The 57,671-nt window shown below is 69.6% G+C and carries 42 protein-coding genes and 1 pseudogene (1 of these 43 running past the window's edge); 8 read left to right on the plus strand and 35 right to left on the minus strand.

Features of this window, described 5'->3' with window-relative positions:
- Nucleotides 1–186: 186 nt before the first annotated feature.
- Nucleotides 187–1,248, minus strand: a complete 1,062-nt coding sequence (locus tag ACFY04_RS37810) for a hypothetical protein (protein ID WP_389124380.1) — start codon at nucleotides 1,246–1,248, stop codon at nucleotides 187–189.
- Nucleotides 1,167–1,835: a hypothetical protein gene (locus ACFY04_RS37815; protein WP_389124382.1), complete on the minus strand. Its 669-nt coding sequence runs from the start codon at nucleotides 1,833–1,835 to the stop codon at nucleotides 1,167–1,169. The genes ACFY04_RS37810 and ACFY04_RS37815 overlap by 82 nt, the downstream gene beginning before the upstream one ends.
- 326 nt (nucleotides 1,836–2,161) lie before the next feature.
- On the opposite strand from ACFY04_RS37815, the gene ACFY04_RS37820 reads away from it, so the two are divergent.
- Both ACFY04_RS37820 and ACFY04_RS37825 read left to right on the plus strand, forming a co-directional pair.
- The gene (locus tag ACFY04_RS37820) at nucleotides 2,162–2,392 is read left to right on the plus strand and encodes a hypothetical protein (RefSeq protein WP_389124385.1); all 231 of its coding nucleotides are present in this window, start codon (nucleotides 2,162–2,164) and stop codon (nucleotides 2,390–2,392) included.
- A 265-nt stretch (nucleotides 2,393–2,657) separates the two neighbouring features.
- A complete protein-coding gene (locus ACFY04_RS37825) occupies nucleotides 2,658–3,428 on the plus strand; it encodes a DUF6461 domain-containing protein (RefSeq protein ID WP_389124387.1) in 771 nt (256 codons plus the stop codon).
- On the opposite strand, the gene ACFY04_RS37830 is transcribed toward ACFY04_RS37825, so the two are convergent.
- Nucleotides 3,425–4,387, minus strand: a complete 963-nt coding sequence (locus ACFY04_RS37830; protein ID WP_389124390.1) for a LysR substrate-binding domain-containing protein — start codon at nucleotides 4,385–4,387, stop codon at nucleotides 3,425–3,427. The two genes, ACFY04_RS37825 and ACFY04_RS37830, sit on opposite strands and share 4 nt — an antisense overlap.
- Nucleotides 4,388–4,514: 127 nt before the next feature.
- Between ACFY04_RS37830 and ACFY04_RS37835 the strand changes: the two genes are divergently transcribed.
- From ACFY04_RS37835 to ACFY04_RS37845, 3 genes are all read left to right on the plus strand, one after another.
- Nucleotides 4,515–5,327 carry an inositol monophosphatase family protein gene (locus ACFY04_RS37835; protein WP_389124391.1) on the plus strand — a complete coding sequence of 271 codons (813 nt, stop codon included), beginning with the start codon at nucleotides 4,515–4,517 and terminating at the stop codon, nucleotides 5,325–5,327.
- 48 nt (nucleotides 5,328–5,375) lie between these two features.
- Nucleotides 5,376–6,026 carry an NADPH-dependent F420 reductase gene (locus ACFY04_RS37840; RefSeq protein ID WP_389124394.1) on the plus strand — a complete coding sequence of 217 codons (651 nt, stop codon included), beginning with the start codon at nucleotides 5,376–5,378 and terminating at the stop codon, nucleotides 6,024–6,026.
- Nucleotides 6,027–6,394: 368 nt separating this feature from the next.
- Nucleotides 6,395–6,610, plus strand: a complete 216-nt coding sequence (locus tag ACFY04_RS37845; protein ID WP_389124396.1) for a DUF6243 family protein — start codon at nucleotides 6,395–6,397, stop codon at nucleotides 6,608–6,610.
- Between the two features lie 320 nt (nucleotides 6,611–6,930).
- Here ACFY04_RS37845 and ACFY04_RS37850 read toward each other — a convergent pair whose 3' ends face one another.
- The 32 genes and pseudogenes from ACFY04_RS37850 to ACFY04_RS38005 all read right to left on the minus strand — a co-directional run bounded on the left by ACFY04_RS37850 (nucleotide 6,931) and on the right by ACFY04_RS38005 (nucleotide 52,853).
- Nucleotides 6,931–7,575, minus strand: a complete 645-nt coding sequence (locus ACFY04_RS37850; RefSeq protein ID WP_389124399.1) for a ScbR family autoregulator-binding transcription factor — start codon at nucleotides 7,573–7,575, stop codon at nucleotides 6,931–6,933.
- A gap of 196 nt (nucleotides 7,576–7,771) precedes the next feature.
- The gene (locus ACFY04_RS37855) at nucleotides 7,772–8,386 is read right to left on the minus strand and encodes a class I SAM-dependent methyltransferase (protein ID WP_389124401.1); all 615 of its coding nucleotides are present in this window, start codon (nucleotides 8,384–8,386) and stop codon (nucleotides 7,772–7,774) included.
- Nucleotides 8,387–8,416: 30 nt separating this feature from the next.
- On the minus strand, nucleotides 8,417–10,588 hold the full coding sequence (locus ACFY04_RS37860; protein WP_389124404.1) for an aminotransferase class III-fold pyridoxal phosphate-dependent enzyme: 2,172 nt from the start codon (nucleotides 10,586–10,588) through the stop codon (nucleotides 8,417–8,419).
- Between the two features lie 115 nt (nucleotides 10,589–10,703).
- Nucleotides 10,704–12,443 (minus strand): ABC transporter ATP-binding protein, encoded by a 1,740-nt coding sequence (locus ACFY04_RS37865; protein WP_389124407.1) that lies wholly within the window; start codon nucleotides 12,441–12,443, stop codon nucleotides 10,704–10,706.
- Complete coding sequence (locus ACFY04_RS37870; RefSeq protein ID WP_389124409.1) at nucleotides 12,440–14,257, minus strand: ABC transporter ATP-binding protein; 1,818 nt, start codon at nucleotides 14,255–14,257, stop codon at nucleotides 12,440–12,442. The genes ACFY04_RS37865 and ACFY04_RS37870 overlap by 4 nt, the downstream gene beginning before the upstream one ends.
- A 166-nt stretch (nucleotides 14,258–14,423) precedes the next feature.
- Complete coding sequence (locus ACFY04_RS37875; protein ID WP_389124411.1) at nucleotides 14,424–15,197, minus strand: SDR family NAD(P)-dependent oxidoreductase; 774 nt, start codon at nucleotides 15,195–15,197, stop codon at nucleotides 14,424–14,426.
- A complete protein-coding gene (locus ACFY04_RS37880) occupies nucleotides 15,194–16,849 on the minus strand; it encodes a (2,3-dihydroxybenzoyl)adenylate synthase (protein WP_389124414.1) in 1,656 nt (551 codons plus the stop codon). The genes ACFY04_RS37875 and ACFY04_RS37880 overlap by 4 nt, the downstream gene beginning before the upstream one ends.
- Nucleotides 16,850–16,861: 12 nt before the next feature.
- On the minus strand, nucleotides 16,862–17,662 hold the full coding sequence (locus ACFY04_RS37885; protein WP_389124417.1) for a thioesterase II family protein: 801 nt from the start codon (nucleotides 17,660–17,662) through the stop codon (nucleotides 16,862–16,864).
- The gene (locus tag ACFY04_RS37890; protein WP_389124419.1) at nucleotides 17,659–18,789 is read right to left on the minus strand and encodes a saccharopine dehydrogenase NADP-binding domain-containing protein; all 1,131 of its coding nucleotides are present in this window, start codon (nucleotides 18,787–18,789) and stop codon (nucleotides 17,659–17,661) included. The genes ACFY04_RS37885 and ACFY04_RS37890 overlap by 4 nt, the downstream gene beginning before the upstream one ends.
- Nucleotides 18,786–22,934, minus strand: coding sequence for an amino acid adenylation domain-containing protein (locus ACFY04_RS37895; protein WP_389124421.1), 4,149 nt, complete (start codon nucleotides 22,932–22,934; stop codon nucleotides 18,786–18,788). Before ACFY04_RS37895 ends, ACFY04_RS37890 begins: the two co-directional genes overlap by 4 nt.
- Nucleotides 22,931–30,553 carry an amino acid adenylation domain-containing protein gene (locus ACFY04_RS37900; RefSeq protein ID WP_389124424.1) on the minus strand — a complete coding sequence of 2,541 codons (7,623 nt, stop codon included), beginning with the start codon at nucleotides 30,551–30,553 and terminating at the stop codon, nucleotides 22,931–22,933. The genes ACFY04_RS37895 and ACFY04_RS37900 overlap by 4 nt, the downstream gene beginning before the upstream one ends.
- 170 nt (nucleotides 30,554–30,723) lie before the next feature.
- A complete protein-coding gene (locus ACFY04_RS37905) occupies nucleotides 30,724–32,340 on the minus strand; it encodes an NAD(P)/FAD-dependent oxidoreductase (protein WP_389124425.1) in 1,617 nt (538 codons plus the stop codon).
- Between the two features lie 229 nt (nucleotides 32,341–32,569).
- The gene (locus ACFY04_RS37910) at nucleotides 32,570–33,088 is read right to left on the minus strand and encodes a flavin reductase family protein (RefSeq protein WP_389124426.1); all 519 of its coding nucleotides are present in this window, start codon (nucleotides 33,086–33,088) and stop codon (nucleotides 32,570–32,572) included.
- Nucleotides 33,089–33,580: 492 nt separating this feature from the next.
- Nucleotides 33,581–34,756 carry a 3-deoxy-7-phosphoheptulonate synthase gene (locus ACFY04_RS37915; protein WP_389124576.1) on the minus strand — a complete coding sequence of 392 codons (1,176 nt, stop codon included), beginning with the start codon at nucleotides 34,754–34,756 and terminating at the stop codon, nucleotides 33,581–33,583.
- Nucleotides 34,757–34,851: 95 nt separating this feature from the next.
- Complete coding sequence (locus ACFY04_RS37920) at nucleotides 34,852–36,222, minus strand: salicylate synthase (protein ID WP_389124428.1); 1,371 nt, start codon at nucleotides 36,220–36,222, stop codon at nucleotides 34,852–34,854.
- A 567-nt stretch (nucleotides 36,223–36,789) separates the two neighbouring features.
- Nucleotides 36,790–37,317 carry a flavin reductase family protein gene (locus tag ACFY04_RS37925; RefSeq protein ID WP_389124431.1) on the minus strand — a complete coding sequence of 176 codons (528 nt, stop codon included), beginning with the start codon at nucleotides 37,315–37,317 and terminating at the stop codon, nucleotides 36,790–36,792.
- A gap of 438 nt (nucleotides 37,318–37,755) precedes the next feature.
- The gene (locus ACFY04_RS37930; RefSeq protein ID WP_389124434.1) at nucleotides 37,756–39,123 is read right to left on the minus strand and encodes an MFS transporter; all 1,368 of its coding nucleotides are present in this window, start codon (nucleotides 39,121–39,123) and stop codon (nucleotides 37,756–37,758) included.
- 182 nt (nucleotides 39,124–39,305) lie between these two features.
- On the minus strand, nucleotides 39,306–39,590 hold the full coding sequence (locus ACFY04_RS37935; RefSeq protein ID WP_389124579.1) for a hypothetical protein: 285 nt from the start codon (nucleotides 39,588–39,590) through the stop codon (nucleotides 39,306–39,308).
- Nucleotides 39,591–39,679: 89 nt separating this feature from the next.
- Nucleotides 39,680–39,781 (minus strand): annotated as a pseudogene (locus tag ACFY04_RS37940) (NAD(P)-binding protein); the annotation flags it as partial.
- Nucleotides 39,782–39,815: 34 nt separating this feature from the next.
- Nucleotides 39,816–40,901: a monodechloroaminopyrrolnitrin synthase PrnB family protein gene (locus tag ACFY04_RS37945; RefSeq protein WP_389124436.1), complete on the minus strand. Its 1,086-nt coding sequence runs from the start codon at nucleotides 40,899–40,901 to the stop codon at nucleotides 39,816–39,818.
- Nucleotides 40,902–41,202: 301 nt separating this feature from the next.
- The gene (locus tag ACFY04_RS37950) at nucleotides 41,203–42,468 is read right to left on the minus strand and encodes an aminotransferase class I/II-fold pyridoxal phosphate-dependent enzyme (protein WP_389124439.1); all 1,266 of its coding nucleotides are present in this window, start codon (nucleotides 42,466–42,468) and stop codon (nucleotides 41,203–41,205) included.
- 126 nt (nucleotides 42,469–42,594) lie between these two features.
- Nucleotides 42,595–43,860, minus strand: a complete 1,266-nt coding sequence (locus ACFY04_RS37955; protein ID WP_389124442.1) for an aminotransferase class I/II-fold pyridoxal phosphate-dependent enzyme — start codon at nucleotides 43,858–43,860, stop codon at nucleotides 42,595–42,597.
- 46 nt (nucleotides 43,861–43,906) lie between these two features.
- Entirely contained in the window at nucleotides 43,907–44,473 is a 567-nt protein-coding gene (locus ACFY04_RS37960; RefSeq protein WP_389124445.1) for a 4'-phosphopantetheinyl transferase superfamily protein, read from the minus strand.
- A gap of 18 nt (nucleotides 44,474–44,491) precedes the next feature.
- Complete coding sequence (locus ACFY04_RS37965; protein ID WP_389124447.1) at nucleotides 44,492–44,743, minus strand: hypothetical protein; 252 nt, start codon at nucleotides 44,741–44,743, stop codon at nucleotides 44,492–44,494.
- Nucleotides 44,736–45,620, minus strand: a complete 885-nt coding sequence (locus tag ACFY04_RS37970; RefSeq protein WP_389124449.1) for an alpha/beta fold hydrolase — start codon at nucleotides 45,618–45,620, stop codon at nucleotides 44,736–44,738. The genes ACFY04_RS37965 and ACFY04_RS37970 overlap by 8 nt, the downstream gene beginning before the upstream one ends.
- Complete coding sequence (locus ACFY04_RS37975; protein WP_389124451.1) at nucleotides 45,607–46,611, minus strand: NAD(P)H-dependent flavin oxidoreductase; 1,005 nt, start codon at nucleotides 46,609–46,611, stop codon at nucleotides 45,607–45,609. Before ACFY04_RS37975 ends, ACFY04_RS37970 begins: the two co-directional genes overlap by 14 nt.
- Nucleotides 46,611–47,441 carry a hypothetical protein gene (locus ACFY04_RS37980; RefSeq protein ID WP_389124454.1) on the minus strand — a complete coding sequence of 277 codons (831 nt, stop codon included), beginning with the start codon at nucleotides 47,439–47,441 and terminating at the stop codon, nucleotides 46,611–46,613. Before ACFY04_RS37980 ends, ACFY04_RS37975 begins: the two co-directional genes overlap by 1 nt.
- The gene (locus ACFY04_RS37985; RefSeq protein WP_389124457.1) at nucleotides 47,438–47,686 is read right to left on the minus strand and encodes an acyl carrier protein; all 249 of its coding nucleotides are present in this window, start codon (nucleotides 47,684–47,686) and stop codon (nucleotides 47,438–47,440) included. Before ACFY04_RS37985 ends, ACFY04_RS37980 begins: the two co-directional genes overlap by 4 nt.
- Nucleotides 47,683–48,561: a diiron oxygenase gene (locus ACFY04_RS37990; RefSeq protein WP_389124460.1), complete on the minus strand. Its 879-nt coding sequence runs from the start codon at nucleotides 48,559–48,561 to the stop codon at nucleotides 47,683–47,685. Before ACFY04_RS37990 ends, ACFY04_RS37985 begins: the two co-directional genes overlap by 4 nt.
- Nucleotides 48,562–48,594: 33 nt before the next feature.
- On the minus strand, nucleotides 48,595–49,530 hold the full coding sequence (locus tag ACFY04_RS37995) for a hypothetical protein (protein WP_389124462.1): 936 nt from the start codon (nucleotides 49,528–49,530) through the stop codon (nucleotides 48,595–48,597).
- Nucleotides 49,531–49,744: 214 nt separating this feature from the next.
- Nucleotides 49,745–51,508, minus strand: a complete 1,764-nt coding sequence (locus ACFY04_RS38000) for a fatty acyl-AMP ligase (RefSeq protein WP_389124464.1) — start codon at nucleotides 51,506–51,508, stop codon at nucleotides 49,745–49,747.
- A 334-nt stretch (nucleotides 51,509–51,842) separates the two neighbouring features.
- The gene (locus tag ACFY04_RS38005) at nucleotides 51,843–52,853 is read right to left on the minus strand and encodes an alpha/beta hydrolase (RefSeq protein ID WP_389124466.1); all 1,011 of its coding nucleotides are present in this window, start codon (nucleotides 52,851–52,853) and stop codon (nucleotides 51,843–51,845) included.
- Between the two features lie 1,273 nt (nucleotides 52,854–54,126).
- Here ACFY04_RS38005 and ACFY04_RS38010 point away from each other — a divergent pair.
- The 3 genes from ACFY04_RS38010 to ACFY04_RS38020 all read left to right on the plus strand — a co-directional run.
- Entirely contained in the window at nucleotides 54,127–54,714 is a 588-nt protein-coding gene (locus tag ACFY04_RS38010) for a LuxR C-terminal-related transcriptional regulator (protein WP_389124468.1), read from the plus strand.
- A gap of 524 nt (nucleotides 54,715–55,238) precedes the next feature.
- Nucleotides 55,239–56,522 carry a cation:proton antiporter gene (locus ACFY04_RS38015; RefSeq protein WP_389124471.1) on the plus strand — a complete coding sequence of 428 codons (1,284 nt, stop codon included), beginning with the start codon at nucleotides 55,239–55,241 and terminating at the stop codon, nucleotides 56,520–56,522.
- 260 nt (nucleotides 56,523–56,782) lie between these two features.
- Nucleotides 56,783–57,671, plus strand: the 5' portion of a protein-coding gene (locus ACFY04_RS38020; RefSeq protein ID WP_389124474.1) for a chlorinating enzyme. It continues 59 nt past the right edge of the window; the window shows 889 of its 948 coding nt (coding positions 1–889); the start codon lies at nucleotides 56,783–56,785; its stop codon lies beyond the right edge, outside the window.

Genomic DNA, 57,671 nt, shown 5'->3' on the forward strand with positions numbered 1-57,671 from the left:
CTACGACCTGACACTCCTGAACAAGGTCCTCAAGGCCGCCGGCAAGCCCGAGGTCTCCGACGCCGGCCTCGGCGCCAAGTAACCCCGCAATCCAGGAACCTGGTCGCGGGTCCGGCCCTCCTGCGTGACGGACGGCGGGTGATGCAGTCCTCGGCCGTCCGTCGCGCAGCCTGCTGGGCAACCTGATCAGGAATCGGAGCGGAATGCCCCGTGGACGCGCAGGTCGCCGTTGATCGCCACCTTCCCGTCGTTCGTGTGCATGATCCAGGCGCCTCCGTTACGGACCGACAGATGCGCGCCGGCGTTCACCTTCCCCTGCAGGCGCGACTCGCCTTGAACGCGCAGCATGCCGAGGGTGGTGAGGTCCCCGGTGACGGTGACCGTGTGGTCGGCCTTCACCTCGCCCTCGGCATCCAGGAGGCCGTGGACGATCAGCCGCGGCGGGCTGTCCTGCGTCTCCAGCACGTTGTCGACGCTCAGCCCGCCCTGGAGGGTGAGACGTTCCTTGACCTGGGCCCGGTGGGTGACCAGGTCGTTCAGGTCTGCCTTGTCGGCCGCGACGGTCCCCCACTGGCGGCTCCCGGCGCCCTGGAACACGTTCATCCCGGAGGCTGGGAACTCGATCCATCCGTCGGCGGCCGTGCGGCCCTGCACCCACTTGGTGTTGATGCCGTTCAGGTCCGCCAGGTCGGCGGCGACGGTTCCCCAGTCCTGCTTACCATCCTTGCGGACGTTCACTCCCGACTGCGGGAACTCGACCCATCCCTTGCCCGAGTCCCGGTCCCCCACCCACTGGGTGTTGATGCCGTTCACGCTGATCTTGTCGGCCGTGACGGTTCCCAAGTCGCTTCCACCGCCGCGGCCGACCCTGATTCCGTCGGCCGGGAACCCGATCCACCCGGCGTCGCTCTCGCGCCCCCGGACCCACGCCGCGGTCACGGTGTCGACGTCGGTCCTGGCGGCGGAGAGAGTGCCGAGGTCGTTGGCCGCGCCGCGGATCTGGGCGCCTTGCGTGGTGAAGACGATCCGGCCCTTGTCCGTCGTGCCCTCGACCCACGGACTGTGGATACCGGTCGTCGCGGTGACGCTCTCGAACTCGGGGCTGCGCAGGTGGACGGTGGTGGTGAGGAAGTACCCGGGCTGCTGCCCGCCCGGTGAGGTGGCCGTCAGGGTGTACGTGGCGTCCCGCTTCGGCTCCTGGCCCGCCGCCGGCGACCACTGCCAGCCGGTCGTGCCCTGCGTCGGCACAGCCGTCTCCGGGGGGCCGTCCGGACCCTGGATCCGGGGTAGGTGAGGGTGTCGGGCCCGTCCCACTGCAGGACGACGTCCTGGCCTCCGGCCACCAGGGACTGCTTCGCACGGAAGTTGCGCGGAACCTTGGGGAGCTGCTTCAGCAGGCTCAAGGTCATGGGGTTCTTCTGCACCCTGGCGCCGTTCGCCGCCCTCTCCGTCACGCGCAGGATTTCCAGTCCCGATGCGCTGGAGACGGGGAAGCCGTCCAAGACCAGGGCCATGGAGCCGGCCTCCTGGAACAGAGCGTTCGGCTGGGCGGTCACGGTGAGGACACCTGTGGTGTCGTCCCAGGCGACGATCGGCTCCTCCCCCTTCTTCGTCGCGGTGTTCCGCTCGACCCGCGCGGTGATCGTCTTCGGATGTGCCGTCAGATCGCCGGCCGCCTGGCCGCAGGGCACTCGTACCTCGATGGAGTACCAGATCACCTCGTCCATGGTCGGATTGGAGACGACGATGTAGACCGATCCCTGGCGTTCCCCGCCCGCGACCGGCACCTGGAGCGGAGCCGGATCGGTGAGTATTTCGTAGTGCAGAGAAGCCATCGCTGAAGACCCCCTGTTTGCGCGGTCCGACGCCTGCTCCCCGACGGGTGCAGCCTCTCCAGCACAACACTTACCGGACAATCCGACACCCGGATCCGCCCCAACCGGCGCGAAACGGATGTTCACTGGCCGAATCGGGAATCTCCCACTTTCCGAGAGCGCGGCTCACGGCCTCGGCGGTGTCCACCGGGACACGGGCTCAGGCCCACTCCCTCCCCTTACCGGCCCGGCCGGTCCGGCCCCTGTTCTCGACGCTACGGGCGGGTCTGACCGTGGGCCCGGCGCGGGTGACCAGGGGTGTGGTGCCGCGTTGTCCCTGCATGGACATGGACGACGAAGACTTCCTCGGCGTACTCCTGGACGCCACCACCGACACCCGCCTGAAACTGCTCACCGGGGACGAAGCAAGAGCGGTCATGATGCTTCTCGGCACCCTCGAGAGCGAGACCCGCTCCGCAGAGGTCCGCCAGGCCGCCGGGCGAATGCGCTACCGCCTCGGATCCCGCCTCGCCCTGCCCGCACACACCGCCGGGCCCGTCACCGCGACAGAAGGCTGACAGCGCGCGGACGGCCCTTGCACCGCCAGAGGCAGGCTCGCTGGACAGGTTCACCCGGCCGGAGAAACCGACAGCGCACCTGCAGGTTGCGGAGTCAGCTGCCGCGGGCCCAGGCCGTCTCTTTCGACCTAGACCACCTCTTTCGGATCTTGTCTGCCTGGCGAACTGGTGGCCGTGACCGGTTCTGCAGCGGGTGGGCCAGGGCTGTCAGCGGTAGCGGCTAGGTTCGTCGGCAGGGGTGCTTTTGACTTCGGGGAGGGGTGCCATGGCTGACGGGATCAAGTGGCTGGCGGCGGGGGACATCCCTGTGGAGGGTGTGGTCTTCGCGTGCGGTATATCCGCTGATGAACTGGCTGTGCGTTTGGGAGGAGTCCTAGGCGAGGCAACGGAGCCCATCGCTGACGGCGAGGTGGAGCACCTGGGCATGAGAGGTCGCAGCTACGGCGTGCGCGGCGACGGTGTCGTACGGGTCGGGGAGGACGCGGGGTGGGCTTTCGCCGTGGAGTACGGGGACTCCACCGGTGCGGACCGTCTGGAAGAGATCGCCTCCGGCAGGGTCGATGCCGTGCACTACCTGCCGATGGGCGCACGTCCGCCTGCCAGGTTCCACTACGCCAAGAACGGTGTGCTGACCTGCGGTTTCGGGATCGGCGAGGAGAGTCGGCGCTGGGGTGCGGAGCCAGATCTGCTCCTTCTTGAACTTATTGCCGAAAAGGTACTTCATCCCGACGGCAGTCAGAACTTCCCTCCTTCCAGGGAGCATTCCATGGCTTACCAGGAGCGATCTCTCGGTGTTCTGGAGCAGCGGTTCGGTCTCTCCTTGCCGCGTGCCGTCCTCGGCGAGGCCCGCCTGCCTGCCTATGGCGTCCGCGGCACCCCCGCCATGCGCACCGGGCCAGAGCCCGACCACCGGCAGATCAAGGCATGGGCTGCCACTCTCGGCCTCACCTGGAACGACGCAGGCGGTCGCGTCCCTTCCCACGTTCGTGAGGCCTGGAACCATATTGCTCGGCAAGATCCGAAAGAGACGGCCTAACCCCGGGCGTATCCGGCATGCCCGGCCCGGTCGGCGAGGGGCTGTTGCGCGGCGGCCGGTGGCGTGAAGAGTGCCTGGACGGTTTCGGTGGCCAGGTCTCGCAGCCAGGTGTGGGCGCGGTCGTTGTCGTAGCGCTGGTGCCACAGCAGGTACAGGGGAACGTCGGGCAGCGGGAGTGGCAGCGGCAGTGTGACCAGGCCGAGTTGTTCCCGGGCCGTGCGGGTGACCGCGTCGGGGAGGGTGACGGCCAAGTCGGTGCCGAGCGCGAGTTGCAGTGCGAAGGCGGCGGTCGGTCCGGCGGCGACGACGCGTCGTTCGAGCCCGCGTGTGGTCAGAGCGTCGTCGATCGGGTCGCGCAGGCTGCCGCGCCGCGAGACGGTGAGGTGTTCGGCGGCCGCGTAACGCTCGAGGCTCAGCGCGCCTTCGGTGAGCGGGTGGCCCGGTCGGACGGCGACGACCAGCCGGTCCCTGCCGACGAGGCGGTGGCGGATGTCGGGGAGCGTCGGAGCGCTGGAGCTTGACTCGAGGTCGACCTCACCCCGGCGCAGCTCGGCGTCGTCCGTCCCGGGTTCGGCGGACAGGCGCAGCCGGACGCCGGGGGCCTGATGGTGGACGGCCGTGGTCAAGGCGGTGCCGGAGGCTGCGGTCAGGGCGTCGTGCCAGCGCACGGTGAACACCCGGTCGAGAGCCGCCAGGTCGAGCTCCTGCTGCGCGGAAAGAAGTTGGTGGGCCTGCTGTACGAGGGCGTGGACCTCGGCGCGCATGGCCAGCGCGCGGGTGGTGGGGACCATGCTGCGGCCGGTGCGGACCAGGATCTGGTCACCGGTTGCCTTGCGGATGCGGCCCAGGGAGCGGCTCATCGCCGGTGAGGTGACGTGGAGGCGTGCTGCCGCGCCGGCGACGCTCCCCTCTTCCAGCAGGGCGTCCAGGGCCGTGAGCAGGTTCAGATCCAGTTGCATGTCAGTAACTCTACAAGTGACAAGCATGCACTTGTTGTTAATGATCGGGCGCCCTACCTTCGAAGTGCGGGGGCGAGACGACCGCCTCGCTTCACCCCGCTTCCACCGATCCCCCAGGGAGCCCACCATGAGCACAGCCATGCCTTTCGACACCGGTACGACGCTGCTGTCCGACGTGGCCGCCGCGGTGAAGACCGCCGGCGTCACGCTGCGCGACCGCTACACCTCGTACGCCCGGGGCGTGAGTCTGGACGAGGTCGTCGGCGAGATCCACGCCAACGACGACGCGGTGCTGGACGTACTGCGGGAACCGCTGCTGCGGGCCCGGCCGGGGTCGCAGTGGGCCGAGGACGAGCTGGCCGGCGGCGCCCTCCCGCCTGGTGAGTGGTGGGTCGTCGACCCCGCCGAGGGCAACATCAACCACGTCCACGGCATGGAGGACTGGGCCGTCACCGCCACCCTGGTCAGCGACAACCGGCCGGTGCTCACCGTGGTCCACCTGCCGCTGACCGGCGACACGTACACCGCGGTCGCCGGCGGCGGTGCCCGCCTCAACGACCGGCCCCTGACGGTGTCCGCCAAGACCGACCTGGGCGCCGCGCTCACCGGCACCGGCCAGGCCAAGCCCGGCGAGGACGAGCGCACCTTCCGGCGGATCGGTGACTCCGTCACCGCCATGCTCATCAACGGCCTGGTCGTGCGCGTGTCCGTTCCCGCCACGATGCAGCTCATCCACGTCGCCGCCGGGCGCATGGACGCGTTCTGGCAGTTCTCCGACGTCCGCTCCGGCCTGGTCGCCGGCGCCCTGCTGGTCTCCGAGGCCGGAGGCGCCGTCACCGACCTGGCGGGCGAACCCTGGAACACCGGCAGCCGCGACTTCCTGGCCGCCGCCCCCGGCATCCACGCCGCCGCCCTCAAGGTCCTCTCGCCGATCGCCTGACCGGACGTCCCCGCCCTTCCCACCTGGTATCGCAAGGAGCATCACCGCATGATCAACATCGGCATCCTGGGCGCTGGCCGCGTCGGAACCAACCTCGCCGGCAAGCTCTCCGCAGCCGGACACCATGTCACCCTCGGCAGCCGGAACCCCGAAGCCACCGCCGCCCGCACCGCCGGACCCGCCCCGCGGCTCGCCTTCGCATTCGCCGACCAGCGCACCACCGCCCGCACCGCGGACATCGTGATCAACGCGACGCCCGGCGACAGCTCCCTGGAGCGCCTCACCGACCTGCGCACCGAGCTCTCCGGCAAGATCCTCGTCGACGTCTCCAACGCCACCCGCGACGCCGCTGACGGCCTGCCCGGCGACCTGTGCTACCCCGGCAGCAGCCTCGCCGAGCAGCTCCAGGCCGCGCTCCCCGACACCCATGTGGTCAAGACCCTCAACACCATGCTGTTCATGGTCATGACCGCTCCCGAGATGCTGGCCGCCCCACCGACCGCCTATCTCTCGGGCGACGACGAACACGCGAAGAGGACCGTCACCGGCCTGCTCGGCGACCTGGGCTGGCAGCCCGAACGGATCGAGAACCTCGGCGGCATCATCACAGCCCGCGCCACCGAGGCCATGATCCTGCTCGTGCCCCACATCCTGCGCCGGCACGGCTTCAAGCCCTTCGCCGTCTCCCTCGCCCGCTGACCCCGCCAAGACCGGGTTCAGACCGACATCGACGTTCCGGTATCCGGCGCCGCCAGTCCTTCCCGGCTGTCAAGGCGTTGCCGCCTGTGACGTGGTGTCCGCAGTCGCGTCGGAGGGGGACTGCCGAGGTCGGCACCGGAAGGAATCGGTGGCCCCGGGCGCTCGCCGAAGGCCCGGCCGACGCCGGGGCGGCGAAAAGCTTGGCGCTCGGGGCCGAAGGAACCGGGTAACGTCTTTGTCATGTTCTTCCAGACGCCGATTTACGAGTGCGAGCGTGACGGGCCCCCGCTGACGTCCTTCGACGTCACCGCACCCGTCCCCCACCGATGAATCCGTAGATCACCTTCACATCACCACCGGGAGAACCCGTGACCGACAGCAAGAACATCAACAACCCCGTGGGCCAGGGCGGCGGCCAGCGCAAGAGGCTGTCCCGCGCCGAACGGCAGAACAACGGTCCGCACCGCAACCGCGACCGCCAGGGTGCCGCCGACCAGAAGGCGGAGCTGGTGCGCAAGATGCGCGAGAAGGCACGCGCAGCCGAGGACGCCGGGCAGGCGGGCGACGACACCGCACAGAGCTGACGCACCGCCGCCGCGGGGCGGCACCGCACGGGGCAGGGCCCGGACCGCAACGCGCGGTCCCGGCCTTTCCCGTCACATGATCCCGGACGGGCTCTGGCCTCGGCTCTGGCCAGCCGGCGGTAGCCCGATCAGGGCCTCCAAGTGTCTCCGCACCGGCTCGAAGATCCCGTACGGGATGTACCCGGGAAGCTCTGCAAGGGTCACCCAGGCCACCTCGGCGATCTCAGCCGGGGCGGCGGCACGTGCGGAATCACCCACAGGCCGATGCCGCCGGTGGGGCCGCCCCGCCCCGCGCACGGGCGCCGGGCGGCTTCGCGAGGTCACGTCCGTCCGTGAGGAACGGAGTTCATCAGGCCGGCCACCTTCCACCGGCGGTCGGCCGGAACGAGGCCGAGGAGCAGCACCTCCCACATCTCGTCGACACGCTGGTCCAGGTCGCTGCGGCCGGTGAGCACCGAGGAGACCATCTGGATCCCGGCCAGACCGGAGATCACGAGATATGCCACGGCGTCCGGTGAGGCCGTCGGCACGATGTCACCGTCCTCGATGGCCTTGCGGACCATGTTCTCGCACGCGTCGATCCACATCCGGTACGCGACGGGCAGTTCGCCGGTGTAGGTGAGCTCCATCAGCAGCCGGGTCCCGGCCCGGACGATGACGTCCTTGTCGATCAGCCGCGCGGTCGTCTTGGAGATCAACACGATCTGTTCCAGCGCGCTCCCGTCGCTTCGGGTGATGTCCTCCACGACGGCGCTCATCCGGCTGTTGTGCTCGTTGAGCACCGCCTTGGCGAGAGCTTCCTTGGCGGGGAAGTGGAAGTGCAGCGCACCTCTGGTCGTCCCGGCCCGCTCGACGATCCGACCGAGGCTCGCGCCGGCGAACCCCGCGGTGTCGAACACGGCCGCGGCGCTCTCGATGATGTGCTGCCGGGTCGCGAACGCCCGTTCCTGCTGAACTTCTCTCATCCGTTGGACCCTCCCAACGGGGCAACTGTTGTTGACATCGCTCAAACCTATCTGGACCGCTGTCATCGGCCCACGACATGGGTGCGTCACACGTACTGCCGGCCCGTACCGACGGCACCCGTGTGCCCGAACCGTACTTCGCCCCGTCCGTATCACTCCGTGTCCGCCCGCCCCGCACCATTCGCCGCGCGCACGGCTACTTGATGGCGACCAGACGCTCCACGTGCCCGCCCTTGAGGCGGTCCGTCTCCTTGATGTCGAAGCCCGTCGAGCGGACGTTCTCGATCGGACGGCGGCGCAGATGCTCACCCGCCGAGGGCACGCTGAAGCGTTCGATGATCCCCTGGATGCCTCGGAGCAGCCAGTTGGGGCTCACCACGTGGTCGATGCAGACGAAACGGCCGCCGGGGCGCAACACCCGGTGGATCTCGCGCATCGCCCGGTCCACGTCGGGAATGGCGCACATGCTCAGCGTGCAGACTACCGTGTCGAACGTGGCCTCCCCGAAGGGGAGTTGATGCGCGTCACCCTTGCGCAGCTCGACCTCCCGCCCCAGTTCGGCGGCGCGCGCTCGCGCGGCCTCCAGCATCCTGTCGCTGATGTCGATGCCGGTCAGCCTGATGCCGGACGGGTAGAAGGGCAGGTTGAGACCGGTCCCGATCGCGACCTCCAGGACCTCTCCGTCCGCCCGGCTGCACACCCATTCCCGCTGGCCCTCGTAAAGCAGCCGGTCCCAGAACTTCATGTCCTTGTCATAGCGGACCGCCATCTTGTCCCAGTACGCGCGCCACTTCTCCTGCTTGCTCACCATCGGCTCCGCCCTCTCTCGGTATCTGCGTTCTCACTTGCCGGTGACATAGCGGGGCCGGGCGAGCCGTCCGGCCACCACGCCGGAGAGCTTCCGCGCCGACATCGCGTAGAGCATCCTGCTCGCCATGAAGCGGTACAGGTGCCGCGGCCGGACGCCACGCATGCCCGCTTCCAGTCGGCGCACCACCTCGCGGGCGTCCTCCTCGGTCGTCATGGTCCGGTGCAGGAAGCGCAGCATGAACACGAAGATGCCGCTGCGTTCGAAGACCAGCTGCGCCGCCGCCATTTCGAGCAGTACGCCGAACTTGGACCTGCCGAAGGGGAAGTACGCGTCGTTGAGCCGGAGCCGCAGCATCGCTCCCCGGCCCTCGACCTTCCCGAAGAGCGGCGATTCCTCGGCGAGGCGCCGGATCCCGCCCTCGACGATGCGCTGGGCCGCAACCGCCCGCTCGCGCGCGGCCGGGTCGCTCATCTGCCGCAGGGCGTGGTACGCGATGTGCGCGCCCAGCCCGTTGCGGAAGTACCTTCTACGCATGGAGACCTGGCCGGCGTCCGTCGCCATGGCCCTCTCGAAGACCTCCTGCGTGCACAGCACCGACGAGACCGGGAAGAGCATGTCCGTCATGGCCTTGCCGATCGCCACCAGGTCGACGTGGTGCAGCATCTGCTGATGGGCGAGGTAGTCGTCCCCCGTGCGCCATCCGCCGGACAGCACCTCGTCGACACCGATCAGGTAGCCGCCCGTCCCGCGCAGGCGCTCGACCGTACGCAGAATGCCCTCCGGCAGGCGCTGGCACATGCCGCCGCGGATGGCCTCGAACCACACCAGCGCGACCTCTCCGGAGGAGAGCACCTCCTGGAGCCTGTGGACCGCGTCGTCACCGAACGGGTCGATGTAGACCAGGTCGTGATAGTAGGGGCGGAAGGCGTCCTCGTCGGATTCGGTGACCTGCGGGCCCTCTTTGCTCAGGTTGATGGCGAACAGGGACTTGCCGGCGAAGTTGCCGGTGAAGGTGACCACCTTGGTACGCGTCGGGTTGGCCAGCATCGCGAGGGCGGCGGCCTGGTCGACGGCGGTCGCCCCACTGACCGCGGGAAAGGCCTTGTCGAAACCGGTGAGCCCGGTGAGGAAGTCTTCGAGGTCCGCGCAGTAGTCGTGCTCGGGGTCGTGGACCGCCAGCACCTCGGCGGGGACGTCCGGCGGGTTGTGCCCGCGGAAGTTGCTGCCGAAGCCGCCGCAGCAGTCCAGGATCTCGCGTCCGTCGTCGAGGCGCAGCCGGGCGCCGCTCGCGCGCTCGACGTCCAGGTGCATGCCGACGATCATTTCCATCTTGGCCATGGAGGGGTTGATGTACCGCGCCCAGTACTCGCGCATCGTGTCCCGGTCGGCATCGATCTCCGCCAGTGTCCTGCGCTGTTCGGGGCTGATCAGCCCGTACTCGTCGAGCGTCGCCAGCACGACCTCGGCGCAGAAGGTGTTGCCGCCGAAGGTGGAGGTCTGGGCGTAGCAGTCGACGTCGTTGTTCCAGATCTCGTACGCCTGCTCGGTCATGGTGAAGCAGCCGAACGGCACCTGGTTTCCGCCGATGCTCTCCCCGTAGACGATCACGTCGGCGCCCAGCGGTCCGGTGAAGAGGCTGACGTCACCGAGTTCGAGTTCGCTGTCGCAGAGCACCACCATGCCACCCTGGGAGCGGACGGTCCCGAGCAGCGGTTCCAGTTCGGCCGTCGACGTGCCGGCCGATCCGTCGCGTACGACCACGACGGCCGACCAGGAGTGCTCCGGTAACGCCTCCGTCGCCTGCACGGCACTGGTCACCACCACGACGTGCGGTGTCATCGCCCTCTCGACCCCCTTGGAGGCCGGGTCGACGAAGGGTGCGAAGGCGCCCTTCGCGTCGATCATCAGGATCCAGCCGCCGTCGTGCCGCTTGTTGCGTACGGAGGTCTGCCGGGCCAGCTTCATCGCGCCGGAGAGCGCCTCGACCGTCGAGTTGATGAGGAAGCTCCGGTAGAGGGGAGCGCCACCGCGCGCTGTGAGCGACGAGCTGATGAGGTAGGCCAGCTTGGTGCTCGCCTCGTTCATGTAGTTGCTGGACGTCAGAAAGGTGCATTTCTGATCGGTGATGCGGCGCTCTATTCGGTCCAGCAGACCGGCGGTCGCAGGTCTGAACACCGAGCCCTCGGTCGACTGTCGCTCCACGGATACTCCTCGGATTCAGCTGATCACAGCAGGAAGGTGGGGTGGGGAACGTGCGTGAGGGACACGGGCGGCGCCGGCGCCTGCGCCGCCCGTGTCCGGTCGGGGGAGCCGCGGGTCAGCGAACCGCCGCGGGCTTTGCCAGGTGCCAGCCCTGCGCACGGCGGCGTTCCCGCCAGAAGTGCGCGTACCGGCCGTCGCGTGCGACGAGGTCGTCGTGGACGCCCTCCTCCACGACCCGGCCGTCGCCGAGCACGATGATGTGGTCCGCCTCGCGCAGGGTGTGCAGCCGGTGAGCGATGACCAGTACGGTGCGGTCCCGCGCCAGTACCGACATCGCCTCTTGCAGGGCGTGCTCGTTCTCGGCGTCCAGTGCCGCGGTCGCCTCGTCGAACAGCACGATCGGGGTGTCCTTGAGCAGTGCGCGCGCCATCGAGATGCGCTGCCGCTCACCGCCGGAGAGCCGGCTCCCGCCCTCTCCGACGGGTGCTTCCCAGCCGCCCGGCAGCCGGTCGGCGATCTGGTCGACGCGTGCGGTGCGGGCCGCGGCGTAGACCTCCTCGTCGGTCGCGTCGGGCCTGCCGAGACGTACGTTCTCCAGGATCGTTCCGTCGAAGAGGTAGACGTCCTGGAACACGGCCGAGATGACGGACGTGAGGTCCTCGGTCCGCATCTCGCGCACGTCCACGCCGCCGACCCGCACCGCCCCGGCGTCCGGGTCGAAGAACCGCGCGATCAGCCTGATCACGGTCGTCTTGCCGGCGCCGGACGGACCCACCAGCGCGGTCATCCGGCCCTGCGGCACCCGCATCGACAGTCCGTCCAGGACCGTGGAGCCGTTGTAGCCGAAGCGCACGTCATCGAGTTCGATGTCGGCGCCGTCCGCCCGTCGCGACGTCAGCGGTTCGGGCAGCGTCTGCGTGTCGATCAGTTCGTTGATCTCGGTCAGCGCGTTCTCGGCCACCCGGATCGCGCCGCCCAGTTCGGAGGTGAGCATGATGGGCTCGACGAACCGGGCCGACAGCACGAGCAGCGCGATGAACTCGGCCGCCTCCAGCGATCCGCCGAGCGCCAGGCGGGTTCCGAGGGCCAGCAGCACGATGAACGACGCCTGCGCGATGAAGGCGAGCCAGACCAGACCGGGCATGCTTGCGCGCAGCATCCGCCGACCGGCCGCGTGCTGCGCGACCAGCGAGTCGTCGAGCGCGGCGTGCCCCTGCGCCGTACGGCCGAAGGCCCGGAGCACCGGCTGGGCGCGGGCGAACTCCACGATCCGTACGGCGGCGTCGGCGTGGATGCGGTCCGCCTCCTTGTCGGCCGCCGCCATTCCGCGGCCCGCCACCCGGTACACCAGCGCCACGGCGATCGCGGCGACGGTCATCGACAGGGCCAGTCGCCAGTCGAACAGGAACATCGCCAGCACCACGACGGCGGGCGTGACGAAGGTGTCGACCAACTGGTGCAGCAGGTGGGCGGGCACGCCCATGATGTCGACCACGCGCTGCGAGGCCAGACGCCCGAGTCCGCCGACGCGGTCGGGGGTGAACCACGCCAGCGGGAGCTGGGCGACCTTGTCCCCGATCCGGTGGTGCAGGTCGCGGCTCATGGCCGCCCCCGTGCCGTAACCGGCCAGTGTCGCCGGGTAGCTCACCGCCGCGTAGCCGAGCCACAGCACCGCGAGGGTGATCACCCACGGCCAGGCCCGTTCCGGCTCGTCGCCGAGCAGTTCGCGCAGGGCGGGGACGAGCATGACGAACGCGACGCCCTGGAGGACGGCGGCGACGGTGAACCAGGCCAGCAGCCTGCGCAGGGCGCGGTCGTGCTTCGGGCCCAGTGCGGTGAACAGTCGACGAATCATCGCCCTTCCTCCTTCGCGATGCCGGCGCCGGCGTAGGCGTCGTGGCCGTCGGTCTCCGCGGCGCCGGGCTGCTCCTGCAGGCTCCACATCCGCTGGTACCGCCCGCCGGCGGCGAGCAGTTCCCCGTGTGTGCCCTGCTCGGCCATCCGGCCCTGTTCGAGGACCACGATGCGGTCGACGCCGACAACCGAGGCCAGCCGGTGCGCGACGACGAGCACGGTGCGCCCCACGGCCAGCTCCGACAGCGCGTCCTGGATCTGCGCCTCCGATTCCGGGTCGGCATGGGCGGTCGCCTCGTCGAGCACCACGATCGGGGTGTCCGCGAGAATCGCGCGAGCGATGGAGATCCGCTGCGCCTCGCCGCCGGAGAAGCGGACGTCCTTGCCCACCATCGAGTCGTAGCCGCCCGGCAGTTCCTCGATGCGCCGGTCGATGGCGGCCGCGCGAGCCGCGCGACGCACCGCCTCGTCGTCCGCGTCGGGACGGGCGAGCCGGATGTTGTCCCGCACGGTGGCGTCCAGCAGCTGTACGTCCTGCAGGACGAACGACACCAGCCGGTACAGCTGGTCCGGGTCGATGTCGCGCAGGTCCACGCCGCCGACGGTGACGGTGCCCGCGGTCGGGTCGAAGAACCGGGGCAGCAGCTTCGCGAGCGTCGTCTTGCCCGAACCCGAGCTCCCCACGAGGGCGGTCACGCTGCCGGGTTCGAGGGCCAGGTCGATGCCGCTGAGGACCGGCCGGTCCGCGTCGTAGGCGAACTCGACACCGGACAGCTCCACTCGGACGCCGCCATCGGTCTCCGGCCGCTGTGGCGAGTCGGGGATCGCGAGTTCCGGCGCGGCGAGCAGCGCGCCCACGCGCTTGGCGGCCGCCCCGGCCATCTCCATGTCGTGGCCGTGGAAGTCGAGCGCCTGCAGGGGCGCGGCCACGCTCAGGCCCAGGATGGCGAACGGCAGCAGATCGAGCGGGTCGAGCGAACCGGACGAGACGAGTGCCGTGCCGCCGACCAGCACGGTGAGCAGGATCGTGACCGGTCCGAGGATCAGTGCCGACGCCGCGGTGGCCCGGTAGCCCTTGGAGATCCAGGCGATGAAGAACGTCGTGAAGTCGTCGGCGGCCTGCGCGTACTGACGGTGCGCTCGCCGGGCCTGGCCGAACATCTTGACGACGGCGATGCCCTCGACGAACTCGATGACCCTGGAGACGATGCGCTCCTGGGCCTGCTCGTAGGCGGCGGTCTGGGCGTCCAGGCTCACCATCATCTTGATGAACAGCCCGATCCCGATCACCAGCGGGATCATCAGGATCAACGCCATCCGCCAGTCCACCGCGAAGAGGTAGACCAGGGTCGCGAGCGGGGTGACCACGCTCGCGGTGAGGTTCAGCAGGGAGTGGGCCACCAGGTGGTGCATGGTGTCCACGTCGTGCTGGACCGCCTTCCCGATTCCGCCCGCTCCGCGATCGGTGAACCATCCCAGTGGCACCCGGCCGAGCCGGTCGACCAGCCGGCGTCGCACCGAGAGCTGGAAATCCAGGTCCGCGGCATGGGCGATCGCTCCCGCCGCGGTGTTCAGCACCAGCCACAGCATCAGCGCGCCGCCCGCGACGGCGGCGACCGTCCATGCCGCGCCCTTGTCGACCGGGCCGTCCGCGAGGAGCACCCTCGCCAGTTCCGCCACCGCGGCGAACGGCACCACGGCGACCACCGCCGCGACGGCCTGCAGCCCGATCGCCGCGCCCAGCCTCGACTTGACGGGGCGCAATAACTCTCCGAGGCCCACTGCTTCCAACGGTTGCGCCTGCTCCGATTTCATCGCGTCCCTGTCACCTTCCGTCGACTTCGAACCCTCCGCTCCGGCCATCTGCCAGAACAGTTGGTGTTCGCGGACATGGCCCTGCCAGGCACATGTCCGCGTCCACCAACCTACCAAGAAACAGGCTGATTAACCCGTTTCGTTTTTCGGTGCCTCGTTCCCCCGCCTACCGGGTGAGCGAGAGGCCGCCGTCGAAGGGGATCACCGTGCCGGTCAGGTACGCCGAGCCCCGGGAACCCAGGAACTGGATGATGCCCGCGAGATCGTCCAGCCCGCCGGGCCTGCGCATGGGTGAGCTCAGGCCGATCTCGGTGGCCAGCGATTCCTGCAGCATGTCCGACTCGAAGGGACCGAGCGCGATGGCGTTGACCGCGATGCGCGGAGCGAGCCGGCCGGCCAGGTGCCCCGTCATGTGGTGCATGGCGGCCTTGCTCGCCGCGTAGGAGTAGATCTCGGCCGACGGCACGTGCAGCCCGTCGACGGAGCCGATGTTGACGACGCGGGCAGGGTCGCCCGCGACCGCGGCCGACTCCAGCAGCGGCCGGAGGAACCTGACGAGATGGAACACGGCCTTCAGGTTCACCTGGAGCGCCGAGTCCCAGGCCGCGTCGTCGAAGTCGTCCAGCGGCGCCGTGTGCAGGACGGCCGCGTTGTTCACCAGCAGGTGCAGCCGGTCGACGTGTTCGCCGAGCCGGTCCGCGAGCGCGCGGCAGTCGTCCTCCGTCGCGAGAGCGCCGGCGAGCGGAACGCAGTCGCCCAACAGCGAGAGCCGGGCGGCCGTCTTCTCGGCGGCCGCCATGTCACGGGAGGTCAGGTAGACCGTCGCGCCCGCCTCGACCAGGGCCTGGGCGATCAGCGCGCCGACGCCCTTCGCCGCCCCGGTGACCAGCGCGGACTTCCCTCGGACCGAGAACAGCCCCGACGGATCCTCGTACGTCATGATGATGTGCGTCCTTCCTTGGCCGCCAGCTCCGCGGCACGCTTCCGCAGCTCCTTCTTGTCGATCTTTCCGACGGAGGTGAGCGGCATGGCGTCGATGAATGCGAACCGGTCCGGGATCTTGTAGGCCGCCAGACCGCGGTCGCGGAGGTGCCGTTTGAATACGCGGCCCTTCAGCCCGTCCTCGTACGCGACGACGAAGGCGCAGATCCGTTCGCCCAGCCCGTCGTCGGGCTCCGCGACGACGGCCACGTCATGCACCCCCGGGTGGGTCGCCAGAAGCTCCTCGATCTCGTCGGCCGCGACCTTGTCGCCGCCGCGGTTGACGAGGTCCTTGGCCCGGTCGACCACGACGAGGTGGCCGGACGGCAGACGGCGCACGATGTCGCCCGTACGGTAGAAGCCTTCGGCGGTGAAGGCACGCGCGTTGTGCTCGTCCGCGCGGAAGTAGCCGCGGATCGTGTACGGCCCCCGGGTGAGCAGGTGTCCCGGCTCGCCGTCCGGTACGGGGCGGTCCTCGTCGTCCACCACCGCGATCTCGTCGGCCGCCGACATCGGGACGCCCTGCGTCGTCTCCACGAGCTCGTCCGGGTCGTCCAGCCGCGTGTAGCAGATCAGGCCCTCCGCCATGCCGAACACCTGCTGGAGCCCGCAGCCCAGGACCGGCCGGACCCTCGCGGCGCCGGACGGTCCGAGCCGGGCGCCGCCGACCTGGAGGACCCGGAGGCTGGACAGGTCGTACCGGGTGTCCTTGGCGGCGTCGAGCCACAGCAGCGCGATCGGCGGGACCACCGCGGTGACGGTCACCCCGTACCGCTCGATGAGGGGAAAGACATCGCCGTCGCTCGGGCCCGGAGCCAGGACCACGGTCGCCCCGCTGTCCAGCGCGCCCAGGACACCCGGTGCGCAGAGCGGGAAGTTGTGCGCGGCGGGCAGTGCGCACAGATAGACGTCGGTCTCGTCGAGCGGGCAGGCCATGACGCTCGCGCGCGCGTTGTACAGGTAGTCGTCGTGGGTACGCGGGATCAGCTTCGGGACCGCGGTCGTACCGCCCGACAGCTGCAGCACCGCGGGGGACCCCGGATCGGGTTCCGGCAGGGGCACCGGATCGGCGAACAGCCCGGACAGCGCGCGATGGCGCCCCGGATCGCCGTCCACGACGATCGTGCGCAGCGTCGGGCACTCCGCCCGGACCCGCTCGGCCATCACCCGGTAGTCGAACCCCGACCGCTGGTCCGCGATGACCATCGCCACGGCCTCGCTCTGCCGGCACAGCTGCGTGATCTCGTGCTCGCGGTGTGCCGGCTGGGCCAGGACCGGCACCGCGCCGATCCTGAACAGGGCGAAGCAGACGAGCACGAACGCGGCGGTGTTGGGGAGTTGGACGAGCACGCGTTCGCCCGGGGCGGCCACCCCCTCCGTGTACAGGCCCGCCGCGAGCCGGTCGGCCTCGGTGTCCAGCTCGGCGTAGGTCCAGCTGTCCGGGCCGTCGACCAGCGCCGTACGGGCGCCGTGGAGGGCCGCGGAGTCACGCAGCATGCGGCCGAGCGAGATGCCGCTCCACAGCCCCTCGGCGCGGTACCTCGCGGCCAGCTCCTCGGGCCACGGCGTGAACTCCCGCTGCCGCGGCGCGTCACTCACCAGTGCGTTCATCGTCGATCCTCTTCAGGGGGTGGAGGGCCAGCTGGGCGGGTCGACGCGCAGCGCCGTCACCAGCCACCGCACGAACTCGAGGTCCTGCTCGACCAGGTGGAAGTGACCGCCGGGCATCTGCCGCAGCTCGAAGTCCCCCGTCGTGCAGTCCCTCCAGCCACGGGCCTCGTCCGCGTCCACCTCGCGGTCTTCGAGGTTGATCACCGCCGCGATGGGGGTGCGGACCAGGCCGGGCGAGGCCGGGCGGTACGTCTCGATGAGCCGGTAGTCGGCCCGGATGGCGGGCAGCACCAGCTGGCGGATCGCCGGGTCCTCGAAGCGGGCGGCCGAGGCCGCGTTCAGGCCGACCACGTCGGCGATCAGTCCCTCGTCGTCCATCCGGTGCACCGTGTTGGGACGTTGCCGATGGGGGGCGGGATGGGCGGACAGGATCAGCCGGGTGGGGTTCTTGCCGCGCCGCTCCAGCCGCCGGGTGACCTCGTAGGCGACCGCGGCGCCCATACTGTGCCCGAAGACGGCCGTGGGACGGTCGACGGCCGGTGCCAGCGCCGTGGCGAACTGGTCCGCCAGCAGTTCGAGGGTGTCCGGCAGAGCCTCGCCGAGGCGGTCCTCCCGGTCCGGGTACCGGGCGATGACGAGTTCGACCCAGTCCGGGAAGTGCCGCACCCACCGCTGGTAGAAGCTTGCGCCGCCGCCGGCGTGCGGGAAGCACACCAGCCGCAGCCGCGCCGTCGGTCGCGGACGGTAGACGCGGTAGCAGTCGTCGTAGCGGACCGCCGCGCCCTGCCGTGTCGTCAGATCCGTGCCGTTCATATCGCTCCTTCGTCCTGTGGAACCAGTTGTTCGAGCGGCATGTCGTGGACGCTCAGTTGGGCGACGCCCGGATCTCCGGCCAGGGCCTCGCCGGCGCGCGACGCGTCCAGCACGTCGGCGGCGAAGTGCACGCCCGCCGGGACGTGGCCGCGTACCACTTCGTCCACGGCCACCGCCGCCGCGGCGGCGACGAGTTCCGCGGCTCCGCCGGCCCGCAGCACCAGCGAGCGGGTCATCGCCCCGCCGTCTCCGCGCCCGTCGAGCTGGCAGAGCAGGACGACCTGCGGGGTACGGCCCAGCAGGTCGAACTCCGCCGCGCGGCAGAGCCGTTCCGCCGCCGCTGCGAGGCCGTCCTCGGTGAGTCCGGGCAGCCCGCCGAGCACGGCCGACGTCTGCCCGTCGAACAGCACGCTGTACCAGTCGCCGTCGCGAAGGCCGAGCCGCAGCGCGGTCCGGCGTGCCTCCGGCGACAGGTAGGGGTGGACCGTCACCGGGTCGGTGAATCCGGGCAGGGCGCGGTCGGCCGCGCGCCGTACCGCCCCCGAGCGCGGTGCCCCGGAGCGCCAGGCCGCGAACGACTCGTCACCGCCCGCGGCGATGCCCGCGACGAAGTCGTAGGCGCCGGCCCGGCCGATCCGGTCCCGCACCGCGTGGTACACGGTGAGGCGGTCCACCTGCGTGAACCCGTGACCCGCGAGGTAGCGCGGGAGCAGCCCGGTCAGACCGGGGATCATTCCCGCGGAGAGCAGCACGCTACCGCTGTCCACCGCGGACGAGCGGGTCATCCGCTCGTACACGGGGTCGTCACCACCGACGTCGACGTACCGCGCACCGGCCCTGATCGCCGCCACCGCGACGCGGTCCATGAGCAGCCGGGACGGGCCGGCGCAGTTGACCACCACATCGGAAGCGGCGCAGAAGTCACGCAGCGACACCGGGTCGTGGGCATCGGCCTCGACGGCGTGTCCCTCACCCCGCAGCACTCCGGCGACCACGGCCTCGGCCGCCGCCACATCGCGGCCTCCGATGAGCACCTCACCGGCGCCGCGTGCCCGGAGTCTCGCTGCGACCTCCCGGCCGACGGCGCCGGCTCCGCCGAGCAGTCCGATCCTCGGCGTCCGGCTCACCGGTCCCGCCCTTCCAGCAGGGCGGCCAGGGCCGCCATCGCCGACCGCGGCTGCTGCTGGACCGTCCGGAGGCCGACGCAGCCGGCATCGGTCAGCTCCGCGGCCAGTGCCTTGCCCAGCGGATGCGGCACGGCGCCGGTGTCGATCAGACGCACCGGTCCCGGATACGGCTGCGGATCGTGCCCGCGCAGCGCCCGCACCGTCTTGCGGAACAGGTCGAGCCGCGTGCCGATGGGGGTCCGTGTACGCAGCCCGGCGGCGAGGCCCAGCGCCGCCAGCCGCTCGGACGGCCGGCGCGACCGCAGCGGGTGGTCGTCCGGCACCGGTTCGCCCGGTGTGTGACCGAACTCCTCCGGTCCGAGCCCGAGTTCGGCCGCGAGCAGGCTTTCGAGCCACAGCTCGTCCGTCACCTGCTCGTCGACCCGGTAGCCGTCGACCAGTACCACCTCGTCGACCTCGGTCCCCAGGTCGCGCAGGGTCCGGGCGACCTCCAGCGCGAGGACGGCCGCGGCACCGGCTCCGACCACCGTGACGGCGGTGGGGTTCTCCGCGCGCACCAGCCGCGCGTATCCGGTGGCCCGGCGCCGGATCAGCACCTCGTCAGAGGTCCGCGCATAGCCGTCGGAGTGGCCCGCGGACAGCCCGTAGACCTTGCGCCCGGGATCGAGCAGGCCGGACAGCTCGCCGTACCGGTCGAGCTCGCCGGTGCCGTCGTGCACCAGCAGCACGGCGGGCTCGGTCTCGCCGGTGCCCATCCGCCGCAGCGGGGAGACGGTCCTGTCGGCGCCCGTCTCCGGCGGTGCCTCGACCTGGGATTCGAGGAACTCGGCCATCGCGGCCACGGTCGGCGTGGGCAACAGCTGGCGCACCAGGGTGTCGAAGAACATGCCCGCCGCCTGCGGCACGCGCGCCCGCAGCTGCGCGACGAGCTGCGTCGACAGCAGCGAGTTGCCGCCGAGCACGAAGAAGTCGTCGTCGCGCCCCACACGCTCGACCTGGAGGATCTCGGCCCACAGCTCGGCGAGGACGGTCTCCAGCCCTTCGCGGGGCGCTTCACCTCCGGCCGCCGGAGCGCTGCCGGGGATCTCGGCCAGCTCGGCGGTCAGCGCACGCCGGTCGATCTTGCCGTTCTCCGTGACCGGAAGGCCGGGCAGTGTGCGGATCACCGCCGGGCACATGTACTCCGGCAGCAGCTCGCGGAGATGCTCCTCGATCCGCGGTTCACCGGTGGCCGGGGCCGTGGTGCCGTACTCGACGAACGCGACGAGTCGGCGCCGCAGCGCCTCGTCGCCGTCCACGAGGACCACCGCGGCACGCACCGCCGGATGGCCGAGCAGGGCCGCTTCCACTTCAGCGAGCTCCACCCGGTGTCCCCGGATCTTGACCTGATGGTCCTCGCGGCCGAGGAACTCGATCGCGCCGGTGGGCAGATAGCGGCCGAGGTCACCGGTCCGGTACAGCCTGCGGCCGGTCGCCGGGTGGGTGAGGAAGCGTTCGGCGGTGCGCCCCGGGTCGTTGAGATAGCCCAGGGCCAGCCCGTCCCCGCCGATGTAGAGCTCGCCCGCCACCCAGTCGGGGCAGTCCCTGAGCCCCTGGTCGAGGACGTGGAACGTCTGATTGCGCAGCGGGTAGCCGTACGGGATGCTCGGCGCGTCGGGGTCGACGTCACCGATCGGGTAGTGGATCGACCAGATCGACGCCTCGGTGGCGCCGCCCAGTGAGATCAGGCGCAGGCCCGGGATCCGGGCCCGGATCTCGTCGGGGAGGTTCACCGGGATCCAGTCGCCGGACAGCAGGGCCAGGCGCAGCGTGCCGGTGCCGGTGCCGGGACCGGGGTGCGAGTCCAGGTAGTGCCCGAGCATCTGCAGTTGCGCGGGAACCGAGTTCCACACGGTCACTTCGTGGCGTTCGACCAGCTCGGCCCAGTGCCCGGGATCGCCGCGGCGGTCCGGTGCGGGCAGCACCAGTACACCACCGATGCCGAGCGGTCCGAAGATGTCGTACACCGACAGGTCGAAGCTCAGGTTCGCCAGCCCGAGCACACGGTCGGCGGGCGCGATCCCGAAGCGCTCGTTCATGTCCGCGACCGTGTTCGCCGCGGCCTGGTGGGTGATCACCACGCCCTTGGGCATGCCCGTCGAACCCGACGTGTAGATGACGTAGGCCACGTCGCCGGGCCCGGCCCGGCGCTCGGTGGTGTCCGGGAGGCCGGCGTCGGCGGGCAACGTGTCGAGCGCGATGCCCCGCACCTGTTCCGGCAAGGTGTCGTCGGCGCGGGCACCGACGAGGAACCGTGCCTCGGAGTCCCGGAGGATGACATCGCGCCGCGCGGTCGGCTGCCCCATGTCGATCGGCAGGTACACACCGCCGGCCGCGAGGATGCCGAGCACCGCCGCGATCTGGTCGAGTCCCTTGTCCAGGGCGACGGCCACGATGTCGCCCGGCGCGGCGCCCGCCGTGCGCAACGCCGCCTCGACGGCGGTCGCGCGTCCGCAGAGCGCGCGGTAGGTGTGCGCGCCCTCGGCGTCGATGACGGCCGTCCTGTCCGGGTGCCGCCGCGCGGCAGCGAACACCGGCTCGTGCAGCAGGACCGAGGGCAGCTCGCCGGCCGTCGCGTTCACTTCGGCTCGCCGTGCGGCCTGTGCCGCGGGCAGCGGGACGGGCTCGGTGTCGGCCCAGGCCGCCGGCCCGGTGGCCAGGCGCTCCAGCAGCCCCGTGAAGGCTTCGAACATCGCCTCCACCAGGCCGGCCGGGAAGACGTCGTCGCGGACGTTCCAGTTCAGCAGCAGCGCGCCGTTGCGCTCCATGACCTGGCAGTCGATCCAGACCTGGGGCGTCTGGGTGATGCTGAAGCCGACGTCACCGGCGGCCTGCTGTTCGTGCTCGGAACCGCCGATCGCGCTGGTGAACACGACCGGCATGACGGCCTCGTCCCGGCTGCGCCGCCGGACCAGCTCACGGATGGTCTGGATGCCCGAGTAGAGCCGGTGGTCCATGTCGTCGAACAGCTGCTGCCCGAGACGCCGTGCGCGTGCCGCGAACGACTCGCCTTCCCCGGGCTGGACGGCCAGCAGGGTGACGGCGGTGAAGTCGCCGAAGAGCGCGTCCACCTGGGGGTGCAGCGGCAGACGGTTGTGCAGGGTCAGGTTCAGGGTGCACTCGGGACGTCTGCTGAACCGTCCGACGACGTCCGCGAACCCGGCCATGACGGCGCCCGACGCGGTCAGCCCTGCGGCACCGGCGCACTCCCTGAACGCGGCCCAGTCCGCGGCGTCCAGGCTGCCGACGTGCCGGTGGAAGGTCGGCGCGGCGTCGAGCCCGGTCTTGGTGGGCAGTTCCGGTGCGGGCGGGAGGTCGTCGATGCGCTCCAGCCAGTAGTCGCGGTCCCGCTGGTAGCGCGGGGATTCGAGCAGCGCCCGCTCGGCGAGCACATAGTCCCGGTACGTGATGTCGCACGGCGGCAACGCGTACTGCGGGTCCGCCTGCAGCCGGTCCAGCTGGCCCAGGAGGCGCTGGATGCTCGTCCAGTCCGCCATCAGGAAGTCCAGCGACAGGTGCAGGATCGCCCGGTCGGGCGTCTGGGTGACGCGCACCTCGAACAGCGGCCATTCACCGGTCGGATGGATCTTGTGGCCGAGTTCGCGGCGCTCCTCGCACAGCCGCGCCTCGACTGCGTCGACGCTCTCGCCGCGGAGGTCGGCGACGGGGATCCGGTAGTACGGCACCGTGGGCAGCACCTGCTGGTAGCCCTCCTGGTGGACCACCAGCCGCAGCATGTCGTGGTGCTCGATCAGGCTGTTCCATCCCCGCTCCACCCGGGCGGGGTCCAGGGAGGGGTGCTCGACCTCCATGTAGAGGTGGCAGGCGACACCGCCGTACGCGTATCCCTGCTGGCGACCGACCAGGTACGCCGCCTGCACGTCGGTCAGCGGGAACGGCTCGTAGCGGTTCCCGGGGTCCGGGACGACGGTGGGCAGCCGGTCGCCGCGCAGCTGTTCGAGCAGTTCCTCCTTCACGGCACGCATCCGCTCGATGCGGTCGGGCGTCAGGGCACCCTTCGGCGCCCGGTAGCGTAACTGGCCGGCGTCCTCCCACAGTTGCACCCCGGCGGCGGACAATTCGGCGATCAGATCTTCAGCACTCACAGGACACCGTCCTCCATCGAACCGTCGGCCGCTCCGACCGTCTCCAGGCTCGCGTCGATCGACGCGGCGACCGCTGCCACGGTCGGCTCCTGGAACATCTGCCGGAGCACCAGTTCCACGCCGAACCGGGCACGAATGGCCTCGGCGAAGCCCGTGGCGGTGAGGCTGTCACCGCCGAGGGCGAAGAAGTTGTGCGCCCTGCCGATCTCGGGCACGTGCAACAGCTCCGACCACACCTGCGCCACCGTCTCCTCCATCGGGGTCCGCGGCGCCTCACCTCCGTCGCCCCGGTCGGGCTGTTCGGCGAACAGCGCCCCGATGCGGTTGCGGTCGATCTTGCCGTTGGCGCTGAGCGGCAGTGCCGGGAGCATCAACAGCCGTTCGGGCACCATGTGCGCCGGCAGTTGCTCCCGGGCGAGCGCCAGAAGCTCGGGTTCCCTGACGACCGGCAGGTCCGCGGCGGTGCGCGCCACCAGCAGCATGAGCGAGGTGTCGTCCCGCTCGGTGATGGTGACATCGCGGAGCCCGCCCTCGTGGAGGACGTCCGCCCAACCCGACTTGTCGAGCAGCGGCCCGGCGGAGCCCGCCCGTCCTCCGGCGCGAACGCGTTCCGGGCTGGGCGAGAACCCGTGCTCGATGAGACCGGCGGTCAGCAGACCGATGGGCGCCAGTTCCGCGTGTTCCAGGCCGATCAGGATGCCGCCGGGGACGAGCAGCTGGCGTGCCTCGGCCGCGCCCGCGACCGGGTCGGCGTACCGGTGCAGCGAGTTGTTCGCCAGTACGAGGTCGAAGGCGTGCCGCGCCTCGGACGGCAGGACGCCGTCGCGCACCACGCGGAAGGCCGTGTGGTGCGGAAGGTCCGCGAGACGTTCCTCGGCCGACTCCAGCAGCCGCGGTGCCGCGTCGAACAGGGTGAGCTCGATGTCTCCGGGTGCGACCGTCTCCAGCAGTCGCCGGGCGGCGGCGCCCGAGCGGGCGCCCAGTTCGGCGACCCGTACGGGGCAGCCGAGTTCGGCCGCGAGGGCGCCGATGGCATCCGCCGCACCGCGCAGCGCGCTCTCGGTGTCAGGCCGGTGGGTGACCGTCGCCTCCGGTGACATCACCGGGTCCTCGACCAGGACCAGCGGATCGCGTTCGCCGCGCAGGATGCCGGTGAGCGTCCCGGTCATGTCGGCGAGGCGGTCGGCGATGGTGCGCACCGCGCCGGTGGCCCGTTCCAGGTCGGCCTGCCACGTCCGCGGATCGAGGGCGGTCTGCCAGCGCTCACCGGCTGCGTACGCGTCACGCTCGCCGGCCAGTACCTCTCGCGTGACGAGCCAGTCCAGCCAGAGCCGCAGTGCGCCCCGCATGTCGTCGGCGGTGCCGAGAGTGCGAGCCACCTCGCCGAGGGACGCCGGGCTGTCGGTGATTCCCGCGCTGATCACGCCCGCCATCCAGGACTCGATCAGGGCCGCCTCCACTTCCGCGGAATCGGCGGCGGTTCCCGTGGTGATCTCCACCGTGGGTGTCGCGGCGGTCAGGACACCGGGCGTGGCGGTTGCCCCGGTGGCGTCGGGGACGACGGCGGCGACGAGTTTCTGCTGGTTGCCGGTGCCGGTGGTCATGACGACGGCGCGGCCGATGTGCGGGTGGGCCTCCAGCACCGACTCGATCTCACCCAGCTCGATCCGGAAGCCCCGGACCTTGACCTGGTGGTCGGCTCGGCCGAGGAACTCCAGGGTGCCGTCGGCCCAGAACCGGCCGAGGTCGCCGGTGCGGTACCAGCGTTCTCCGTCCCGCTGGACGAACTTCTCCCCGGTCTTGGCCGGATCGCCGCGGTATCCCTCGGCGACGCCCGCACCGCCGATCCACAGCTCGCCGGGGACCCAGTCGGGGCAGTCGCGGCCGGCCTGGTCCACGACGCGGTAGCGCTGGTTCCGCAGGGCGAATCCGTAGGGGATCGATCGCCAGTCCTCGGGGACGCGATCGACCTCGATCGCGTTGGACCAGATCGCTGCTTCCGTGGCACCGCCCATGGCGATGAACCGGCCGTCGGGACAGCGTTCCTTGAAGCGGCCGGGCAGGTCGAGCCCGACCCAGTCGCCGGAGACCAGGACCAGCCTCAGCCGGTCGTCGAGTGCGCGTGCCTCGGCGACGGAGACGTACATGTCGAACAGGGCCGGGACGCTGTTCCAGACCGTCACCTCATGGCGACGGCACAGCTCGACCCAGCGCTGGGCTTCCCGCCGGTCGCCTTCCTCGATGAGCACCAGCGCGCCGCCGACGGCCAGAAGTCCGAACATGTCGTAGACCGACAGGTCGAAGTCGGCGGCGGACACGGCCAGTACCCGGTCGTCGGCTCCGACGCAGAAGCGCTCATTGACGTCCTCGACGGTGTTGACCGCCGCCCGGTGCGAGACCTCCACGCCCTTGGGCCGGCCCGTCGACCCCGACGTGAAGATCACATACGCCGTGTCGGACACCTGGCGGGCCACCGGCGCCGACAGGGCGTCCGGCGTGGAGCTCAGCTCTCCCAGTTCCAGGACCTGCACGCCGGACGGCCAGGAGCCGCCGGCCTCGTCGACGACCGCGAACCGCGCGTCGGCGGCCTCGAGTATCAGCGACCGGCGGGCCGCCGGCTGGTCCACGCCGACCGGCACGTACACGCCGCCCGAGGCCAGCACACCCAGGATCGCGGCGACCTGGCCCGGTCCCTTCGGTACCGTCACCGCGACCGCGTCGCCGGGCTCGACACCGTGCGCCGTCAGCCCGCCTGCGATCCGCAGCGCCCGTTCGGCGAGCTCGCCGTAGGACAGTTCGCCGTCCTCACCCCACAGCAGAGCAGCCCGGCCGGGTTCCGTGGACGCACGCTGGAAGAACCCCTGGTGCAGCAAACGGCCACTCTCCGGGGCACCGGTCTCACTCACCCGCGCACGCACGGAGAGCTGTCCGGCCGGCAGCCTCACCGGAGCGGCCTGCGACCAGTCACCCTCGGCCAGCCACTCCAGCAGCCCGCAATACGCCTCGAACATCCCCTCCACCACAGCCTCGGGGAACAGCCCCTCCACGAAATCCCAGTTCAGATAGACACCGTCGGGGTGTTCACGGACCTGGTGGTCGAGCCACACCTGCGGAGTCTGGGAGATGCCCCAGCAGACCTCCGCGTGCTTGTCGGGACCCGGGTCGGCCAGCCCCTCGACGATGCCCAGCGCGCTGGTGAAGACCAGCGGCATGCTCACCTCCGCCGTACCGGCCCGACGAGCCATCTCCCGTAGCACCCAGGTGGCCGGCACGGCCTGGTGGTCGAGGTCCTGCCACATCTGCTCCTGCAGAGCGCGGGCCCTGTCCAGCAGTCCGGAGCCGGGCTCGGGCCGGTAGGAGACCAGCAGCAGCGAGGTGAAGTCGCCGAGGATGTTGTTGATGTCGGGGTGGACCTCACGGCGCTGGAAGGTGGTCAGCACGAACGTCATGTCGGGGCGGGTGCTCCAGGCACCGAGGACCTCCGCGTAGCAGGTCAACAGCAGCGCTGACGGGGTCAGCCCGTACTGACGGGCCCGCTCGGTGATGCGTGCCCACTCTTCGGCGTCCAGCCACTTGTCGTTGCGCGCGAACCGGGGCCGCTCGATGTGCATCGGGTCGGTGGCCAGCGGCAGCTGCGGGGCGGGCGGCAGGTCGTCCAGGCGGGACAGCCAGTACTCCCGGGCCGCGTCGATCTCGGCCTCGGGGAATTGCGCGTTCAGCTGGTAGTCGCGGAACGACACCCCGACCGGGCGCAGCGTCGTTTCCGGGTCCTGGTACAGCTGTTCCAGCTCCGTCATGAGGATCAGCACGCTCAGCGCGTCGAGGATCAGGTTGTCCAGACCCACACCGATGCGCGTCCGCTGCCCGTACCGCACCGCGCGCACGTCGAACAGGGGCCAGGCGGTGGGGTCGAAGACGCGGTGCGACATGGTGCTGCGCAGCTGGTCGAGCTCCTGGTCACCATCGGTCGCCGCGTCCTGGACGGTGATGGTGAACCTGGGCACGGACGGCTGGATCCGCTGCATGCCCTGGTCGTCGAAGACGGCTCGGAGGATCTCGTGCCGTTCGATGAGGGTGTTCCAGGCGCGCTCCAGCCTGTCGAGGTCGACGTCGGTGCCGTCGAACTCGGTGTAGAAGTGGCAGCCGACGCCGCCCAGGGTGAACTCCGGGCGGCGGCCGAACCAGTAAGCGCGCTGGACGTCGGTGGCCGGGAAGGGCTCGTGCCTGGCCGCCTCGTCGGCCTCGAACCGCACGACGGCCGCGCCGGATTCCCCGGACCGGAGCAGTGCGGCGAAGTCGGCGAGCACGGGGTGGGCGAACAGCAGTCGCAGTTCCGCGCCGGCGATGCCCTCGGACATCAGGCCGGCGATCATCCGGGTGCCGATGAGGCTGTCACCGCCGCAGTGGAAGAAGTTGTCCGTACGGTGCACCTGTTCCAGGGACAGCAGCTCGGTCCAGAGCCGGGCGACCGCTTCCTCCATCGGTCCACGGGGAGGTTCCGCGGCGGCCGCGGCGGCTCCCTGCTCGGCCGGTCCGGCGAGTTCGGCAACGACCCTCGCGCGGTCCACCTTGCCGTTCGCCGTCAACGGCAGGTCCGCGGTGACGACGAGCCGCTCCGGCACCATGTGACCGGGCAACCTGTCACCGGTCCAGTCGCGCACCGCCCCGACGTCCACCGCCTCGCCCTCGGGGTGGGTGACGACGGCGGCGACGATCCTCTGCTGCGTTCCCGTACCGACAGCGGCGACGACGGCACGGCCGATGTGCGGATGAGCCTCCAGCACCGATTCGATCTCACCCAGCTCGATCCGGAAACCCCGGACCTTCACCTGATGATCGGCCCGCCCCAGGAACTCCAGCGTGCCATCCGACCAGAACCGCCCCAGGTCACCCGTCCGGTACCACCGCTCACCGTCCCGGACCAGGAACTTCTCCGCCGTCTTCGCCGCATCACCGCGATACCCGTCGGCGACGCCCACCCCACCGATCCACAACTCACCGGGCACCCAGTCCGGGCAGTCCCGACCCACCTGGTCCACCACCCGGTACCGCTGATTGCGCAGCGCGAACCCGTACGGAATCGAACGCCACTCCGGCGGCACCCGCTCGACCTCAAGCGCGTTCGACCAGATCGCCGCCTCCGTCGCACCACCCATCGCGACGAACCGGCCCTCGGGACATCGCGCCCGGAAACGACCCGGCAGATCCAGACCGACCCAGTCACCCGAAACCAGTACCAACCGCAACCGGTCGTCCAGCCCCCGCGCCTCCGCCACCGACACGTACATGTCGAACAACGCCGGCACGCTGTTCCACACCGTCACCCCATGACGACGGCACAACTCCACCCACCGCTGCGCCTCACGCCGATCACCCTCCTCGATCAGCACCAACGCACCGCCCACCGCCAGCAACCCGAACATGTCGTACACCGACAGATCGAAATCAGCCGCCGACACCGCCAGAACCCGGTCCTCAGCACCCACACCGAAACGCTCGTTGATGTCCTCGACCGTGTTCACCGCCGCCCGGTGCGACACCTCCACACCCTTGGGCCGGCCCGTCGACCCCGACGTGAAGATCACATACGCCGAATCCGATACCTGGCGAGCCACCGGCACCGACAGACCGGCAGACCCCACCAACTCCCCGTACTCCCACACCCTCACACCCGACGGCCACTCCCCCACCGCCCCGTCCACCACCGCGTGACGAACACCCGCAGCCTCTAGCATCAACGCGCGACGCACCGCGGGCTGATCCACGCCCACCGGCACATACACACCACCGGCCGCCAGCACACCCAAGATCGCGGCAACCTGCTCCGGACCCTTCCCCACCGTCACCGCGACCGCATCACCCGGCAACACCCCACCGGCGACCAAGCCACCAGCCACCCGCAACGCCCGGCCGGCAAGCTCCCCGTACGACAGCTCACCGTCCTCACCCCACACCAGAGCAGCCCGACCAGGCTCCACACCAGCCCGCTCGAAGAACCCCTCATGCAGCAGACGACCGCTCTCCGGCGCACCCGTCTCCCCCACCCGGGCACGCACCGCCCGCTGCCCCGCCGGCAGACCCACCGGAGCCGCAACGGACCAGTCACCCTCGACCAGCCACTCCAACACCCCGCAATACGCCTCGAACATCCCCTCCACCACGCCCTCGGGGAACAACCCGTCCACAAAGTCCCAGTTCAGGTAGACACCGCTCTCCATGTCCATGAGCTGGTGGTCGAGCCACACCTGCGGAGTCTGCGTGATCGAGTACCCGAGTTCACCGAAGGATCGGCGGAAGCGCCCGCTGAGCAGCTCTCCGCCGCCGGCGTTGCTGGCGAACACGACCGGGGCGGTCTGTGCCTCCAGGTCCGTGTGGCGTGAGATGTCGCGGAGAACCTCGACAGCGGAGTAGGCGCTGTGGGAAATGTCGGTCTGGAACCGCTGCTGCACCGCGCGGACGCGGTCGAGGAAGGAATCACCGGTCAGATCGACGTCGAGCAGCACCAGATTGGTGAAGTCGGCGATCATGCCGGCGACGTCGTCGTGCAGGGCGACCCGGTCGAACAGCGGCAGGTTCAGCAGCAGCCGCGACTGACCGCTCCACCGTCCGAGGATCTCGGCGTAGGCCGTGGCCAGCACCATGGCAGGGGTGACCTGGTTGCGCCGGGACAGCTGCACCAGGCGCTCGAAGCCCTCGGGTTCCAGCCGGTGCTCCAGGCGCCGGAAGACCGGCCGCTCGATCAGTGCCGGGTCCTGGGCGAGCGGCAGCCGCGGCGCGGAGGGCAGGTCGGCCAGGCGCGACAGCCAGTACTCGCGGTCGCGGACGTACGCCGCGCTGCGGGAGCGCCCCAGGTCCGCGCGGTACTGCGGGAAGCTGTAGGTCAGGGGCTTCAGTGCCGCGGCGCCGCCGGTGTAGCAGGTGGCGAGGTCGTCGAGGAAGACGTTGAAGCTGAGGACGTCGGCGACCAGCAGATCCAGCTCGATGTGCAGGCGCGTCCGGCCGCCGGGCAGCAGTGACAGCCGGACGTCGAACACCTCGCCCTGCTCCACGGCCAGCCTGCGGTGCGACAGTTGGGCGCGGATCCGCGTCAGCTCGCGCTCCGTCGCGGCCTCGTCGAGGTCACGCAGGTCGTGCCGGGGCAGCCCGGTCCATGCCGCCTTCGGCATGATCTGCTGGGTACCGTCGTCAAGGAAGCGTGCCCTCAGCATCGGATGGCGTTCCGTCAGCGCGGACACCGCCCGCTCCAGACCGTCCGCGTCCACGCCGGCCCCGTCGACCTCGAGATAGATGTGGCAGCCCACGCCGCCGAGCACCTGGCCGTCGGTGCGCCCCACCCAGTAGGCGTGCTGGACCGGGCTCAGCTCGAACGGTGCGTCGAGGTCGACATCCACCGCTCTGCCGTGTGTGGTACCGGTGGCGGTGCACTCGCTCAGGAGGTCCCACCACTCCGCGATCGTGGCATGGGCGAACAGTTCGCCGACGGTTATGTCGAGCCCTTCGCGGTTCCACAGACTGACAACGCGCATGACGCCGATCGAATCGATTCCGTACTCGATCAGATTCTCATGCTCATCGAGGTCTTCGGGGTTCTCCTCCAGCAGGGCGGCAACGAGCGACATCAACTCGCTCTTGCTTGCCGGAATACGCTGGCCAGCGCCGCCGAAACCGGAAGGACTCGGGTCTGCCATGGCGTTCTCCAGTATGTGAGAAGTCGGGTACCAATAACTGCCACGAAAACATTGCAGGCCGCCGGACGGACCCGGAGCGGGGCCGGTCCGGCGGACCGGTCCTACCGGAAGAGGCGCCTGATGTGCTCGGGCGCCTCCGCCCTGCCCCACGCCACGACCTGCTCCATGACGTCGGGTGTGGCGTCGAAGAAGCGGTTGTCGGGGTTGCTCAGATCGAGGGGCGTCGGGATGGCTTCCGTGTCCCGTACCCGGGCGAGGATCTGCTCGGCGGCGTCCGCGGGCGTCACCTCACCGTCCTCGACGCGCCGGCAGAGCTCCCTCGTGAAGGTGAGCAGGCGGACGAGGCCCCGGCCGACGGGCGCGGGCAGCCCCGGCGGATCCGACTTCTCCAGATCCCTCAGGGGCCCGTCGTCCTTGGTCTCCAGGAGCAGTCGGTGGGCACGCTCCAGGGCCAGCGACGGCAGGAAGCTGATCGACTTCCATACCTGGCAGACCGCGTTCCACAGGGCGTAGTCGCGGAATCCGACGAAGGAGCTGTAGACCAGGTCGTCGTGGATGTCGAACAGGCCCTGCTGAAGCGCGTCGATGTAGGCGAACCGCCCGGTCGACCAGTCGCCGTCGCGGGACGCCTCGATGAGCCGCCACGCCAGGGCGTTGACGACCTCGAAGGTGTTGTTCAGGCCTCGCGAGTAGAGCGCGTCGATGAACCCCGCCGCGTGCGCGGTCAGGCAGTACCGCTCACCGACCGTCCGCGTCGCGGAGTACTGCAGCCGTCCGGTGCTGACCCACGGGCGCACCGCCCGGGCACCGTCGAACTGTTCCGCGATCTGCGGGTACCGCGCCAGGAACGCGTCGAACTCCTCCTGCGGGGAGCGGTCGTCCTTCGGGAAGACCCTCTCGTCCACCGTCAGCCCGACGCTGCACAGCGTGCCGACGGCGCCCTCGTGGTTGTCGAAGGGGATCACCCACAGCCAGCCGCCGTCGAAGACGTGGTGCAGGGTGCCGGCGTGCCACGGGCTGGGCTGGTCGTGCCTCTTCGCTCCCTCGCAGTCGTCGAACGGCTTCACGCCCACCATGTGGGTGAACAGACTGCGCGAGTGGTGCCGCGCCCGCGTGGGCTCCTCGCGCAGGCCGAACTTGTCGGCCACCGGCGAGCGGAATCCGCTGCCGTCCACCAGGTACTCGGCGTGGAACTCCTCCCCTCGGTCCGATCGCAGCACGACTCCGTCGGGTCCGGTCTCGATGTCCTGGATGCGGGTGCCCAGGCTCGCGTCGGCGCCGTAGGAGACGGCGACGTTGAACAGGTAGGCGTCCGTGTCCTGACGGAAGAGGTGGCTCTCGGTGCTGTGCCAGCTGGGGATCTTCAACTGGTTGATCTGCTCGGGGTCCTGGGGCTTGCCCTCCTGGTGGTACACGAACCCGAAGTTCTGCTTGCGGCCGCTCAGGGGGGAGATCTTCGTCTGGATGCCGCGGAAGCTGGCGAGCGAACCGATCTCGGGCACCTGGTAGCGGTCCGCGATGACCTTGATCATGGTCGAGGTGTACGGGATGGTCGATTCGCCCACCGCGAAGCGCGGGTGCGTGCCCGCGTCGATGACCAGCACCTTGACACCGTGTCGCGCCAGCACCGCGGCAAGCGTCCCACCCGCCATGCCCGCACCGAGGATGGCGACGTCATAGCGCATCGCGTCCCGCTGTCCGTTGTCCGTCGTGTTCACAGTTCGCCTTTCGGAGCAGTACGTGGCCGGTGTCCTGGTAGGGGGCTTCGGAGTTCCCGCCCGATCGCGTCCCGCGGCACCGGGAGCCGGGCACGGCTGTGCGGCAGGTGGACGTTTGCGGGGTTCGTGCGGACCGACGGCGAACGCCGGTCGGATGCCGAGGCGTTGATGCGTCCGTCAGTGGCCCTTCATCCGTGGGCGGGTCGGCGGAGGGTCGTCACGACAGGCATCAGCGCGCTTCCTGGAGAGCGCGCAACGCTCCGCGGAAGAAGACCAGCGGTTGCTCAAACCGCGTCGGCATTCCCATGTCCACCACCTCACTGACGAAGATGGTGTGGTCTCCGACCTCGGTCGCGCTGACCACGCGACAGGAGAGGAATCCCAGCGCGTCGTCGAGGACGGGTGTCCCCGTCGCGGAGGGGCGGTGCGCCACGTCCCGCAGCGACGCCGTCGCCTTGGCGGCGAACTTCCGTGCGAGCACTTCCTGTTGCGCCGAGAGGAAGTTGACCACGTACGCGCCGGTCCCCTCGACGACCGGGCGCAGTCGGGAGTCGTTGTGCAGGCAGATCAGCACCAGCGGCGGATCGAGGGAGACCGACGTGAAGGAGTTGACCGTGGTCCCGGCCGCCTGGGTACCGCTTCCACTGGTGATCACCGTGACGCCGGTCACGAAGTGGCCGCAGACACGGCGGAGCATCGCCGTGTCGACGGGTCTGGGCTGGTTCGGCTGCTGAGCGTCCGGCTGCATCGGCCACATGGCCTCTCGGGGCAGGGAGGGCGTCCGACGCCTTCCTCGACGGGATGTGCGCACCATCTGGTCCTGCGAGGTGGAATTCCCCGGCTGAAGCCGCCCCCTTGTCCTGTGGTCTTCGCGCAGGCCGACCAGCCGCCCGATCCTTCTCGGCCGGCTTCTCTCGCCGTTTCCAGGATCGGAAGGGAGAATTCGACGACATGCACTCGGTGAGATTGATGCTGCCGCCCTGTGGCCGTCCCGCCACAGGATGGCTCGCACCGAACATAGCCACGCGACCTCAGGGCTGTCATCAATTCGATGACCACTCGGAGTCAATTGGTGAGAGAGGCAGAAAGCGCCGTGAAGAACACACGGGCGGGTGAGGAATTCACATGCGCCTGGCTTGTCGGAAGTCAGCACCCGGTGTGCCGGCCGGGAAGGGAGCCGAGGCCCTCGCGGCGAGGGCCTCGGACGGTGGAGCCCCCTCCCCCTGTGTGCCGCGACGCGTCAGCCTCGCCGTCCGCGCCACGCGGAGACCACGTCGAGTGCCTGCCGGCGATTGAGTCGTGGGTCGCACAGCGTCGTGTACGTCCCGTCCGGGCGCCCCAGCTCCTCCAGCCCGGACGCCTCCGGCACACACTCGGCCACGGGATGCGGCGTCGCCTCCAGATGCAGTCCTCCCGCGACTCCCTTCGCCGCGACGACGGCGTCCTGGAAGCGGACGACCTCTCTTACGATCTCGTCGACGCGGCGGGTCTTCAGCCCTCCCGGTCCGGTCACGGTGTTCCCGTGCATCGGGTCCGACAACCAGCTGACCGGGTGTCCCGCGGCCCGTACGGCGGACACCAGTCCCGGCAGCCGTTCGGCCACGGCCCCGGCGCCCATCCGCGCGATCAGCGTCAGCCTGCCGGGTATCCGGTCCGGGTCCAGCACGGCGCACAGGCGCACCAGGTCGTCCGCGGAGCAGGACGGGCCGACCTTGCAGGAGACGGGGTTGTCCACGGACGCCAGCAGCCGCACGTGCGCTCCGTCGGGCTGCCGGGTGCGCTCGCCGATCCACGGCCAGTGCGTCGAGGTGAGCAGCAGCCCGCCGTCGATGCCGCGGCGCACCAGGGGGAGTTCGTAGTCCAGGACGAGTGCCTCGTGGCTGGTCCAGGTACGTGCCTCCGGCGCCCCTGCGACCCCGCCGCCGCGGAGCCGCAGGGCGGCCATGGCCATGGCCGCGGCGTCGTAGCACGCCACCATGCGCAACGGCTCCGGGCGGCGGGCGAGCACGTCGGGCTCGGGAGCGTTGACCAGGTGGCCGCGGTAGACGGGCAGTCGCCCGTCTGCGTGTTCCATGGGCCGGGAGCGGGGCTTGGCGAACTGGCCTGCGATTCGGCCGACGCGCAGGACGGGCGCGCGGGAGCGGGCGCGCATCGCCTCGGCGAGCTCGTCGAGCAGGTCCGCCTTGCGCAAGACCGGTCCGGCGGCGCACTCCGCCGGGTCTTCCGCGCAGTCGCCGGCCTGCATCACCAGATAGCGGCCGTGTGCGACCTCGGCCAACAGGGCGCGCAACGTGTCCACTTCGTCCCTGGTGACCAGCGCCGGCCTGGTCGCGAGGGTGTCACGCACCGAGGCGAGGCGGGGGCTTCCGGTCCAGTCGGGCTGCTGTTCGGCGGGCAGCGCGCGCCGGCGTCGCATGTCGTCCGGGGAAAGGGCGGCGCCCTCGTCCCCGCCGAGCAGCAGGGCGCCACTGTCCGGGGCATGCCTCTTCCTCGGACGGGAGGACGTCGCCGTCATGCGTGCGCCTCTCCCGCCATCGCCGCGGAGGCGACACCCACGGGCTCGGCGGCCGGTACCAGGAAGCGCCCGATGCTGCCCATCTTCTCGCAGGTCTCCTCCAGTTCCCGCTCGGGACGGGAGCTCCCCACGATGCCCGCACCCGCGCGCAGCCACGTGCGTCCGTCCTGCCGGTAGACGCTGCGCAGCACCAGGGCGGCGTCCATGGCCCCGTTCTGGTCCAAGGTCAGGACGGCTCCGCTGTAGAGCCCCCGCACGTCGGACTCGTGGCGGCGGATGCTGTCGTACGCGGCCTCCTTGGGCACCCCCGATGCGGTGACGGCGGGAAAGACCGCGCTGAAGGCGTCCCATGCGCCACGGTCGGTGTCGAGCTGCCCGCTCACCCGGGAGGCCAGGTGCTGCACGGTGCCGCGCTCCTTCACGACCATGAACTCCTCCACGTCGACGCTGCCGGGGGCGCACACGTCGAGCAGTTCGTCGTACGCGACCTTCACGGAGATCGCGTGCTCGTATATCTCCTTGGGGTCGGTGAGGAGCTCCTCGCGCAGGCGCTCGTTCTCGGCCGGGTCGCCGGTCAACGCCCGGGTCCCCGCAAGGGGTTGGCTGACCACGCGTCCGTCGGAACCGACCTGGGCGACGATCTCCGGGCTGAAGCCGGTCGCCTCGATGCCGCCGAGGCGGAGGAGGAAGGAACGTGCGGGGCTGTTGCCACGCCGGCCCGCCAGGTACGTCCCGACGAAGTCGACCTCGAAGTCGACCGGCACCACCCGGGAGAAGATCACCTTCTGGAGGCGCCGGTCCTGTATCGCCTCGACCGCGGCACCCACCGACCGGCGGTAGGCGTCCGCTCCGGCCTGTCGCACGTCCACCGGGTTCGGTTCGGACCGCAGCTCGTCGTTCTCCTTCATCAGGGCTTCCAGCGCGGCCGTCAGCGTGGCCTGGTCCGCGGAGCGCAGATGAGCCTCGCCCTCCTCGATCCTGATTTCGGTGTGGGGTATGACGAGGTGAAGAAGGCGCTGGTCACCGATGTGCCGCGCGTCTCCGTCCTTGGCGTACGACAGCTCGAACGCCGCCCAGCCGTAGGCGCGCCAGTCCTTGATCCGTACGGCGTCGAGAAGGTCCTGCACCTGTTTCAGTGGACAGCCGTCCCACGGCAGCATCACTTCTTCCTGCTGGCACAGCCGTGCGCCGGTGCGGTCCAGGGTGATCTCGGCGAAGGAGCCGCCCGCGTAGGACCACGTACCGCTGTTCTCGTACACCACGTAGTCCGCGTGCAGGCCGGACGAGGCCAGGCGGGCGACGGCGGTCATGGGGTCCGAGACCAGCCTCAGCCGCGTCTCGAAGTAGTGCCTGGGGAACTGGTTCATCGCGAAGGTCCTTTTCCTCGACAGTCAGAAGCCAAATGCGAAGCGGGAGTTCACCGCGGGCCGACTGGCGGAACCGCGGGCGGGAGGCACCGGATTCCGAGCAGCCGCGAGTGCGGCCGGTCCCGGGGCCGGCGCTTCCTCAGGGTGCCCGTGGCCGGTGACCGCTTCCGGCTAGCGCCACGGCCGTGGACGGCGAGCGGTCCGGGCGGGACGCCCGGCCCGGAGCAGGGGAGCGCGAAGGCTGCCCGGAGGTCGGGTGAACCGCTCGGTTGACAGGGCGTGCGCACCGGTGGCCCGGGTAAGGGACAGCGGTGGCACGGGTCACGAAACCATCCGCGCCTGCTCGGCGCGGGCCGCGGTGGGGGACGGGCCACCGCGTACATCAGCGCGCGGAACGAAACAGCGCGGTCAGGCCGAGAATACACACCGTCTCGCCGACTGGGGCCAGTTCTCCCGTGTCGGTGTTCACGTCCGGGCCCGCGGATCTCGGCTCCCGGTCCGGTGGAACCGGAGGTGTCCCCGGCGCACGGCCGTGCCCCGGGTGCGCTACGGCACTCGGGGCACGGATCAGACGGTCAGGCCGGCGCCCGCCAGTGCGGCGGACAACAGCCCACAGCGCAGGAGGGACTTCAGGAAAACGTGGCTCACGTCGGCGAAGAGCGTGACCTTGTCGCCGTGGCAGGAGTGGCCCATGATCGCGCAGTTGGCCACCACCTGCGCGTCGGCGCGCAGGTGGGGCCCGGTGGCTCCGCGCGGAACGGTCCAGTCGATGCGCTCGAAGGCGTCGGCCGCCTCGGAGTCGAACAGCTCGGCGGCCGTCCGGGCTCCCCGGGGAAGGATGTTGAGGGCGAACTCGCCGGCGGTGAGCGCCGCGTGGGCCGTGGGGCTGTCGCTGCGCAGGGTCACCATGACGGTGGGCGGTTCCTCGGCGACCGTCGCCAGGAAGGTGCACCTCGCGCCCCAGGGCCGGGCTTCGATGTCGAAGGCGGTGGCGATGGCCACGCCCGTGCGCATGCGTGCCGCCAGGTGCTTCAGGCCGTCGGCGCCGGCCGGGCGCATCCGGTTTCCCGCGCGGGTACGCGCTGCTCGGATCATGCGAATCTCCACGCGCTGCTCGTCGGGCGGGTACATGGCGTGGGCCACGGTGCCGCGATCCGGTCGGCCATTCCCCTGCGGCGCGTGGCCCGACCCCGGAAACTCGCATCGTTCATGGCACTCTCCTGAGCTGCGGCGGCGGATATCGTCTCAGTTCTTCGCTCGAACTGCCATCGTGCCGAAAGTCTCTATCGAGGCGCAATGGAGCCATATCCCGAATGTATCTCACATATCTCCCCCAAGACCGTTCTTATGAAATCTTCCGTACGACTCCTCAATTTCGGGCGGAACTTCACAGGCCGGTCGCCGCGGGCTGCGGCAGGGCGAACCCGTGGAGGGCTGGCGCCGCGACTCGGGCATCCGTCGTCACCGGCCGGCCGGCCCGGCCGGTGACGACGCGGCACGTGCGTGGAGAGCAACAGATCCGCCGCCGGGGCGTCAGTGCTGCCCGCCTCCGTCGGCGCCGGGGACGGTGCGGGGCAGCACCACAAGTGCGACGAGGACGCCGGCCACCACGATCACGGCGCCGATGGTCATGCCGAGCGCGTAGCCGTCCGCGAGGGATTCCAGCGTGCCGGAGTCCCCGGTGCGCGCGTTGGCGGCGGTGCTCAGGGCTGCCAGGCCGAGTGCGGCGCCGATCTGGCGTGAGCTGTTGAGCAGACCGGAGGCGGCGCCCGCCTCGTGGGCCGGGACGCCACCGGTGGCGAGGGAGGCGATGGGGCCGAGACAGAGCCCGATGCCGATGCTGGCGATGAGCGACGGGCCCAGGACGTCGGCGACGAACGAACCGTCGGCGGTGAACAGGCTGAACCAGGCGAATCCGATGCCCGTCAGCATGCCGCCGATGGCCAGCACCATCCGGGGGGCGAGACGGCCGCCCAGCTTGATGGCGAGAACCGACCCGACGACGACGCCGACCGCGAAGGGCAGGAACTGGACGCCGCTGCGGGCGGGACCGCTCCCCAGCACGCCCTGGAGGTAGAGGGAGATGAAGTAGAAGGCCGACGTCATGGCGCCGCCGAGCAGGAAGATAAAGAGGTTGGAGCCGACGACCGAGCGGTGGGTGAACAGACCCAGCCTGATCAGCGGGTCGCGTGAGGTGGTCTTCTCGACGTAGAGGAAGGCGGCCAGCAGGACGACGGCCACGGCCAGCGTCATGAGGGTCGTCGACGAGGTCCACGGGTACTGGTCGGTGCGGACGACGCCGAAGACGAGCAGGCCCATTCCGGCGGTGGCGAGGACGGCGCCCAGCACGTCCGGGCGGCCGCGGTCGCCGCTTGGCCTGTCGGCGACGATGCGCCAGGTCAGGGCGAGCGCGACGACGACCATCGGTACGTTGACGAACATCACCCACTCCCAGCCCGCGTACTCGGTGAGCAGACCGCCGATGAGGACGCCGAATGCGGCGCCTGCGGCGTTCATCGCGCTCCATACGCCGAACGCCTTCACGCGTTCCTGGCCGGAGGGGAAGGTCGCGGTCAGCAGCGCCAGCGCGGCCGGGGCCAGTGCGGCGGCTCCGATGCCCTGCCCGGCACGGGCGGCGACCAGATGCCCCGGCTCCGTCGCGAAGCCGCCGGCGAGGGAGGCGATGCCGAAGAGGCAGAGACCCATCAGCACGAGCCGCTTGCGGCCCATCAGGTCGGCGATCTTTCCACCCAGGAGGAGGAGCCCTCCGAAGGTGAGGGCGTAGGCATGGATCACCCAGGTCAGGCCCACCTCGCTGAAGCCGAGGCTCTCGCTGATCTGCGGAAGTCCGACGTTCACGACCGACAGGTCGAGAGACACCATGAACTGCACGACACTCACCGCGGCGAGCGTGAGCCCCGGCCGGCCACCCCCATCGGTGGCCGGCGTTTCCTTTAATGAATCCGTATTGGTCACAGCGCCTCAGTCCTTGGTCATCGCGTGAAATCGAGGGAGTTTTCGAACACATTCAGAAAAATGGCATCTGGGCAGTCTACTGTCGATCAAATAGTCTGAGAAGTGCACTAATCGAGCCAAGAATGGCGATCGGCGAGGTGTGCGCGGACCACCCAGTGGTGGTCGTGGGGCGGGCAGAGCCGCTCCGGCGGAGCCGGCAGCCACGCGCAGGCACCAGCGGCGAGCCGGCTCAAGGTGTACGGCTCGGCCCACCAGCCATGGCGGGCCAGGAGGTCCCCGAAGTCGTCCGGTCCGGGCCGGAACGCGGACCCTCGGGACTCCATGAACGCGAGGAACCTCTCGTTGGCCGCGTCCTCGAAGTAGGCGGTGTGCGGTGCGTCGACGAGCAGCACCGAACCGCTGCTCGAAAACGTCCCGATACAGCCAGCTCGCGCACGGCGTTGGGCAGGATGTTCAGACCGAACCCCTGCGAACCGAGGCGGGGAGCGGCCTCGAAGACGGTGACGTCCTCGAACCCCGCGGCATGCAGACTCATCGCGGTCGCCAGTCCGCCGATTCCGGCTCCGGCAAGGGTGATTCTCATCGCTCGCTCCCTCTCCGCAGAGGTGACCGTGACGTCACGGCGCGACGGCCGGGCCGGTGCCCGCGTGGGTCCGCCGGGTGAGGGTGAGGATCCCGTCGAGCAGTTCCGTGCTTCCCCCGCCGCTGCCCAGTCCGTAGAGCCGCACGTCCTCGTGATAGGCGCGCCGCGCCATCACCAGGTGCTTGCCGCGGAACGAGATCAATCCCCTGAGCGCCTCCCCCAGCGCCTGCGTGCCGGCCTGCACGTGCAGTGACTCGTCCGGCGTGAGGGGTTCATCGAGGGCCGCGGCGAAGCGAGTGGCCAGGGACGGCTTCGCCCTCCATTCCGCGTACCGTTCCCGCCAGTCGGGAAGCGTGTGCGAGACGAGTTCGTCGCAGAACGACAGGTACTCCTCGCTGCCCCCGTCCGACGCCCACAGCAGCAGGTCGATCAGGAACAGAGGCACATGGGCCGCGGCCGGGCCCATGTAGGTGCGTCCCCCCAGCCGGACGTCCTCGAAGTACGGTCGGAGCTCGAGGGCGAAGAACTCGTGGGAGACGTTCCCGAGTACCCTCCTCATCACCGTGTCGATGACGGTGACACACTCGACGAAGGACGCCCAGTCGCCGGTCCGCCCGGCACTGCGCGGATCCGCCTCGTCCAGCGAACGGCCGATGTCGATCGCCCGTGCCAGCTCCGGCACGCACGTCCGCACCGCGTCGATGAGGCCGCGCTCCATGGGGTGCCCGGTGTAGAGCCGCTCGCGCTCGCCCGTGGGATTCCAGCACGTGTAGTGGTAGACCGTGTCGCGCGGAATCATGTGCGCACGCCGACCCAGCAGTTCGAACGCTCCGGCAGCGTCCGCGACGGCGTCGAAGGCCACCACTCCGTGCCGCGTGAGGCTGCCGAGGTACATGCCCAGATCACGCATCGCGGCGAGGCATTCCGGCAGCGTGAAACCCGCGATGCGCTGCTCCGTGGGGAGAGCCTCACCGAGGACACGCGCCAGCGCGTCGACGTCCGCGGCTTCGTTCAGCTTGGGCAGGCGTCGCAGGTCGGCGTCGAGGTTCAGCGGATCGAGCTGCGCGACCTGTGCGTTGAATTCCCCGGAAGCGGCGTCTATGTGTGTTCCGGAATTCATACGAACCAACTCCCGGTGGGTGTCCCATGGTCACGCGACGTCGGTGAAGGGTGTGCCGGGGCCTGCGGACGGCTCCCGTCAACCGCAGTGCCGCCGACTGCAATCAGCGCGCCCGGGCGCACACCGGGCACGGTCTCCACCGCCTGCTCGAAATCCGACCGACGGGAAGTGGCTGGCGCCCAGAATCATCAGGGTGCGCCACGGTGACCTCACCCGCCGTCGCGGGCAGGCCGCAGAGCGCCGTCACCAAAGGCTCTACGGCCCGCCCGCCGCGCCGGCCGAATCAACACGCGCGACGGCTTCAGCCTCCGGCCCGTTCCGTGGCCGCTCGCACGGCCTCGATGATGACGTCACAGGCAAAATCGATGTTCTGCGGGCTGTGCGCGGCTGTCGCATTCAGGCGCAAGCGGGATGTGCCGGGGGCTACCGCCGGAGGCAGCGCTGAGAGCACGAAAACGCCTTGCTCCTGGCAGAGCCTGGCTCCTTCCAGGGCGGTGTAGTCATCTCCCACGATGACGGGGGTAATCGGCCCCAGTACGTCCGGAAGGTTGAATCCTGCGGCTTCCAGACGCCTTCTGAGGTGCTTCGTGTTCCGTTCCAGCAAGGAGCGGCGGTCAGCGCCCTCCTGTTGGATCACGCGTAACGCCGCCAGGCCGGCCGCTGCCGACATCGGTGATGACGCGCCGCTGAACATGTACCCGCGCGCACCGAGCCGAAGTGCCGCGATGAGTTCCTGCGAACCGGCGACGAAACCGCCGGAAGCCGGGATGGCCTTGCTGAGAGTGCCCATGACCAGATCGACGGTGCCGGGCAGTCCGAAATGGTCCTGGACGCCTCCCCCGTTGGGCCCGATCACGCCCAGGCTGTGGGCCTCGTCGACGAAGAGCAGGGCGTCATGGCGCCGGCACAGTTCGGACAGGCCGGGAAGGTCGAGGACGTCCCCGTCCATACTGAAGATGCCGTCCGATACGACGATCTTGGTGGCGTCCGGCGGCGCTTGGCGCAGCAGCTCTTCCGCGTGGCCCACGTCGTTGTGCCGGTAGACGCGTACGGTTGCTCCGGCGTTCTTGGCTGCCAGACACCCGTCGACGATGCTTGCGTGGTTGAGTTCGTCGGAGAGCACCCAGGTGCCAGGTTTGGCCATGGCGGCCAGCACCGTGTAGTTCGTCATGAAACCCGAGCTGAGGACCATGGCGTCCTCTCTGCCCACCCATGCGGAGAGTTCCTGCTCCAGCTGACGGTGGAGGTCGAGACTTCCCCCCAGGACCCGTGAGCCGAAGCACCCTGTCCCGAAGAAGTCCACTGCCTCTTTCGCCGCGTCGTTGAGCCTTTCATCGCCGAGCAGACCCAGATAGTCGTAGGTGGTCAGCACCAACTTCGCGTAGCCGTCGTCGAAGGTGGCGTGCACACCGTCGTACTTGGCGATGGTCCCCTCGTACAGATGACGAATGTGGCCCAGCTTGGGCGACCTTTCCTGCAGGTGACTGATGATTCGAGTCATGCTGGACACGCTGCTCCGCCTGTGCTCGGTCGCCATGGATTCCTCCGGTTCGGTGGCTTTCTCCATCAGTGCGTCTCTCTTTCATCCTGCGCGTTGGCATGCCGGGATCCGCCAGAACGTGAAATCACCGAGCCGGCGAATCCCCTGGGGAACCGCGGCCTCCCGCCGGCTTCGCCGGGAACGGTCTGGATTTCAGTCTTCGGCCCGTCCAGTGGCCGCTCGCACGGCCTCGATGATGACGTCACAGGCAAAATCGATGTTCTGCGGGCTGTGCGCGGCTGTCGGGTTCAGACGCAGGCCGGATGTGCCGGGAGCTACCGCAGGAGGCACCATGGAGAGCACGAAGACTCCCCGCTCCTGACAGAGCCTTGCCACTTCCAGGGCGATGTGGTCCTCTCCCAGGATCAGGGGAGTGATCGGTCCCGGTACGTCCTCGGGGTGGAGACCCGCGGCTTCCAGACGCCTTCTGAGGTGCTTCGTGTTCCGTTCCAGCAAGGAGCGACGCTCAGCGCCCTCCTGTTGGATCACGCGTAACGCCGCCAGGCCGGCCGCTGCCGACATCGGTGATGACGCGCCGCTGAACATGTACCCGCGCGCACCGAGCCGAAGTGCCGCGATGAGTTCCTGCGAACCGGCGACGAAACCGCCGGAAGCCGGGATGGCCTTGCTGAGAGTGCCCATGACCAGATCGACGGTGCCGGGCAGTCCGTAATAGTCCTGGACGCCTCCCCCGTTGGGCCCGATCACGCCCAGGCTGTGGGCCTCGTCGACGAAGAGCAGGGCGTCATGGCGCCGGCACAGTTCGGACAGGCCGGGAAGGTCGAGGAGATCGCCCTCCATGCCGAAGATGCCGTCCGATACGACGATCTTGGTGGCCTCCGGCGGCGCTTGGCGCAGCAGCTCTGCCACGTGGCCCACGTCGTTGTGGCGGTAGACGTGTACGGTCGCTCCGGCGTTCTTGGCTGCCTGACATCCTTCGTCGATGCTTATGTGGTTGAGTTCGTCGGCGAGCACCCAGGCGCCAGGACCGGCCATGGCGGCCAGCACCGTGTAGTTCGTCATGAAACCCGAGCTGAGGACCATGGCGTCCTCTCGGTCCGCCCATGCAGCGAGTTCCTGCTCCAGCTGACGGTGGAGGTCGAGACTTCCCCCCAGGACCCGTGAGCCGAAGCACCCTGTCCCGAAGAAGTCCACTGCCTCTTTCGCCGCGTCGTTGAGCCTTTCATCGCCGAGCAGGCCCAGGTAGTCGTAGGTGGTCAGCACCATGCTCGTGTGGCCGTCGTCGAAGGTGGCGTGCACACCGTCGTACTTGGAAACGACCGCCTCGTACAGGTGGCGAACGTTCCCCAAGTCGGGGCAGTGTTCCTGCAGGTGACTGATTATCCGGGTCATACTGGTCACGCTGTTCTGCCTGTTCTCGGTCGCCATGGATTCCTCCGGTTCGGTGGCTTTCTCCATCAGTGCGTCTTCCTGCGCAGGGACGTGTGGGGACGTGTGGTGCGGTTCATCGCCGTATCGCCACGGCGAACGACAGATCTGCCTCGGAGCGAACCCATACCGATACCGGCTCGCCGCGGTACGAGGCGACCAGGCCGTCGCCGAACCGGCGGAGCCCGATCCGCCAGAACGTGAAATCTCCGAGTTTTCCCATGCTGCTCAGGGCCTTGAAGGCCGCTTCCTTCGCGGCGAACAGATCGCGCGCGGTGTACCCCCCGGGCGGCCCGAGCAGCGTGCGCCGCTCCCGCTCCGCCAGGACGAACCCGGCCACGCGAGGCGTGATGACCCCGTTCTCGATGTCGACGCCGACCGCCTCGGCCCCGGGGACCACCACCGCGACCGCCCAGCACTCGGTGTGGGAGATCGATCCGGCGAATCCCCTGGGAAAGCGCGGCCTCCCGTCGGCTTCGCGGGGGACGGTCCGGTCCGCCGACCCGGCGGACGCGAGGGCCGCAGCGGACGCGCGACGGCCCGCCGAGGACTGCTGAGCCGGTCCGTAGGGGGGAGCCACCGGGCGGAACACCGCCGTCGCCTCCGGGCCGACCCCCTCGGGAGGGTCCCATCCGACGGCCACCGGGGAGCCCTACGGCCTTCAGTTCCGCAGGGCCAGGACGTGACGCGCCAGTGAGTCGATCGAGCGCATCACCTCCGGCTCGACGTCGTCGTCCCACTCGAACCCGAACGCGTCCTCCATCGCCACCAGCAGGCTCACCAGTCCGGTGGAGGGAAGTCCGGCCTCGCGCAGCGACCCGGAGTCCGGGAGGCCGGCGAAGCGCTCGCCGCCGAAGAGGTCGCCCAGCAGTCCGCGAACGCGCTGCCGGAGCTCGGACTCCGTATCAGACACGCGATTCCACTTCGTCCACGAACGCGGCGATGAGCGTCTCGAAATGTTCGGGGGCATCGAGGAACGGCATGTGCCCGGCGTTCTGAATGATCTCGCAGCGCCCGTCGGGGAACAGCGCGGCGACCTCGTGGCCGCGCTGCGGGCTCAGCAGGATGTCGTCGTCCCCGAGGACGAGCATGGTGGGCGCGGTCACGCGGGACAGCAGCGTGGAACTGGGGTCGCCGGTCTGGACAAGGGCTACGCCGTTGGTGACCACCTCGGGGGTGCACATCGCCAGGAAGCTCTCCCGGAGCCCAAGGAATCCCGGTGTGCCGCCTTCCTCGTTCATCTGCCCGCTGACCACCTCGGGGTAGATCTGGTTGTACAGGCCGGCCATGCCGTGGCTCTGCAGCGTCTGGAGCCACGAGCGGTTCAACTGCCGGTGACGCCTCATGTTCTTGACACCGAAGACCGGACCCGCCAGCACCATGCCCTTGACCCGGTCCGGGTGTGCGAGCGCCAGGTCCCTGGCCAGCTGCGAGGACGAGGACGTGCCGACCAGATACGTCGCGTCGATCTCCAGCGCGTCGAGCAGCCCGATCACGTCCGCCGCGTGCTCTTCCCAGGTCGGCTCCCGATCGAGCCGTGTGGATGCGCCGTGGTTGGCCTGGTCGAAGCTCACGACGCGGTGGTTCTTGACGAGTGTCTGGGTGTGTGACCGCCAGAACGGGGCCGTGAAGAAGTAGTTGTTGAGCAGCGTGAGGGCCGGGCCCTCACCGCTGGACTCGTAGTAGAGCTCGACGCCCTCCCTGGTACGTATGCGGGGGGTGTCCTCGCGGTACGACAGATCGTACGGATTATCGAATTCACTCGACTGCTGGGCTTCACTGTCCGACACGGGTTTCCGTCCTTCTCTGGGTCTCTGTGGTCTGCGGTCTCCGCAGCACGCCTGCATACGCGGCGACGACGTCGGCCGCCGAGGCTTCGGCGGAGACCGCGGTGCAGGACTGGCCGCAGTACAACGCCATCTCGCCGATGCGCCCGCTGGTCGCTTCGGTCGGTACGGCCGCGCTGAAGCGCGGTACCAAGTACGGCTCCCCCTCGACCACCGTGCGGCCGATGAACTTCCTGGGTTGCGCGGGGTCGGCGGTCACGGCCGTCGCCAGCACCCGGTGCCGGCGGCCCGGCCACCCGATCTCGTAGACGTCGGTGATCACGGTGTCGCCGGCGTCGGCCGCGGTCACCGCCGACTTGAAGCGGCCGTGGGCGCGCGACTCGTGTGCGACGACGAAGGCCGTGCCGAGCAGGATGCCGTCGGCTCCTGCGGCAACGGCACGCTCGGCCTCGGCCGGCCCGCCGATGCCGCCCGCGGCGACCAGGCAGGCGTCGGGCAGCCGGTCACGCAGGGCGGTGACCAGCTCGTCCCGCCCCGACACACCGAGCAGGTGGCCGCCGGCCTCGATGCCCTGGGCCACCACCACGGCGCCGCGCTCGGCGGCGTGCACACCGTCCTCGACGGTGCCCACCTGCACCACCGTCCGCCGGCCTGCCGCGGCGACCCGTTCGAACACCGCGTCCTCGGGCATGCCGAACAGCGAGACGTACACCTGCCGCGGCGTCTCGGCGAGCACCTGCGCCACCTGGAGGTCGAGCTCCTCGGGCCCGACCACCTCCGGGATCAGGTTCACGCCGACGGGCCGATCGGTGCCGGCGACCAGCCGTTCCAGTACGGCCGACAGCGCGTCGCCGACCAGCTTGTAGCCGCCCACGCAGCCCGCCGCGCCTGCGTTGGACACCGCGCAGGCGAGCTTCGCCCCGGCGACACCGCCCATGCCCGACTGGAGCAGGCTCACCTCGGTACCGAGTACCTCCGCCACCGTGGGACGCATCAGCGGATGCCTTCGAGCGCGGACACGGCCGCGGCGGTGGTCCCGAACCGGTCGGTCAGGACATGCACCCAGCGTTCCAGGCCGAAGGCGAGGCAGCTGGTGTGCGCCGGCTCGTCGCCGGCCCCGATCTCGCACCGCTCACCGAAGAAGTTCCGGTGGTAGTTGACCGAGCCGATCGCCAGGCCGTTGACGACGAACTCCTCCTTCACGGGGAACAGCCGCTGCATCTTCGCCTTGCCGCTGTTCTTGTCGAAGAACGGGTCGGTGGCGACCTCCAGCTCGAGGTCCAGTCCGAGTGCGGCGCACAGTTCCGTCACGGCGTCCTTGGCGCGAACCAGGTGGTTCTTCGCCACCTCCTCGGCACCGATGCAGACGATCTCCCGCATGGTGAAGCCGAGCAGTCGCTGGAGGCCCTGGTAGTGGTCCTCGTTGCGGAAGCACGTACCGGCCGTGGTCCGCAGTACGCCCTCGGCAGCCAGCGCGGAGCCGGCCAGGTCGAGGTAGACCGAGTAGCACGCCGCCGAGGGCAGCGCGAACGCGGTCGGCTCCATGACCTCGGCGGGTATCCGGTCGACCGGCCGGGGGGTCTGCGCCAGCAGTGCGCCGACGTGCTGGGGATCGAGCCGGGCCGCGACGAGGCCCAGATGCGGGAAGTTGTCGTAGTAGTCGAAGGTGTCCAGGTCCTGGCACCGCATCAGGAACGGGAACCGGAACTCCGGCGCACCCCAGGCATCGGCCCAGCGCAGGACCACCGCGTCGAAGGCGCGCAGCAGCCGCAGCTGGCTTCCGTCGAGGACTCCCAGACCGTTGTCGGTCGCTGTTGTGGTCATCGCGCCGCTTCCTTCGTGAAGAATCCTGCCTCGATCGCGTCGAGCGTGCGGAGATCGTCCAGATCCACGTCCTCCGGATCGATGGGCTCGCCTGTGAGCTCCTCCAGCAGGAAGATGAACTCGACGAACGCGAGCGAGTTGATGGCCCGGCTGTCGATCAGGTCCAGGTCGCTGGACAGGTCTTCCAGCTTGGGATTGCGGCTCAGGATGAACTCCCGCAGCTCCTGCATCGGTTCGGCCCTCATTTGACGACTTCCTTGCCTACGCCCGCCCTCGACAGGAACTTCCTCGTCCTCTTCAGTACCTGGTCGTGCGCTTCCAACCGGGCCGGGTGCTCCATGGCACGGCGCCGCAGTGCGAGCGCGTCCGGAATGCCCGCGTCGCGGTAGGCGGCCGGGTTGTACAGGGTCGCGATGCTGTACTGGAGGTAGTTCTCGAGGTACTCGGCCACCAGCGGCACCTCGTCCGGGTCGTTCTTGACCAGCTGATCGAGCAGACTGGTGAAGATCATCCGGCCGAAGGCGACGTGCCGGCTCTCGTCCTGGTGGTGCACCCGGTTGATCTCACGGGCGATGTGCGGCAGGGACTCGTCGGTCGCCATGTACGCGTTGTAGTAGTCGACGATCTCCTCGAAGATCAGGATGCGCGCGAACACGATGAGTTCGCGGGCGACCGGCGACAGGTGTTCCACCGAGTCGGCCTGCAGCGTCGGCTGCGCCGGGTACAGCCTGCCGCCGTAGCGGAGGCAGAATTGCGCGAAGAACCACATGTGCTCGTTCTCCTCACCGATGAAGTGGTGAAGGAACTCCGAGACGTCCGCGTAGGTCCGGTCGTGGATACGCATCACGACCTCGCTGAGCAGTTCGCGGATACCGTGGATGTTGAGGCTGAAGAAGTTGATCGCCTCGTACCGGGTCAGCGCGATCTGCTGCTCACGCGTGAGTTCGTCCCACATCGGAGTGCCGGCCAGCGTGGTGAGGTTCTCACTCATCCAGGGCATGTCCGGCTCGATCGTGTCTGGCCAGTCGAAAATCGTGTACGGGTTGTAGTAGCCGGATTCCGCCATGCTTTCCAGCCTGTCCAGCTCAAGCACGATCGGTTCGATCTTGGGCACTGCCATTTACTCGCCCTTCCGCACAGTGAGGTAAAGAGTTCAGCCTCGACGGGCCGATCGAATGTCCGCGCGCACGTGGGTCGGCACCGGCGAACCGCATTCGTGACGGCCGAAGGAGGAAGCGCCCGAAGCGGTGGACTGGATGACCTTGTTGTACGTCGACCCCAGGCAAAGTTCCTGAAATTCCTTGGTGTCCGGGGACAGCCGCGCCGCCAGCTGCGCCTTGGCGATGTCGACGCTCTTGAGGACTCCGTCCTCGTCCTCCACCTCCACGCAGGCGTGCGGCAGGTCGAGGGCACCGCCGAGTACGCCGCAGAACCAGCCCCGCTTCGCCTCGGCCCGGTATCCGGCCTCGCGGAACCGCTCGGCCAGCAGCAGGCTCGCGGCGATGCAACTGGTCGCGCCCAGTGAGTGCACGAGCTGGTAGTCCGCCTGCATGGCGACCGGAACCATCTGCCAGCGGTAGCCGGAATCGAGGTAGTCACGGGTCAGGGTGCGCAGCTCGGGGGAGACCAGAGGGGTGAGTGCGCCCGTCGTCGTGACGGTCGCCTGGTACGTGGCCGTCCCGGAGCCCGGCTCGGGCGCCGGCCCGCCGACGACGCTTCCGCCGAACCGGGCGACGTCGGGCGCCTCGAAGCGCCAGGGCGCCGGCCCCTCGCACGCGGTGCACTCCAAGTGGACGCGGAACTCCCAGGACTTCGGGCGCAGCAGACTCCCGACCGGACGGCCGGCGAAGCGGAACAGCATTCGGAACGTCAATTCCGGTTGCGTGTCGGACTTCTGTGAGTACATCCCGAGGTTGTACAGGTCGTTCATGTCGAAACAGCGCACTCCCGCACGCTCCTCGAACGGAAGGGACGCATCGACGAGCCTGTCGATCTCGGCCGAGTCGCAGCGCAGCAACTCCCGCGCCACGGACTCCGGCTGAATCCTGTTGGAATACTCGGCGGGAACGAATTCTATGAGATCCGCCACCTTTTCCCAGGGTATGCCCAGGCTTTCGGTTCGGTCTGACACGGGCTACCCCTCCAGAAAGAAGAACACGCCGACGATTCGGGGCCTGCCATGTGCGGTCGAAACCCCCCGGCTCCTGCGCGAATCCCCGGAACGGGCTCGACGGTACCATTCTGCAATTGCGCCGCAACAGGCCGATTTCACACGCTCCCCCATGCGTTTTTCACGCCTATTCCTAACGAGTCACGGCGACGACACCCGAGGGCACGATCTGCAGCTCGCCGTTCTCGTAGCACCGCTTGCACTCCTTGCGCTGCACCTTGCCGCTGGAGGTCTTCGGCAGCCTCCCGCGCCGTACGACCGCGATGTCGTCCGGCGTGATCCGGTGCCTGCTCCGTATGGCCTCGAACACCTGCGCGCGCACGGCCCCGGCGCCCGGGGAGTTGAGGAGCCGGCCGTCCACCTCCACCACCAGCACGAGCCGCTCGGTCCGTCCGTCGTCGCAGGAGAACGCGCTCACGCTGTTCGGGTGCAGCCCCGGCACGGCGCGTTCGGCGGTGAGCTCGAAGTCCTGCGGGTAGTGGTTGCGGCCCTTGCGGATGATGACGTCCTTCAGGCGTCCGGCGACATACAGCTCGTCGTCGTAGAGGAAGCCGAGATCACCTGTGCGCAGGTGAGGCCGGCCGAGGGCGCCCTCACTCGCGAGACGGGCTCGGAACGTCTCCTCCGTCTCCTCCGCCCGCCCGAGGTACCCGGCGGCCGCGCAGGGGCCGTCGATCCAGATCTCACCGACCCGGCCCTCGGGCAACGCCTGCCGCGTGGCGGGATCCACGATCCGCACCCGGGTGCGGCCCGCGGTACTCCCGTTGCTGACCAGGGGAACGGAACCGTCGGTGCCTTCGCCGACGGGTCGCACGACGCCTTCGCCGAGGGCCTCTCCGCAGACCCAGAGCGCGGTGGGTTCCTGGTCCGCGCGTGAGGCGGTGGTCTTGAGGGTGTTCTCCGCCAGACCGTAACCGGGGCTCATGGCGCGAGGGTTGAAGCCGTGCGGCGCGAACGCGTCGATGAAGGACCGGATGGCGGCCCAGCGCACCGGCTCGGCTCCGTTGGCGGCCGTCCGCCAGCGCGACAGGTCGCCCACACCGCCGGTCTTGCCGTCCGCGGCGGCGCGCGCGCACAGTTCGTAGGCGAAGCTGGGCGCCGCCGAGTGCGTTCCGCCGAACCGGGCGAGGGCTTCGAGCCAGCGCGCCGGACGGCGGATGAACGCCTCGGGGGCCATCAGATAGGCGGGGATGCCCGCCCACAGGGGCATGACGACGCCGAAGAGCATGCCCATGTCGTGGAAGAGGGGCAGCCAGCTCACCACGGTGCCGTCGGGCTCGCACGGGAACGCCTCGTCGGTCTCGGCCGCGTTGGCGAGGAAGTTCGCGTGGGTGACGACAACTCCCTTGGGGCGCCCCGTGGAACCGGACGTGTACTGCAGCAGCGCGGTGTCCCCGGGGCTCGGCCGCGGCGGCTCGGGGGCGTCCGCGTCATACGCGAGGGTGTCGGTGGCCAGCAGGGTGAGCCCGGCCAGGGCCGGCTCGTCGCCGTAGCTCTCCTGGAGATCACGGGCCACCTCCGCGGTGGTCAGGACGATCGAGGTGCCGGCGTCGTCGGCGATCCGGCGCATCCGCTCCACCTCGTCGAGGCGCCGGGGCACCTGGACGGGCGCACCGGCCACCCGCCCGTACATGCACCCCACGACGGACCGTACGAACTCCAGGCCCGTGGGGTACATGAGGACGGCGCTGCGGCCGGCGAGACCGACGGCGGCGAAGGCGGCGGCCCGTAGACCGGCGATCTCGTCGAGCTCGCGGTAGGTGAGGGTTTCGTGGGGATCCTCGCCGTCGAGCAGGTAGACGAAGGCGGTCTCGTCGGGCTGTTTCTCGCTGCGCAACCGCAGCGCGTCGGGAACGGTACGCACGTCTGCGTTCGCATGCGGTCCGATGCTGCTCACAGGCAGGACTCCTTGTCGGCCGGTCGTGCACGGAAGGAAGTTCGGCGGCGAGGCCCTGAAGTGCGGCGCTCGCCGGGGTGGCGATGGCCGGCCGGGCGTGTCGCGGTGCCCGCCGTTCGCGTACGGCACGCGTTCGGGGCCGGTGCGGTCGAGGTGCGGTACGGGTCAGGAGGCAAGATCCGGAAGAGACGGCCCAGGCGCCGCCGGCGGCGCGCCTGCGAGGGGCGTCAGGGCCGGGCCGTGGCCGACGGCGCTCCGGACGGTCCCGGTGCGGCGCCGCCCCGGTCCGGATCGGGGCACCGGCGCGCTGCCTCACGCGGGTCGTGCGAGGAAATCAGGCCGAAGTCGCCGCGGTCCGGACGCCGTTGGCGAAGGGTTCGGCGTCGTTCGTTCCGCTGCCCCGGAGTTCCGGGACCGAGTGCGGTTCCGCTCCTGCCGTCAGAGTCCTCTCCAATGCGTCCAGCACCGCGGTGGTCACCTTCGCGGCCGCGGGGACGACATCGGCCAGGAGCAGATAGCCGTGCACCAGGCCCTGGCCCTCGACGTGTTCCACCGAGACGCCGGCTGTGGCAAGCCGGCCGGCCAGTTCGACCCCCTCGTCGTGCAACGGATCGCACTCGGCGGTGCCGATCACCGTCGGCGGCATCCCGTGCAGATCGGCGCGGAGCAGATCGATCGCCGGGTCGGTGCTCTGCCGCGGATCCTGCAGGTACTGCTCGTAGTACCACCGCAGATCGTCGACGTCCGTCAGATAGCCCGAGCCGTAGGTGCGGATGGACGGTGACTTCATCTCCGGATCGGCCGGCGGGTACACGAGCAGCTGCGCTCGGAACCCGACGGATCCGTGGTCCCGTTGATGCAGGGCGACCCCCACCGCCAGACCCGCCCCCGCGCTGTCGCCTGCGATCACGTGCTCACGTCCGGGGAACGCGCCGGCCGCCCATTCCGCCGCGGTGATCGCGTCATGGAGCGGGCCGGGATAGGGGTGTTCCGGCGCACGCCGGTAGTCGACGGAGACCACGACGGCTCCGAGGACGGCGGCGATGCGCCGGCAGACCCCGTCGTGGGTGTCGACATCTCCGACGGTCCAGCCGCCGCCGTGCAGGTACGTCACGAGGCGGCTCCGGTCGTTGATCGGCCGGTACGTCCGCACGCCGAAGCGGCCCTCCACGCCGTCGATCCGCTGATCGGTCACCGCGCGGACGGGTTCCGGCGCAGCACCACGGCGGGAGTTCGCCGCGCCTTCCGCATACCTCCGGCGCAGTTGGTCGACCGTGAGCGTGCGCGCCGGAGCCTGTGGGTCGACCGCCTGCCATTGGATCAAGGCGCGGATGAAGCGGTCCATGGGCACGAGACTCTCCTCGGGTCACACCAGCCAAGTGGTTGGCACGTTCAGAACCGCGCGGTTTGTACCCCCGGTTCGCCGAGTACGGCGCATCGGGCCGTCGTACGACCGCGGCGACCGCGGGCACAACTCCGTCGCGCGCTGCTGCCCGCCGGCGCTGTGCGAGGGGACGGACGATTGCCCGCACCATGTGCGCGGCTGGGCAGTGTCGGTGTTCCGCGACCCCGTTGCGACGATCGCCGCGCGAACGGCGGAGCAACCGAGCGCCGGACCGGGCCGACACCGGCACGCTACAACGAGCGCCCCCGCCTCTCGCATAAGCAGTTCTCACGACTTGCAGTTAAAACTTCAGGCCCCCGCACGGTGCGGGCCGGATCCGGCATGGAGGCGAGGGTCCGCCGAGGCGCGGCCCGACCTCCCTGCATCGGTCCGGCTCCGGGAACGCCGGAGAGGTGTCGGCGTCCCCGCACACATGGCACAGTGGATGCCGCACGTCATGCGAGGCACCTCTCCCGCGCCGTCGCCACCGGGCTGATCATTCCCGTTGCGATGAAACGGAGATTCGAATTCCGCATGTAACGCATGTGTCCTGAGTGAGCAGGGTGACAACCCGCCAGGCCGCTGCTAGCGTGTTCGCCACTAACGGGTAAAGATGGGGGAAAAATGTTCACCGACACTGTGCCCTTCTGTCCACTCACGAGTACCGCGATCCCGAGTTGACATGCGACACAGACGGTTCCGACCGTAGCCGGTAGCCCTGCCGGAGCTCACTCCTGTGAGGATCCCGCCCCCCGGTGCTGATCCGTCAAAAAAGGGCCGACCGTCCGGGTTGTTGAGGTCGAGCGATCACGGTGGCTGCCAAGTTCGGGCTCACCACGCCCGGGGGAAGGCGCTCGGACCGGACCCACTGCCTCCGCTCAAGCCGCCGAGAACCCTGCGGAGACAGAAACGAGGGTTGATCCATTTCCGGCCAATGACTCAGCGGAATAGCAGGAACAATCCCTGTTCGAACCACCGGACCGAAGCCCCCCACCAAACACGCGGCCCCCCGCATACGAAACGGCGTGCCGCCCCAGAGCTGACCAATCCCCCGCTCCCCGGCGGTGACAGCCGCATGGGCAACGGGCCGGTCTCGCCGACTTTTACCTTCGATACATTTCGCACAGGAGTGCTACTCTCGACGCTGCTTACCTGCCACTAGTCGGGTCGCCGCGGGCCACTCGGCTGACGATCGAAAATCTACGTTGGGGGACGAGTGGGAATCGACGTATTCATGTCCGACGGCCTGCATTTATCGCGCTTCGGGCTCACGGCACTGCTGGAGCGACACGAGGACATCCGAGTCGTCGGAGCAGCGGATAACAACGCCAGCGCACTGGAGTTCGCCGAATTACACCGCCCCGACGTAGTGATCCTCAGCTTAGAAGGCGCTGACAACGATGCAATCGTCATCGCCGAAAAGATTGCGAGCATCCCGGGCTGTCGAAGCATGCTGCTCGTCACCGCGTCCACCCGTTCGATCGTCCGCCAGGCATTCGCCGCCGGCATCGACGGAATCGTCGAGCGAAGCATGCGGCCACGCCAGTTCTTCGAAGCCATCCACCGTGTGCATCAAGGGGAGAGGGTCTTCGACGCGGAACTGATGGTCGCCGCGCTGGTCAACGAGGACTGCCCGCTGACCGAACGGGAGTTCTCCGTACTGGAGAACATCTCCCGAGGCGACACGATCGACGAGGTCGCGGCGCGTTTGCACCTCTCCCGAGGGACCGTACGCAACTACCTCTCGTCCGTGGTGGCAAAGCTCCACGCACGCAACCGAATCGACGCATTGCGGATAGCTCAGAAGTCGAACTGGATCTGATTTCCGCGCTCCCCGACGTGAACTCCCCGTCCGCCCGGCCGCTCTCCTCGGACGCCACGTCTCCTCCAGCGCTCCCGGCGCGCTCGCCGCGTCCTCCCTCAGTTGGTCCCGGCGGACTCCGTACGGCCGATCGACCCGCCGTCCCCTTGTCCGCGGGCCGCTGTGAACTCGTCCACCGCGCGGCGCACTTGGGCTCTCCTGCCCCGGCGCCGCGCGGGGATCGAGCCACTGGGCGGAAGTCCGGCCGGCGGGCTGGTTCCATGCCCGCCCGCGCTCGCCACCGTGACGCGCCTGTCGAGCCGTCCCCCGCTGGTCCGCCGGTTGTGCCCCCGGGAACGCCGCCGAACGTTCGCGCCGCTTCAGGCGGTCACTCGCGCGCGGCCTGAACTCCTCTACACGCAAGGTCGATACGCACGTGCAGGTCAAGGCCGAGCTGTGAAGCACCGCGGCGTCGGCCACGCCTCCCTGCCCATCCACGAGAGGGCAGCCACGAAGGGCCTCACTCCATGGAAACATCAGAGTTCTTGACACATCCGCTGCATGTGATCGCGGCGCTCGCCGTCGTTCTGCTCCTGGCACGTGTGGGACGGTCCTGCGCCCGGTGGCTGCGGCAGCCGGAAGTCGTCGGGGAGGTCACGGCCGGGCTGCTGATCGGCCCCGTCGTGCTCGCGCTCTCCAACCGCGAACTGTTCGACGCGCTGCTCCCACCCGCCGTGCTCGACCTGCTCAAACTGGTCGGCCAGACCGGGCTCGTGCTCTATCTGGTCGGTCTCGCCCACAAGTTACGGCTGGGCTCCGACGGACCTTCGAAGCGCACCCTCTCCGCCCTCGTCGCCGGCGCCTTCGCGCTGCCCCTCGTCACCGGGCTGATGCTGGTGGGCGTCATCGAGGTCACCGACAACTCGGGGGCCCGTGGCGAAGCGTCATTCCCCGCCTTCCTGCTGATGGTCGCCGTGGCCATGTCCATCACCGCGGTCCCCGTCCTGTCCCGCATCCTCAGCGACCGGCGCATGAACGATTCGTTCGAAGGGCGGTCCTCCCTGGCCGCCGCCGTGGCCATGGACGGCCTTGGCTGGATCATGCTCACGCTCGCCATCGGCCTCGGCGCGGACAGCTTGTCGGGACTGGGCGAATCCGGCATCGCGCTCCTCGTGGGCGGCGCCTGCGCGTTCCTGCTGCGCGTGGGTTTGCGCACCGGGCCGGCGCGCCGACTGTGCGTACGGATGCCGAAGACGTCCGCGGTCCTCCTCGGTGCAGCCGCGCTGGGTACGGCGCTGCTGACCGAGCACCTGGGCATGACCGCCATCGTCGGTGCCGCGATGGTCGGCCTGGCGATCACGGGGGACGCCATGGCCCTCTGGGCCGGCCCGGTGGCCACCGTGTCGCGCGCCGGGCGGGCGCTGACGCCCGTCTTCTTCGTGGTCACCGGCGTCACCGTGCTCATCAACGCGTTCACCGCCGCGCCCTGGACGCTGATCGCCGCCACGCTCGTACTGGGGTGCGTGGGCAAGCTGCTCGGCGGCTACGCCGGGGCCCGACTGGGCGGCATGAGTCCCCGTTCGGCCTGCCGGGTCGGGGCCCTGATGAACACCCGGGGTCTGACGGAACTGATCGTGCTCGAGGCCGGCCACCGCGCGGGAATCCTGTCCGCGCAACTGGTCCTGGCCCTGATCGTGATGGCCCTGGCGACCACGGCGATGACGGGACCGCTGCTCAGCCTCGTCGACCGCGCGGAGCGGCGCCGCGGCACCACGCAGACCGGCCCGGCGGCATCCCGCTCCATGGCGGCGGAGAGCAGTTCCTCCTGAGCGGCGTCGAACCGGCCTCGTCCACTCGCCACGGGAAGAGAAACGCCCCGGCAGGCATGCGAAATTCACAGGCCGTGGTGTGACACTAATATCGCGCAGATACCACGTCGGCAGATACCGTGATCACCTGGAAGCCCGATGAGAAATCCTGAAGCGCGATTCCGGGCAGTGCATTGGCCACCGAGCCGCCGGCACCTGAAATCCAGACTTGTTCCGCTCCAAGCGACGTCTTCGAGCGCGATTAGGATCGAGGAGAATCAATGGCTCGCACAAAAGCGTTCGCACTGAGCGCCGAGGAGCTTGAACAGTTCGCCCGTGATGGCTACATCGGCCCCTTCGATCTGTACACCGAAGAGGAGATGGAAGGACACTTCAAGGCGATCAGGCCGAAGCTGCTCCGCACCAAGACCTCCATCTACAGCGAGGGGCAGACGGAATCCGGCAACACGAACCTGGCGGCCAGTTACGACCGCCATCTCGATGTCGACTTCCTCGCCGAGCACATCACCCGTCCGGAGATCGTGGACCGGGTGTCGAGCATCCTCGGACCCGACACGCTCTGCTGGCGTACCGAGCTCTTCCCCAAGTACCCGGGGGACGAGGGCACGGACTGGCACCAGGCGGACAACTTCTCCAGCGTCGACGGTGCGAAGCACCCGCACATCGTCTGGCCGGAGGACGCGGAGTTCGGAGGAACCATCACCGCCTGGACCGCCTTCACCGAGGCGACGGTCCAGAACGGCTGCCTCCAGTTCATCCCGGGCACGCACACGTCGATGAACTACGACGAGTCGAAAATCATGGAATACAACCCGGACGTCATCAACAACATGGAGAAGGACGGGGTCAGGCGCGGACTCTTCGGCTATGACTACCGGCAGCTCCAGAAGGACCCCGACTGGAGTCCCGACGAGTCCAAGGCCGTCTCCCAGGTCATGCGCCGCGGACAGTTCATCCTCTTCTGGTCCACGCTCATGCACGCATCTCATCCGCACAGCGGAGAAACCGACCAGATGCGGCTCGGCTTCGCCTCTCGTTACCTTCCGACTCAGGTCAAGGTCTACCCGTTCTCCGACGAGCTCCATGAATTCGGAGCGCGGGCCAGCCTCAAGAAGTTCGGCAATGTGCTGGTGTCCGGCGAGGACCGGT

It is taken from the genome of Streptomyces sp. NPDC001549 (genome assembly GCF_042894025.1).
In the GTDB taxonomy this organism is placed as follows: domain Bacteria; phylum Actinomycetota; class Actinomycetes; order Streptomycetales; family Streptomycetaceae; genus Streptomyces; species Streptomyces kutzneri.

Coding starts and splice junctions, on each gene's coding strand:
- ACFY04_RS37875 (WP_389124411.1), bottom strand. CDS start 15,197: ATGACGTACGAGGATCCGTCGGGGCTGTTCTCGGTCCGAGGGAAGTCC.
- ACFY04_RS37840 (WP_389124394.1), top strand. CDS start 5,376: ATGATCAACATCGGCATCCTGGGCGCTGGCCGCGTCGGAACCAACCTC.
- ACFY04_RS37850 (WP_389124399.1), bottom strand. CDS start 7,575: ATGAGAGAAGTTCAGCAGGAACGGGCGTTCGCGACCCGGCAGCACATC.
- ACFY04_RS37925 (WP_389124431.1), bottom strand. CDS start 37,317: ATGATCCGAGCAGCGCGTACCCGCGCGGGAAACCGGATGCGCCCGGCC.
- ACFY04_RS38005 (WP_389124466.1), bottom strand. CDS start 52,853: ATGGACCGCTTCATCCGCGCCTTGATCCAATGGCAGGCGGTCGACCCA.
- ACFY04_RS37855 (WP_389124401.1), bottom strand. CDS start 8,386: ATGGTGAGCAAGCAGGAGAAGTGGCGCGCGTACTGGGACAAGATGGCG.
- ACFY04_RS37825 (WP_389124387.1), top strand. CDS start 2,658: ATGGCTGACGGGATCAAGTGGCTGGCGGCGGGGGACATCCCTGTGGAG.
- ACFY04_RS37950 (WP_389124439.1), bottom strand. CDS start 42,468: ATGGAGAAAGCCACCGAACCGGAGGAATCCATGGCGACCGAGCACAGG.
- ACFY04_RS37955 (WP_389124442.1), bottom strand. CDS start 43,860: ATGGAGAAAGCCACCGAACCGGAGGAATCCATGGCGACCGAGAACAGG.
- ACFY04_RS37975 (WP_389124451.1), bottom strand. CDS start 46,611: ATGCGTCCCACGGTGGCGGAGGTACTCGGTACCGAGGTGAGCCTGCTC.
- ACFY04_RS37835 (WP_389124391.1), top strand. CDS start 4,515: ATGAGCACAGCCATGCCTTTCGACACCGGTACGACGCTGCTGTCCGAC.
- ACFY04_RS37910 (WP_389124426.1), bottom strand. CDS start 33,088: ATGCAGCCGGACGCTCAGCAGCCGAACCAGCCCAGACCCGTCGACACG.
- ACFY04_RS37900 (WP_389124424.1), bottom strand. CDS start 30,553: ATGTCGCTCGTTGCCGCCCTGCTGGAGGAGAACCCCGAAGACCTCGAT.
- ACFY04_RS37870 (WP_389124409.1), bottom strand. CDS start 14,257: ATGAAATCGGAGCAGGCGCAACCGTTGGAAGCAGTGGGCCTCGGAGAG.
- ACFY04_RS37815 (WP_389124382.1), bottom strand. CDS start 1,835: ATGGCTTCTCTGCACTACGAAATACTCACCGATCCGGCTCCGCTCCAG.
- ACFY04_RS37990 (WP_389124460.1), bottom strand. CDS start 48,561: ATGGCAGTGCCCAAGATCGAACCGATCGTGCTTGAGCTGGACAGGCTG.
- ACFY04_RS37820 (WP_389124385.1), top strand. CDS start 2,162: ATGGACGACGAAGACTTCCTCGGCGTACTCCTGGACGCCACCACCGAC.
- ACFY04_RS37980 (WP_389124454.1), bottom strand. CDS start 47,441: ATGACCACAACAGCGACCGACAACGGTCTGGGAGTCCTCGACGGAAGC.
- ACFY04_RS37920 (WP_389124428.1), bottom strand. CDS start 36,222: ATGAACCAGTTCCCCAGGCACTACTTCGAGACGCGGCTGAGGCTGGTC.
- ACFY04_RS37985 (WP_389124457.1), bottom strand. CDS start 47,686: ATGAGGGCCGAACCGATGCAGGAGCTGCGGGAGTTCATCCTGAGCCGC.
- ACFY04_RS37880 (WP_389124414.1), bottom strand. CDS start 16,849: ATGAACGCACTGGTGAGTGACGCGCCGCGGCAGCGGGAGTTCACGCCG.
- ACFY04_RS37885 (WP_389124417.1), bottom strand. CDS start 17,662: ATGAACGGCACGGATCTGACGACACGGCAGGGCGCGGCGGTCCGCTAC.
- ACFY04_RS37865 (WP_389124407.1), bottom strand. CDS start 12,443: ATGATTCGTCGACTGTTCACCGCACTGGGCCCGAAGCACGACCGCGCC.
- ACFY04_RS37830 (WP_389124390.1), bottom strand. CDS start 4,387: ATGCAACTGGATCTGAACCTGCTCACGGCCCTGGACGCCCTGCTGGAA.
- ACFY04_RS38010 (WP_389124468.1), top strand. CDS start 54,127: ATGTCCGACGGCCTGCATTTATCGCGCTTCGGGCTCACGGCACTGCTG.
- ACFY04_RS37945 (WP_389124436.1), bottom strand. CDS start 40,901: ATGAATTCCGGAACACACATAGACGCCGCTTCCGGGGAATTCAACGCA.
- ACFY04_RS37915 (WP_389124576.1), bottom strand. CDS start 34,756: ATGCGACGCCGGCGCGCGCTGCCCGCCGAACAGCAGCCCGACTGGACC.